The 57,227-nt window shown below is 65.4% G+C and carries 49 protein-coding genes (2 of these 49 only partly in view); 18 read left to right on the top strand and 31 right to left on the bottom strand.

Annotated elements, in window-relative coordinates:
- Positions 1 to 617 carry the 5' portion of a primosomal protein N' gene (locus tag JYG34_RS01485; RefSeq protein WP_213659215.1) on the bottom strand. The gene continues 1,603 nt to the left of window position 1, outside the view, so only the first 617 of its 2,220 coding nucleotides appear in the window; its start codon is at positions 615 to 617; its stop codon lies off the left edge, out of view.
- A gap of 169 nt (positions 618 to 786) precedes the next feature.
- Here JYG34_RS01485 and rpmE point away from each other — a divergent pair, with 169 nt between their 5' ends.
- The 3 genes from rpmE to JYG34_RS01500 all read left to right on the top strand — a co-directional run bounded on the left by rpmE (position 787) and on the right by JYG34_RS01500 (position 3,274).
- A complete protein-coding gene (gene rpmE / locus JYG34_RS01490; protein WP_011531746.1) occupies positions 787 to 1,002 on the top strand; it encodes a 50S ribosomal protein L31 in 216 nt (71 codons plus the stop codon).
- A 2-nt stretch (positions 1,003 to 1,004) separates the two neighbouring features.
- Complete coding sequence (locus JYG34_RS01495) at positions 1,005 to 1,826, top strand: thermonuclease family protein (RefSeq protein WP_213659216.1); 822 nt, start codon at positions 1,005 to 1,007, stop codon at positions 1,824 to 1,826.
- Positions 1,827 to 2,005: 179 nt separating this feature from the next.
- The gene (locus tag JYG34_RS01500; RefSeq protein ID WP_213659217.1) at positions 2,006 to 3,274 is read left to right on the top strand and encodes a malic enzyme-like NAD(P)-binding protein; all 1,269 of its coding nucleotides are present in this window, start codon (positions 2,006 to 2,008) and stop codon (positions 3,272 to 3,274) included.
- A 187-nt stretch (positions 3,275 to 3,461) separates the two neighbouring features.
- Here JYG34_RS01500 and JYG34_RS01505 read toward each other — a convergent pair whose 3' ends face one another.
- A complete protein-coding gene (locus JYG34_RS01505) occupies positions 3,462 to 5,912 on the bottom strand; it encodes a penicillin-binding protein 1A (RefSeq protein WP_434011662.1) in 2,451 nt (816 codons plus the stop codon).
- A 172-nt stretch (positions 5,913 to 6,084) separates the two neighbouring features.
- Between JYG34_RS01505 and pilM the strand changes: the two genes are divergently transcribed.
- From pilM to JYG34_RS01565, 12 genes are all read left to right on the top strand, one after another.
- A complete protein-coding gene (gene pilM, locus JYG34_RS01510; protein WP_213659219.1) occupies positions 6,085 to 6,960 on the top strand; it encodes a type IV pilus biogenesis protein PilM in 876 nt (291 codons plus the stop codon).
- Positions 6,957 to 7,496 carry a PilN domain-containing protein gene (locus JYG34_RS01515; protein ID WP_213659220.1) on the top strand — a complete coding sequence of 180 codons (540 nt, stop codon included), beginning with the start codon at positions 6,957 to 6,959 and terminating at the stop codon, positions 7,494 to 7,496. Before pilM ends, JYG34_RS01515 begins: the two co-directional genes overlap by 4 nt.
- 47 nt (positions 7,497 to 7,543) lie before the next feature.
- Positions 7,544 to 8,494 carry a pilus assembly protein PilP gene (locus tag JYG34_RS01520; RefSeq protein ID WP_213659221.1) on the top strand — a complete coding sequence of 317 codons (951 nt, stop codon included), beginning with the start codon at positions 7,544 to 7,546 and terminating at the stop codon, positions 8,492 to 8,494.
- Positions 8,454 to 9,698: a type IV pilus secretin PilQ gene (locus tag JYG34_RS01525; RefSeq protein WP_213659222.1), complete on the top strand. Its 1,245-nt coding sequence runs from the start codon at positions 8,454 to 8,456 to the stop codon at positions 9,696 to 9,698. The genes JYG34_RS01520 and JYG34_RS01525 overlap by 41 nt, the downstream gene beginning before the upstream one ends.
- 4 nt (positions 9,699 to 9,702) lie before the next feature.
- Positions 9,703 to 10,221 carry a shikimate kinase AroK gene (gene aroK / locus JYG34_RS01530; RefSeq protein WP_213659223.1) on the top strand — a complete coding sequence of 173 codons (519 nt, stop codon included), beginning with the start codon at positions 9,703 to 9,705 and terminating at the stop codon, positions 10,219 to 10,221.
- A gap of 97 nt (positions 10,222 to 10,318) precedes the next feature.
- Positions 10,319 to 11,416, top strand: coding sequence for a 3-dehydroquinate synthase (gene aroB, locus JYG34_RS01535; RefSeq protein WP_213659224.1), 1,098 nt, complete (start codon positions 10,319 to 10,321; stop codon positions 11,414 to 11,416).
- 15 nt (positions 11,417 to 11,431) lie between these two features.
- Complete coding sequence (locus JYG34_RS01540) at positions 11,432 to 13,051, top strand: AAA family ATPase (RefSeq protein WP_213659225.1); 1,620 nt, start codon at positions 11,432 to 11,434, stop codon at positions 13,049 to 13,051.
- Positions 13,052 to 13,425: 374 nt separating this feature from the next.
- Positions 13,426 to 17,871 (top strand): glutamate synthase large subunit, encoded by a 4,446-nt coding sequence (gene gltB / locus JYG34_RS01545; protein WP_213659226.1) that lies wholly within the window; start codon positions 13,426 to 13,428, stop codon positions 17,869 to 17,871.
- A 123-nt stretch (positions 17,872 to 17,994) separates the two neighbouring features.
- Positions 17,995 to 19,413, top strand: coding sequence for an FAD-dependent oxidoreductase (locus JYG34_RS01550; protein ID WP_213659227.1), 1,419 nt, complete (start codon positions 17,995 to 17,997; stop codon positions 19,411 to 19,413).
- A gap of 219 nt (positions 19,414 to 19,632) precedes the next feature.
- Entirely contained in the window at positions 19,633 to 21,132 is a 1,500-nt protein-coding gene (locus JYG34_RS01555; RefSeq protein WP_213659228.1) for an amidase family protein, read from the top strand.
- Positions 21,133 to 21,229: 97 nt separating this feature from the next.
- A complete protein-coding gene (gene hemE / locus JYG34_RS01560) occupies positions 21,230 to 22,294 on the top strand; it encodes a uroporphyrinogen decarboxylase (RefSeq protein WP_213659229.1) in 1,065 nt (354 codons plus the stop codon).
- Positions 22,295 to 22,409: 115 nt separating this feature from the next.
- The gene (locus JYG34_RS01565) at positions 22,410 to 22,757 is read left to right on the top strand and encodes a NirD/YgiW/YdeI family stress tolerance protein (protein WP_213659230.1); all 348 of its coding nucleotides are present in this window, start codon (positions 22,410 to 22,412) and stop codon (positions 22,755 to 22,757) included.
- A gap of 80 nt (positions 22,758 to 22,837) precedes the next feature.
- Here JYG34_RS01565 and JYG34_RS01570 read toward each other — a convergent pair whose 3' ends face one another.
- Positions 22,838 to 24,079, bottom strand: a complete 1,242-nt coding sequence (locus tag JYG34_RS01570) for an MFS transporter (RefSeq protein WP_213659231.1) — start codon at positions 24,077 to 24,079, stop codon at positions 22,838 to 22,840.
- A gap of 111 nt (positions 24,080 to 24,190) precedes the next feature.
- Here JYG34_RS01570 and JYG34_RS01575 point away from each other — a divergent pair, with 111 nt between their 5' ends.
- Positions 24,191 to 25,084: a LysR family transcriptional regulator gene (locus JYG34_RS01575; RefSeq protein ID WP_213659232.1), complete on the top strand. Its 894-nt coding sequence runs from the start codon at positions 24,191 to 24,193 to the stop codon at positions 25,082 to 25,084.
- Between the two features lie 61 nt (positions 25,085 to 25,145).
- On the opposite strand, the gene JYG34_RS01580 is transcribed toward JYG34_RS01575, so the two are convergent.
- From JYG34_RS01580 to JYG34_RS01680, 21 genes are read right to left on the bottom strand one after another with little or no spacing between them, the layout of a single operon-like run.
- Entirely contained in the window at positions 25,146 to 25,574 is a 429-nt protein-coding gene (locus JYG34_RS01580; protein ID WP_213659233.1) for a hypothetical protein, read from the bottom strand.
- Between the two features lie 24 nt (positions 25,575 to 25,598).
- Entirely contained in the window at positions 25,599 to 26,825 is a 1,227-nt protein-coding gene (locus JYG34_RS01585) for a beta-ketoacyl-ACP synthase (RefSeq protein ID WP_213659234.1), read from the bottom strand.
- Complete coding sequence (gene fabG / locus JYG34_RS01590) at positions 26,825 to 27,553, bottom strand: 3-oxoacyl-ACP reductase FabG (protein WP_213659235.1); 729 nt, start codon at positions 27,551 to 27,553, stop codon at positions 26,825 to 26,827. Before fabG ends, JYG34_RS01585 begins: the two co-directional genes overlap by 1 nt.
- Positions 27,546 to 28,016, bottom strand: coding sequence for a hotdog family protein (locus tag JYG34_RS01595; protein WP_213659236.1), 471 nt, complete (start codon positions 28,014 to 28,016; stop codon positions 27,546 to 27,548). Before JYG34_RS01595 ends, fabG begins: the two co-directional genes overlap by 8 nt.
- Positions 28,013 to 29,206: a beta-ketoacyl-[acyl-carrier-protein] synthase family protein gene (locus JYG34_RS01600; protein ID WP_213659237.1), complete on the bottom strand. Its 1,194-nt coding sequence runs from the start codon at positions 29,204 to 29,206 to the stop codon at positions 28,013 to 28,015. Before JYG34_RS01600 ends, JYG34_RS01595 begins: the two co-directional genes overlap by 4 nt.
- Positions 29,203 to 29,688 carry a hypothetical protein gene (locus JYG34_RS01605; RefSeq protein WP_213659238.1) on the bottom strand — a complete coding sequence of 162 codons (486 nt, stop codon included), beginning with the start codon at positions 29,686 to 29,688 and terminating at the stop codon, positions 29,203 to 29,205. Before JYG34_RS01605 ends, JYG34_RS01600 begins: the two co-directional genes overlap by 4 nt.
- Positions 29,685 to 30,416 carry a class I SAM-dependent methyltransferase gene (locus JYG34_RS01610; RefSeq protein WP_213659239.1) on the bottom strand — a complete coding sequence of 244 codons (732 nt, stop codon included), beginning with the start codon at positions 30,414 to 30,416 and terminating at the stop codon, positions 29,685 to 29,687. The genes JYG34_RS01605 and JYG34_RS01610 overlap by 4 nt, the downstream gene beginning before the upstream one ends.
- Positions 30,413 to 31,660, bottom strand: a complete 1,248-nt coding sequence (locus JYG34_RS01615) for an NAD(P)/FAD-dependent oxidoreductase (protein WP_213659240.1) — start codon at positions 31,658 to 31,660, stop codon at positions 30,413 to 30,415. The genes JYG34_RS01610 and JYG34_RS01615 overlap by 4 nt, the downstream gene beginning before the upstream one ends.
- A complete protein-coding gene (locus JYG34_RS01620) occupies positions 31,647 to 32,804 on the bottom strand; it encodes a sodium:proton antiporter (protein WP_213659241.1) in 1,158 nt (385 codons plus the stop codon). The genes JYG34_RS01615 and JYG34_RS01620 overlap by 14 nt, the downstream gene beginning before the upstream one ends.
- Before the next feature lie 2 nt (positions 32,805 to 32,806).
- The gene (locus JYG34_RS01625; protein ID WP_213659242.1) at positions 32,807 to 35,122 is read right to left on the bottom strand and encodes an MMPL family transporter; all 2,316 of its coding nucleotides are present in this window, start codon (positions 35,120 to 35,122) and stop codon (positions 32,807 to 32,809) included.
- Positions 35,112 to 35,801, bottom strand: a complete 690-nt coding sequence (locus tag JYG34_RS01630) for an outer membrane lipoprotein carrier protein LolA (protein WP_249746204.1) — start codon at positions 35,799 to 35,801, stop codon at positions 35,112 to 35,114. Before JYG34_RS01630 ends, JYG34_RS01625 begins: the two co-directional genes overlap by 11 nt.
- A complete protein-coding gene (locus JYG34_RS01635) occupies positions 35,798 to 36,223 on the bottom strand; it encodes an acyl-CoA thioesterase (protein WP_213659243.1) in 426 nt (141 codons plus the stop codon). Before JYG34_RS01635 ends, JYG34_RS01630 begins: the two co-directional genes overlap by 4 nt.
- Positions 36,216 to 37,760 carry an HAL/PAL/TAL family ammonia-lyase gene (locus tag JYG34_RS01640; RefSeq protein WP_213659244.1) on the bottom strand — a complete coding sequence of 515 codons (1,545 nt, stop codon included), beginning with the start codon at positions 37,758 to 37,760 and terminating at the stop codon, positions 36,216 to 36,218. Before JYG34_RS01640 ends, JYG34_RS01635 begins: the two co-directional genes overlap by 8 nt.
- On the bottom strand, positions 37,741 to 38,679 hold the full coding sequence (locus JYG34_RS01645; RefSeq protein WP_213659245.1) for a glycosyl transferase: 939 nt from the start codon (positions 38,677 to 38,679) through the stop codon (positions 37,741 to 37,743). The genes JYG34_RS01640 and JYG34_RS01645 overlap by 20 nt, the downstream gene beginning before the upstream one ends.
- Positions 38,676 to 39,410 (bottom strand): glycosyltransferase family 2 protein, encoded by a 735-nt coding sequence (locus JYG34_RS01650; protein WP_213659246.1) that lies wholly within the window; start codon positions 39,408 to 39,410, stop codon positions 38,676 to 38,678. The genes JYG34_RS01645 and JYG34_RS01650 overlap by 4 nt, the downstream gene beginning before the upstream one ends.
- A complete protein-coding gene (locus JYG34_RS01655) occupies positions 39,403 to 41,073 on the bottom strand; it encodes an AMP-binding protein (protein ID WP_213659247.1) in 1,671 nt (556 codons plus the stop codon). Before JYG34_RS01655 ends, JYG34_RS01650 begins: the two co-directional genes overlap by 8 nt.
- Complete coding sequence (locus tag JYG34_RS01660; RefSeq protein ID WP_213659248.1) at positions 41,070 to 41,615, bottom strand: hypothetical protein; 546 nt, start codon at positions 41,613 to 41,615, stop codon at positions 41,070 to 41,072. Before JYG34_RS01660 ends, JYG34_RS01655 begins: the two co-directional genes overlap by 4 nt.
- Positions 41,612 to 41,866: an acyl carrier protein gene (locus tag JYG34_RS01665; protein WP_213659249.1), complete on the bottom strand. Its 255-nt coding sequence runs from the start codon at positions 41,864 to 41,866 to the stop codon at positions 41,612 to 41,614. The genes JYG34_RS01660 and JYG34_RS01665 overlap by 4 nt, the downstream gene beginning before the upstream one ends.
- A gap of 9 nt (positions 41,867 to 41,875) precedes the next feature.
- Positions 41,876 to 42,148 carry a phosphopantetheine-binding protein gene (locus tag JYG34_RS01670; RefSeq protein WP_213659250.1) on the bottom strand — a complete coding sequence of 91 codons (273 nt, stop codon included), beginning with the start codon at positions 42,146 to 42,148 and terminating at the stop codon, positions 41,876 to 41,878.
- A complete protein-coding gene (locus JYG34_RS01675; RefSeq protein WP_213659251.1) occupies positions 42,117 to 42,935 on the bottom strand; it encodes a lysophospholipid acyltransferase family protein in 819 nt (272 codons plus the stop codon). The genes JYG34_RS01670 and JYG34_RS01675 overlap by 32 nt, the downstream gene beginning before the upstream one ends.
- The gene (locus JYG34_RS01680; protein WP_213659252.1) at positions 42,911 to 43,633 is read right to left on the bottom strand and encodes a beta-ketoacyl synthase chain length factor; all 723 of its coding nucleotides are present in this window, start codon (positions 43,631 to 43,633) and stop codon (positions 42,911 to 42,913) included. Before JYG34_RS01680 ends, JYG34_RS01675 begins: the two co-directional genes overlap by 25 nt.
- 319 nt (positions 43,634 to 43,952) lie before the next feature.
- On the opposite strand from JYG34_RS01680, the gene JYG34_RS01685 reads away from it, so the two are divergent.
- Positions 43,953 to 44,729 (top strand): ParA family protein, encoded by a 777-nt coding sequence (locus tag JYG34_RS01685; RefSeq protein WP_213659253.1) that lies wholly within the window; start codon positions 43,953 to 43,955, stop codon positions 44,727 to 44,729.
- 280 nt (positions 44,730 to 45,009) lie between these two features.
- On the opposite strand, the gene trxC is transcribed toward JYG34_RS01685, so the two are convergent.
- From trxC to betI, 7 genes are all read right to left on the bottom strand, one after another.
- Positions 45,010 to 45,444 carry a thioredoxin TrxC gene (gene trxC, locus JYG34_RS01690; RefSeq protein ID WP_213659254.1) on the bottom strand — a complete coding sequence of 145 codons (435 nt, stop codon included), beginning with the start codon at positions 45,442 to 45,444 and terminating at the stop codon, positions 45,010 to 45,012.
- Between the two features lie 66 nt (positions 45,445 to 45,510).
- The gene (gene selO, locus JYG34_RS01695) at positions 45,511 to 46,971 is read right to left on the bottom strand and encodes a protein adenylyltransferase SelO (RefSeq protein WP_213659255.1); all 1,461 of its coding nucleotides are present in this window, start codon (positions 46,969 to 46,971) and stop codon (positions 45,511 to 45,513) included.
- 158 nt (positions 46,972 to 47,129) lie between these two features.
- A complete protein-coding gene (mscK, locus tag JYG34_RS01700) occupies positions 47,130 to 50,459 on the bottom strand; it encodes a mechanosensitive channel MscK (protein ID WP_213659256.1) in 3,330 nt (1,109 codons plus the stop codon).
- Positions 50,460 to 50,495: 36 nt separating this feature from the next.
- A complete protein-coding gene (locus tag JYG34_RS01705; protein ID WP_213659257.1) occupies positions 50,496 to 52,238 on the bottom strand; it encodes a potassium/proton antiporter in 1,743 nt (580 codons plus the stop codon).
- 231 nt (positions 52,239 to 52,469) lie between these two features.
- Positions 52,470 to 54,167, bottom strand: coding sequence for a choline dehydrogenase (betA, locus tag JYG34_RS01710; protein ID WP_213659258.1), 1,698 nt, complete (start codon positions 54,165 to 54,167; stop codon positions 52,470 to 52,472).
- A gap of 77 nt (positions 54,168 to 54,244) precedes the next feature.
- Positions 54,245 to 55,717, bottom strand: coding sequence for a betaine-aldehyde dehydrogenase (betB, locus tag JYG34_RS01715; RefSeq protein ID WP_213659259.1), 1,473 nt, complete (start codon positions 55,715 to 55,717; stop codon positions 54,245 to 54,247).
- Between the two features lie 38 nt (positions 55,718 to 55,755).
- A complete protein-coding gene (gene betI / locus JYG34_RS01720) occupies positions 55,756 to 56,412 on the bottom strand; it encodes a transcriptional regulator BetI (RefSeq protein WP_028688420.1) in 657 nt (218 codons plus the stop codon).
- A gap of 536 nt (positions 56,413 to 56,948) precedes the next feature.
- Here betI and JYG34_RS01725 point away from each other — a divergent pair.
- On the top strand, positions 56,949 to 57,227 hold the 5' portion of the coding sequence (locus tag JYG34_RS01725) for a BCCT family transporter (protein ID WP_249746279.1). It continues 1,668 nt past the right edge of the window; 279 of the gene's 1,947 nt are visible here — the first part of the coding sequence; its start codon is at positions 56,949 to 56,951; its stop codon lies off the right edge, out of view.

Consider the following 57,227-nt stretch of genomic DNA (forward strand, 5'->3'; position numbering starts at 1 on the left):
TCTTCGTTCAGCGGCAGTTCCGGCTGGGCCAGCCAGTGCTCGTGGCGTGGCGGCGGCAGGTGACGGCGCACTTCAACCTCGACCAACTCCTTGGCCAGTAGCAGGTCAAGGCTGTCCTTGTTCAGCCCCATCTTGGCCAGCACGCTGTGGGCCACGCCGTGGTGATGCTGCGACAGGGTCTTGAGCGCTTCGCGCTGGCGTGGGGCGCGGGCGATACGCGGGTCTTCCAGGCGGGCCCCCGGGGCAGCATGCCAGAAGCGCTCCTGGCGTACTTCGGCGGGCTCACCTTGGCGCAACAACGTGGGCAATGCCCAGTTCAGGGTGTCGCCCAGGCTGTGCTGGTAGTACTGGGCGGTCCACAGGCACAACTTGAACAGTGCCGGTGGTAGAGGTGAAACCGGATCGAGCAGGGCGCTGGCCGGCTTGAGCTTGTCGGCGGGCACTTCGCTCTTGTCGGCGACCTCCACCAGCACGCCGATCATCTCGCGACGGCCGAACGGCACGCGGATGCGCATGCCGGGCGTCAGTGCCTGGCGCGCCATGCTCGCGGGCGCCCGGTAGTCGAACAGGCGACGTAGAGGCGAGGGCAGGGCGAGGCGCAGGATGACGTCGGACACGCGGAAGGTCTCTGGAGGGTGTTTCACAAATCAGGCGAGCCTAGCAGACGACGGTCGGTGCAAGCGACAACTTGCGTTGGCTTGGCGCTCTGGTATTATTCGCCGCCTAATTACGTGCGGTATTCAACAATAGGTGTTGGGTGGCGGCACGCAGCTCGAGGAAGTGACCATGAAAGCAGATATTCATCCGAACTACGAAGTAGTTGCAGTCACCTGCAGCTGCGGCAACAAGTTTGAAACCCGTTCGACCCTGGGCAGCGTCCTGGCGATCGACGTTTGCAACCTGTGCCACCCGTTCTACACCGGTAAGCAGAAAGTCCTGGACACCGGTGGTCGCGTACAGAAGTTCGCCGATCGCTTCGGTATGTTCGGTACCAAGAAGTAATCATGCGCATGGCGAATCTCTCGAGGTTCGCGCTGCTGCAAAAGAAGGCGCCCCTTGTGGGCGCCTTTTTTGTGGGCGCGATCTGGCATTTTCCGGCCCAGGCCTTCTGCCCCTTGCCTGAAAGCCCGCAGCAGGTGGCGGTGCGCAGCGTGGTCGATGGCGACACCGTGCGCCTGGTTGATGGCCGTAGCGTGCGGCTCATCGGCATCAATGCGCCCGAGATCGGCCACAAGGGGCGAACCAGCGAACCCTATGCCGAGGCCGCCAAGCGGCGGTTGCAGGCACTGGTCAAGGCCAGTGACGGTCGTATCGGGTTGGTCCCGGGTGTCGAAGGCAAGGACAAGTACGGTCGCACGCTGGCGCACCTGTATGGTCGGTCTGGCGACAATCTGGAAGCACAATTGCTCAGCGAAGGGCTTGGCTACCGGGTAGCGATCGCACCCAATGTGACGTTGACCAGCTGTCAGCAGCAAGCGGAACAAGCTGCTCGAAAGGCGAAGGTCGGGCTCTGGCGAGCGTCGCCGGTGTTGCCTGCGGAGCACGTGCGGCAATCAGGGTTTGCGGTGATCGTTGGTAAAATCACGGCCATCGAGCGCAATCGTGGCGGTGTCTGGCTGGAACTCGACGACTCGGTGGTACTGCAGATTCCCGCTCGTCTGCAGCACAACTTCCCTGCCAGCTTCTTCGCTAACCTCAAGGGACGCCAGGTCGAGGCGCGTGGCTGGGTGCTGGATCGTTCCCGCAAGGGTGGGCTCAAGCCCGGGCAGCAACGCTGGCTGTTGCCATTGACCGATCCGAGTATGTTGGAGCCTGTTTCCGGCTAAATAGTTGTAGACAGTTTGCTATTGGATTGTACACACTGGCTTCCGTAAGCCCCGTGGGTTATAGCGTAAAGTCGTAGGCCAGAGGCCTTGACACATAGTGACCGGGCAGTCTTGTCGCCCCCCGGCACTTTGCGTATCCTCGGCGGTCCGTCAGAACAGTAAATAGCGGAATGCCCATCATGTCAGACCTGAAAACCGCCGCTCTCGAATACCACGCTCAGCCTCGTCCGGGGAAACTGAGCGTCGAGCTCTCCAAGCCAACCGCCACCGCCCGCGACCTCGCCCTGGCCTACAGCCCAGGCGTCGCCGAACCCGTGCGCGAGATCGGCCGTGATCCGGAGCTGGCCTACAAGTACACCGGCAAGGGCAACCTGGTCGCGGTGATTTCCGACGGTACCGCGATCCTCGGTCTGGGTGACCTGGGCCCGCTGGCCTCGAAGCCGGTCATGGAAGGCAAGGGTGTTCTGTTCAAGCGTTTCGCCGGTATCGACGTGTTCGACATCGAAGTCGAGTCGGAAAGCCCGCAGGCCTTCATCGACACCGTGCGCCGTATCTCCATCACCTTCGGTGGCATCAACCTCGAGGATATCAAGGCACCTGAGTGCTTCGAGATCGAGCGCACCCTGATCGAGCAGTGCGACATCCCGGTGTTCCACGATGACCAGCACGGCACCGCCATCGTCACCGCGGCCGGCATGATCAACGCCCTGGAAATCGCCGGCAAGAAGCTCGAAGACGCCAAGATCGTCTGCCTGGGCGCCGGCGCCGCGGCCATTTCCTGCATGAAGCTGCTGGTGAGCATGGGCGCCAAGGTCGAGAACATCTTCATGATCGACCGCAGCGGCGTGATCCATGCCGGCCGCGACGACCTGAACCAGTACAAGGCCCAGTTCGCCCACACCACCGACAAGCGCACCCTGGCTGATGCCCTCGACGGCGCTGACGTGTTTGTCGGTCTGTCCGGCCCGAACCTGCTGAGCGCCGAAGGCCTGAAGTCGATGGCCGCCAACCCGATCGTGTTCGCCTGCTCGAACCCGGACCCAGAAATCGCCCCGGAACTGGCCCACGCCACTCGCAGCGACGTAATCATGGCCACCGGTCGCTCCGACTACCCGAACCAGGTCAACAACGTGCTTGGCTTCCCGTTCATCTTCCGTGGTGCCCTGGACGTTCGCGCCAAGCGCATCAACGAAGAAATGAAGATCGCCGCCGCCATCGCCCTGAAGGACCTGGCCAAGCTGCCAGTGCCGAAGGAAGTTTGCGAGGCGTACGGTGTACAAGCCCTGGAATTCGGCCGCGAGTACATCATTCCGAAGCCGCTGGATGCCCGCCTGATCACCGTGGTTTCCGATGCCGTGGCCAAGGCTGCCATCGAATCCGGCGTGGCGACCCTGCCGTATCCGAAGCACTACCCGCTCAAGAGCGTGGATGACGTGTTCAACGGCTGATCCCGTTGTAGCGTCATGAAAAAGCCCCGGCTCGTGAGAGCCGGGGCTTTTTGCTTGTCTGTGGGTTCACCGAAGTTATTGTGGGGGCAGGTTTACCCGCGAAAACGTCTTTGGCTTCGCTGAAGCCTTCGCGGGTAAACCCGCTCCCACAGGACCGAAGTTGCCTTTGAGACTGTATTTTGCCTGGTCAGAACAGATCCATCGGTGCCGATTCATCCGCTGGCAGCGGGCTGCCTGGCGCCGCGCCATTGCCCAGCTCATCCACCGACGGTGGCGAATCCTCGGCCTTGAACAGCTCGAAGTAGGCGTTCGGCGTGCTGGGTGTGGCCGCACGGCCGCTGACTGGGTCGACGCGCAGGCTGAGAATACCCTCGGGCTCGGCCGGCGCATGCTCGGGTTTGTCCTTGAGCGCCTGGCCCATGAAACTCATCCAGATCGGCAGCGCCACGGTGCCACCATACTCGCGGCGGCCCAGCGTCTCGGGCTGGTCGAAACCTACCCAGACGGTAGTGACATAGTCGGCGTTGTAGCCGGAGAACCAGGCGTCCTTGGATTCGTTGGTGGTACCGGTCTTGCCTGCCAGGTCGCCACGGCCCAGGGCCAGGGCGCGGCGGCCGGTGCCGCGCTTGATCACGTCCTGCAGCATGCTGGTGAGGATGTAGGTGGTGCGACCGTCGATGATCTGCTCGGCGATGGCCGGCGCCTGAGGTGCCGGGGCCACCTGGCCAAAGGCCGAGGGGGCTTCCCCTGGCATCGGCGCGACACTGATCGGCTGCTCAGGCGCCGCAAGGCCGGCCTGGTCCTGGCTGCCCTGGGGCACGCGCGCCGGGTTGGCAGTGAACAGGGTTTCGCCGTTGCGGCTTTCGACGCGGTCGATCAGGTACGGGCTGATCTTGTAGCCGCCGTTGGCGAAGGTGCTCCAGCCGGTGGCAATCTCCATGGGCGTCAAGGTCGCGGTGCCGAGAGCCAGCGACAGGTTGCGCGGCAGGTCCTGCTTGTTGAAGCCGAACTTGGCGATGTAGTCGATGGTGCGGTCGACGCCCATCGCTTGCAGCAGTCGGATCGAGACCAGGTTGCGCGACTTGTACAGCGCCTCGCGCATGCGGATCGGGCCGAGGAAGGTGTTGGTGTCGTTCTTCGGACGCCAGACCTTGTCCAGGTACTCGTCGACGAACACGATCGGTGCGTCGTTGACCAGGCTGGCAGCGGTGTAGCCGTTGTCCAGCGCGGCGCTGTAGACGAACGGCTTGAAGCTGGAGCCGGGCTGACGCTTGGCCTGCATGGCGCGGTTGTAGTTGCTCTGCTCGAAGGAGAAACCACCGACCAGGGCGCGGATGGCGCCATTGTAAGGGTCGAGGGTGACCAGTGCGCTCTGTGCACCTGGCACTTGGCTGAACTTGAGCTTGCCGTTCTCCAGGCGTTGCAGGCGCACGAGGTCGCCGACCTGGGCCACATCGGCCGGTGACTGCGGCGAACGGCCTTGCGAGTTGCTGTTTATATAAGGGCGGGCCCATTTCATGGTGTCCCAGGCCACGTCCTCTTCCAGGCCGGCGCGGGTCATCACCTTCAGGCCGTTCTTCTCGACATGGGTGACGATGGCCGGTTCCAGGCCGCCCAAGGTGCGCTGCTTGCCCAAGTCCTGCAGCCAGGCGGCTCGGGTCTTGCTGGGGAAGCGTGCCTCGGGGCCGCGATAACCATGGCGCTCGTCGTATTCGGAGAGCCCGTTGAGCACCGCATTGTTGGCCATCTGCTGCATGTCGCTGGGCACGGTGGTGGTGACGCGGAAGCCTTCGGTGTAGGCGTCGCTGCCATAGCGCCCGACCATCTCGGCGCGGGCCATCTCGGCGACATAGGGCGCGTTCACTTCCGGGGTCGGCACGTGGTAGCTGGCGTTGAGCGGTTCGGCCAGGGCGGCCTGGTAGCTGGCATCGTCGATCTTGCCGAGTTTGTACATGCGCCCGAGGATCCAGTCGCGGCGCTCCTTGGCGCGCACTGGGTTGGCCAGCGGGTTGAAGCGCGATGGTGCCTTGGGCAGGCCGGCGATCATGGCCATCTGCGCCAGGCTGACGTCGCGGATCGACTTGCCGTAGTACACCTGAGCCGCCGCGTCGATGCCGTAGGCGCGGTTACCCAGGTAGATCTTGTTGACGTACAGCTCGAGAATCTCGTCCTTGGTCAGCTCGCGTTCGATCTGCAGCGCCAGGAGGATCTCGTTGGTCTTGCGCGAGAAGCTGCGTTCGCTGCTCAGGAAGAAGTTCTTCGCCACCTGCATGGTGATGGTGCTGCCGCCGGTCTGGATATGCCCGGACTTGAGCAGTTGCGTGGCCGCGCGCATCAGGCTGCTGGGGTCTACACCGTAGTGGTTGAGGAAGTTGTCGTCTTCGGCGGACAGAAGCGCCTGGATGAACTGTGGGGGAATTTCCTGGAATTTGATCGGCGAGCGCCGCATCTCGCCGAACTCGGCAATCAGTTTGCCATCGCTGCTGTACACCCTCAGGGGGATTTGCAACTGGACGCTTCGCAGCGAATCGACCGAGGGCAGGCTGGGGCTAAGATACAGGAACGCACCGCTCACACCGAGTACGAGCGCGCAGATGACTGCGACGAAAGACCACCAGAAGAACTTCAGCAGGCGTATCAAGGCTTTTGGGTGTCCAGGTTGAGGAGTGGAGGGCGCGCAGGGCCAGCGGACGGGAAAATTCGCTGGGCATTATAAGCACTTTTCGCCCCATCGGGTGACCGGTCGGGGCCTGGCGATGACCGCTGGCGCCGCAATCGCGTCGGCTCGCCGTGACCAGGAAGGGACAGCCATGCTCGGACGCTTTGGCAGGGATGCCGGTTCACTGCTGGGGGTTGAAATTACCTCCGACACCATACGAATGCTGCAATTGCGCCGCCAACGCGGGCATTGGCGAGTCGCGGCCTGGGCTTGCGAGCCAATTACGAGGCCGATGGGTCATTCGCAACTGCCTGAAGCCCTGCGCGAGGCGCACCGACGCTGTGCGACGCCGCAACGGAGGGTCGCGCTGGCGTTGCCGGCATCACAGGTGATCTGCAAGGTCTGTCAGCTACCTTCCGACACAACCCGATTCGACACAGAGGCGCAGTTGCTTGCCCAGGCCGAGCAATTGTTTCCCTTCCCGCTGGATGACCTGGCCCTGGATTTCCAGGTGTTGGGGGGCTCTGCCGAGAGCCCTGCCCATACCGATGTCCTGGTGGCCGCCTGCCGGCAGAGCCAGCTTGACCCTCTTGAGCAAATGTTCAACCAGGCGGGAATGCAGATAGCGGCCATGGAGGTCGACAGTTTCGCCCTGTTGCGTGCATCGGGGGGCGCAGCGTCGGCCGATTCGGCGCTATTGCAGTTGGAGGCTGGCGAAATCGTGCTGCATGGTTGGCAGGGTGATCCTGTTCCCCAGCGTCAGCACCTCGCTTTGGAGGCATCGGGGCAATGGCTCCAAAGCGTTGAGCGTCTCTGGTCGTTGCATGGCGCGCGGGAGCGAGTGAGGCAAGTGATGCTTGCAGGGGGCGCCGCGGACGCCGAGCGAGCCGGGCAGTTGGCTGACCGGCTGGCGGTGCGCTGCAGCCTCGCGCGCCCTTCGCCGCTGGCTGGCAGCGCCGAGTCCGAAACCTTTGCGGCATCCATGGCTTTGGCGTGCGGGCTGGCGTTGGGAGGCTTGCGGCCATGAAAGTACGTTTGAACTTGATGCCTTGGCGTGAGTTGCGTCGGGTAGCGGTTGTGCGGCAGTTCCGGGGTGTGCTGATGGCCAGCCTGGTGATGGCAGTCGTCGCGGTGATGCTGTTCGATCAAAGCATGCAGTCACGCCTGGCTCGACAGAATGAGCTGATCGCTGCTCTGCAGCGCGAAGTGGAAGGGTTCGATATCGCTCAGACACAGGTTGAGCATCTGCGCGCTTCACATAATGCCTTGCTTGCACAGTACATGGCGTTGTCCAGGCTCAGGGCGGCGCAGGCTTTGCTGCCAGCGCTTTTCTCAGGCCTGGAGATGGCCATGCCTGAGGGGGCGCGATTGCGCGAGCTGGATGTGCAGGGTGATCGAGTGCAACTGACGGGAAAGGCCGCCTCGGCATCCGTGGTGGCTTTGCTGATGCGCAGGCTGGAGCAGGCAGATGTGCTTCAGGACCTGGAGCTTGTACGCCTCAGGCACAGCTCCGGGGGCGACGAATTTGTCATGACGGCGCGCTTGCCGGCGAGGTGGTCGTGACCGGCAGGTGGGTGTTCGATTGGCAGGGGGCGGTGCATCGATCCCCCTTGTTCAGGTTCATTGTCGTGTTATCGCTGGTGCTGGCAGTGGGCGTTGCAGGTTACCTGGGCCGCTTGCGCGAGGTGCATCAGGGCTACCAGTTCGCTGTGTTGACGGAGCATCGGCTGCGTCAGGAGCACGAAGCCGGGGCCACCCTGGCCTTTGACGTCGATGCCGAGCGCAGGGCGCTGGAGGAAATGGAGCAGCGTTTGCGCGCGGAGCGATGGCGGCTGGCGGCGGGCGAGGGCATTAGTGAGTTGCTCGATCAGCTGGCGGTCTCGGGGCACGAGCATGGCTTGCTGTTCGAACGGCTGGAGGTGCTTGAGGAGCGACAGGAAGCCGGATACCGCAGGTTGCCCCTCGACATCCAGGTGAAGGGCAGCTACCCGGCGTTGCACGCGTGGCTGGTGCAATGGCTTGGGCAGCTGCGACTGTTGACTGTTCCGCGCCTGAACGTGAGCGGGGGTGATGAGCGAGCCGGGATAGTCAGTGCGCGGTTACAGGTAGATCTCCATCACCCAGGAGAGCCGCTTGAGCCTCCTGACAATTTGGCTGACGAGCCCGCTCGCTCGACCTACCCAGTCGTAGCCTTCGATCCGTTCCAGGCCGGGAGTGACGGCTCGGCTGATCCTGGGCTCGGGCGGATCCCTCTGGAGCAGTTGGAAATGGTGGGTAGTTTGTCCGGCGCTGGCGGTCGCCAGGCGTTGCTGCGTTCAGCTGGCCGCCTGTACCGGGTGGCGGCCGGGGAGCCTTTGGGGCGTGACGAGGGGTTTGTGGTGAGCATAGATGCCGAGCAGGTCGAGGTGCGTGAGCGCTTGTTCATCGGTGGTGCTTGGCAGGAGCGTTCCAGGTATCTGGCTCTCGGGAAGAGTGCGCGTGGGGAGGTCAAGGATGAGATTGACGGGGCTGGCGAGCGCGATGCTGGTGCTGTTGGGCGTACGGGCAACGCTGGCGGCTGAGTTTCAGGGCGAATCGATGTCGTTGAACTTCCAGGATGTGGAAGTGCGTGCGGTATTGCAGGTAATGGCCGACTACGCCGGTATCAACCTGGTGGCCAGCGATGCCGTCCAGGGGCGAGTCACCCTCAGGCTGGAGGAGGTGCCCTGGGACCAGGCACTCGACCTTGTATTACGCAGCAAGGGGTTGGGGCGCCGGCAGGAGGGGAATGTGCTGTTGGTGGCGCCCATTGCCGAGCTCGCCGAGCAGTCGCGCGGCGCCCATCTGGAGCAGGCGCTGGACGCTCGGCTCGAGCCGTTGCGGCGGGAGCTTATACCGGTCCATCACGCCAAGGCGTCGGAGCTTGCCGAGCTGCTGCTGGCGAGCCTGGCCGACGACGGCATCCTGGCCGGGCGCGGCAGCTTGAGCGTGGATGCACGCACCAATACGCTGGTGGTTGCCCAGCCCGCGGATCGGTTGGGTGAAATCCGGCGGTTGGTGACCCAGCTCGATGTGCCTGTGCGCCAGGTCATGATCGAGGCTCGCATCGTCGAGGCCAACATCGATTATGAAAAGGCCTTGGGCGTGCGCTGGGGTGGTCCGCTGTATGGCCAGGACAACCGCCTGGGCAGTGATCTGTTCGTCGACCTGGGTGTGGAGCGGGCGACCTCGGCGCTTGGGGTCGGTTTGTTGCGCAGCGACATCCTGCTCGACCTCGAGCTCAGCGCGATGGAAAAAAGCGGCAATGGCGAGATCATCTCCCAGCCCAGGGTCGTTACCGCCGACAAGGAGACCGCGCGCATTCTCAAGGGCACCGAGGTTCCCTATCAGGAGACCACCAAGAGCGGTGCCACCTCCATCTCGTTTCGCGAAGCCTCCCTGTCGTTGGAAGTGACACCGCAGATCACCCCGGATGGCAAGGTGATCATGGAGGTGCGGGTGACCAAGGACGAGCCGGATTTCGTCAATGCCCTGAACAACGTGCCCCCCATCCGCAAGAACGAAGTCAATGCCAAGGTGCGGGTCACCGATGGCGAGACCATTGTGATTGGTGGCGTGTACTCGACGTCGCAGAACAATGTGGTCGACAAGGTGCCATTTTTCGGCGATCTGCCGTATGTTGGGCGGCTGTTTCGACGCGATGCATTACAAGAGAAAAAATCCGAGCTGCTGGTCTTCCTGACTCCGCGTATCATGAGTGACCAGGCGATTGCTGTGAGTCGTTGATTCTGTGCGAAATTTGATACTTGTGGGGCCCATGGGCGCTGGAAAGAGCACCATCGGACGCCTGTTGGCCAAAGAGCTGCGCCTGCTGTTCAAGGATTCCGACAAGGAAATCGAACTGCGAACCGGCGCCAACATCCCGTGGATCTTCGACAAGGAAGGCGAACCGGGCTTTCGCGACCGTGAGCAGGCGATGATCGCCGAACTCTGTGATCTCGACGGTGTGGTGCTGGCCACCGGCGGCGGCGCGGTGATGCGTGATGCCAACCGCATCGCGCTGCGTGCGGGCGGCCGGGTGGTCTACTTGCATGCTTCGGTGGCGCAGCAGGTCGGGCGCACCGCGCGGGACCGCAACCGGCCCTTGTTGCGCACCGCCAACCCGGAAGCGACCCTGCGCGCCCTGTTCGAAGCGCGTGACCCGCTCTATCGCGAGATTGCCGACCTGGTGGTGGAAACCGACGAACGGCCGCCGCGCATGGTGGTGCTCGATATTCTGGAGCGCCTGCAGCAGTTGCCGCCCCGATAAGCGGGGTCTATCCTCGGCCTCCATCGCCGAGGCGGGGTTCAACCTGATCGCGTGGCTCGCTCGATAGGCGCCGCGCCCAAGTACATTGTGGGGATACATGCAGACACTAAAGGTCGACCTGGGCGAACGTAGCTATCCGATCTACATTGGCGAGGGCCTGCTGGACCAGCCAGAGCTGCTGGCGCCACATATCGCCGGCCGGCAGGTCGCCATCATCTCGAACGAGACCGTCGCGCCCCTGTATCTCGAACGCCTGAGCAAGACGTTGGGCGCCTACTCGGTGCTGCCGGTGGTGCTGCCCGACGGCGAAAAACACAAGAACTGGGAAACCCTGCAACTGATCTTCGATGCCCTGCTGACCGCGCGTCACGACCGACGCACCACCGTGGTGGCGCTTGGTGGCGGCGTGATCGGTGACATGGCCGGCTTCGCCGCGGCCTGCTACCAGCGTGGCGTGGACTTCATCCAGGTCCCGACCACCCTGCTGTCCCAGGTGGATTCTTCGGTCGGCGGCAAGACCGGTATCAACCACCCGCTGGGCAAGAACATGGTCGGTGCTTTCTATCAGCCCAATGCAGTACTGATCGACACCACCAGCCTGAAGACGCTGCCCGAGCGCGAGCTGTCTGCGGGGCTGGCCGAAATCATCAAGTACGGCCTGATCTGCGACGAGCCCTTCCTCGGGTGGCTCGAAGACAACATGCAGGCCTTGCGCGCCCTGGAACCCGTGGCCCTGACCGAAGCGATCCGCCGCTCCTGCGCGGCCAAGGCGGCCGTGGTCGGTGCAGACGAGCGCGAGTCGGGTGTGCGCGCCACGCTCAATCTTGGCCACACCTTCGGCCACGCCATCGAAACCCACATGGGCTACGGTGTATGGCTGCACGGCGAAGCCGTGGCGGCCGGCACGGTGATGGCCCTGGAAATGTCCATGCGCCTGGGCTGGATCGACCAGCCGGCGCGTGATCGCGGTATTCGCCTGCTGCAGGATGCAGGATTGCCGGTGGTGCCACCACAGGAAATGACCCCGGCGCATTTCATGGAGCACATGGCGGTCGACAAGAAAGTGCTCGACGGGCGCCTGCGCCTGGTGCTGTTGCGCCAGATGGGCGAGGCCGTCGTCACCGACGACTATCCGAAAGAGATTCTTCAGGCCACGCTGGCGGCGGATTACCGCGCGATCGTGGCCCAGCTTTGAGGTTGTGACAACGCAATGAGCACTTTGCATGCCGATGAGGCGTTCCTCGATCATTACCAGTTGAGCCACGATCCGTTCGCGCCCCGCGTGCCCGGCTTCAAGTTCTTCCCTGCCCAGCGCAAGCCGGTGCTGGGCCAGTTGCACCACCTGGCGCGCTACAGCCAGTTGATGCTGGTGGTCACCGGCCCTGTTGGCAGCGGCAAGACCCTGCTGCGCCAGGCGCTGGTGGCCAGCACCAACAAGCAGTCGGTGCAGAGCGTGGTGGTCTCCGCCCGTGGTGCCAGCGATGCGGCCAGCGTGCTCGGCCAGGTGGCCCAGTCGCTGAACGTGGCGCAGCCGGAAGTGCAGGCCATTCTGACGCAGGTGGTGCAACTGGCGCTGACCGGCCAGGAAGTCTATCTGCTGGTGGATGATGCGGAACAACTCGACGAGTCGGCACTCCAAGCGTTGCTGGAGTTGGCGGCAGGCACCTCCGAAGGGCGCCCGCACGTGTTCCTGTTCGGCGAGCCATCGCTGATCGCCGGGCTGGAAGAGCTGAACATCGATGAGGAGCGTTTCCACATCATCGAGCTGGCCCCGTACAGCGAGGAAGAAACCCGCGAGTACCTGGAACAGCGCCTGGAAGGTGCTGGCCGGGGCATCGAGGTGTTCACTCGCGAGCAGATCGTCGACATCCACGAAAACTCCGACGGTTGGCCTGGCAACATCAACCAGGTCGCCCGCGATACCTTGATCGAAACCATGATCGCCAGCCGTACCACGGCCAAGCGACCATCCATGGGGTTCAAAATGCCTAAGAAACACGTGCTCGCGTTGTCCGCTGTGGTCGTGGTCGCCGTCGGTGCGGCGGTCCTGATGCCCAAGAAAGGCGACAAGGCCCCGGCCGAGGCGCCTACCGCGCAGGCCCAACTGCCGTTGGGGCAGGGTGGCAATGGTGCGCCAGCCATCGAATTCTCCGGCTCCTCCCAGCCGATGCCGCTGCCGCTGGTCGGTCAGTCGCAGCCGGTGATGCGTGAGCCGCTGGCCCAGGCTGCGGGCATGGGCGAAGGCGAGGAGAGCGGCCCTGCCGGCAGTACCGCACTGCAGCCGTCCGCGCCGTCGGCCGCCGTGCCGCCGACCGTGACCACCATCGCGCCGCCGCAGGGGGCCACTGCCAGCCCGGCGCCAGCGCCAGCGCAACCGGTCGCTACTGCGCCGGTTCAGCCGGTTGCGCCGGCTCCAAAGCCTGTCGCAACCCAGCCGGCAAAACCGGTTGCACCTGCGAAGCCTGCCCCAGCCCCGACCCAGGTCGCCAGCGCCAAGCCAGCAGCCAAGCCCGTGGAGAAACCGGCAGCCGGTGGTGCGGGTAACAGTGGCTGGTATGCCGGCCAGAAGCCGGGCAATTATGTGGTGCAGATCTTCGGCACCAGCTCCGAGGCGTCGGCCCAGTCGTTCGTCAAGGAGCAGGGTGGCGACTATCGCTACTTCAAGAAAAACCTGCAGGGCAAGCCACTGTACGTCGTCACCTACGGCAACTTCGCCAGCCGCGACGCCGCTGCTGCGGCAATCAAGAACTTGCCAGCCAAGGTCCAGGCTGGTAAACCTTGGCCACGTACCGTCGGCAGCGTCCAACAAGAGCTGGCCACGGCCCGCTGATACCTTCCGGGCGGCACCACCCCGCCGCCCAGTTGCTGAGCGACTTCTAGCTTTCGACTAGCCTGCTGCATTCACGTGCGGCAGGCTTTTCTGTCCCAGACTGCCGGCCACAAGCCCTTCCTTGCAGTCCTGGCTGAAACGCTTCAGACTCGAGCCAAGCCGCTACCACGGCGCATGGCGCAAAAACATTCAAAATTGCGACATAAATTTTCAATGGTGAGACATGAAAATTTGTGGGCGTCGCTGTCGCTGTGCAACAATGGTTTTCCATGACCACCGCAAAAAAGCTGGCGTTTGATCGGCGTGGATGGTAAGTGGTTGTTAAAAAAGAGATTTGCCTCCGGTTGAGAGGTGAACCTGGTGAGAAAGTGTCTATGAAAACAGGTCTGTACCATCCCGAAGAATTCAAGGACAACTGTGGTTTCGGCCTGATCGCCCATATGACGGGGCAGCCGAGTCACCACCTTCTGCAAACCGCCATGCAGGCGCTGACCTGCATGACCCACCGCGGCGGCATCAACGCCGACGGCAAGACCGGCGACGGTTGCGGTCTGCTCATGCAGAAGCCCGATCAATTCCTGCGTGCCGTGGCCCGGGAACACTTCGCCGTCGAGCTGCCCAGGCAGTACGCGGTCGGCATGGTGTTCTTCAACCAGGACCCGGTGAAAGCCGAAGCCGCCCGCCAGAACATGGACCGCGAGATCGTCAATGCCGGTCTCAAGCTTGTCGGCTGGCGTAAAGTGCCGATCGACACCAGCGTGCTGGGGCGCCTGGCCCTGGAGCGCCTGCCGCAGATCGAGCAGGTGTTCATCGGCGGCGAAGGCCTGAGCGACCAGGAATTCGCCATCAAGCTGTTCAGTGCCCGTCGCCGTTCGTCCGTGGCCAACGCCCACGACGCCGACCACTACATCTGCAGCTTCTCGCACAAGACCATCATCTACAAAGGCCTGATGATGCCGCGCGATCTCGCGGCGTTCTATCCGGACCTGGGTGACGAGCGCCTGCAGACCGCGATCTGCGTGTTCCACCAGCGCTTCTCCACCAATACGCTACCGAAGTGGCCGCTGGCCCAGCCCTTCCGCTTCCTCGCCCACAACGGCGAGATCAACACCATCACCGGCAACCGCAACTGGGCCATGGCCCGTCGCACCAAGTTCGCCAACGACCTGATCCCCGACCTCGAAGAGCTCGGCCCGCTGGTCAACCGTGTCGGTTCCGACTCCTCGAGCATGGACAACATGCTGGAGCTGATGGTCACCGGCGGCATCGATCTGTTCCGCGGCGTGCGCATGCTGGTACCGCCAGCCTGGCAGAACGTCGAGACCATGGACGCCGACCTGCGCGCCTTCTACGAATACAACTCCATGCACATGGAGCCGTGGGACGGCCCGGCCGGCATCGTCATGACCGAAGGCCGCCACGCGGTGTGCCTGCTCGATCGCAATGGCCTGCGCCCGGCGCGCTGGGTGACCACCACCAACGGCTACATCACCATCGCTTCGGAAATCGGTGTATGGGGCTACCAGCCTGAGGACGTCCTGGCCAAGGGCCGTGTCGGCCCGGGCCAGATCCTCGCCGTGGACACCGAGACCGGCCAGATCCTCGACACCGACGCCATCGACAACCGCTTGAAGTCGCGTCACCCGTACAAGCGCTGGCTGCGTCAGCACGCCACGCGCATCCAGGCAACGCTGACCGACGACCAGGGCGTGGCCAGCTACGATGCCGACCAGCTCAAGCAATACATGAAGATGTTCCAGGTCACCTTCGAGGAGCGTGACCAGGTGCTGCGCCCGTTGGGTGAGCAGGGCCAGGAAGCGGTCGGCTCGATGGGTGACGACACGCCGATGGCCGTGCTGTCGCAGCGTGTGCGCTCGCCGTATGACTTCTTCCGCCAGCAGTTCGCCCAGGTGACCAACCCGCCGATCGACCCGCTGCGCGAGGCGATCGTGATGTCCCTGGAAATCTGCCTGGGCGCCGAGCGCAATATCTTCCAGGAATCCCCCGAGCACGCCTCGCGGGTCATCCTCAGCTCGCCGGTCATTTCGCCCGCCAAGTGGCGTTCGCTGATGAACCTGGAGCGCGAAGGCTTCGACCGCCAGTTGATCGACCTCAACTACGACGAAAGCGTCGGCCTCGAGGCGGCCATCCGCAACATCGCCGATCAGGCAGAAGAAGCCGTGCGCGGCGGCAAGACCCAGCTGGTGCTGAGCGACCGCTACATCGCCCCGGGCAAGCTGCCGGTGCATGCTTCGCTGGCCGTCGGCGCGGTGCACCATCGCCTGACCGAGCAGGGCCTGCGTTGCGACAGCAACATCCTGGTCGAGACCGCCACTGCCCGCGACCCGCACCACTTTGCCGTGCTGCTGGGCTTCGGTGCCTCGGCCGTCTACCCGTACCTGGCCTATGAAGTACTGGCCGACCTGATTCGCACCGGCGAAGTGCTGGGTGACCTGGACGAAGTCTTCAAGTACTACCGCAAAGGCATCTCCAAAGGCCTGCTGAAGATCCTGTCGAAGATGGGCATCTCTACCATCGCCTCGTACCGTGGCGCTCAGTTGTTCGAAGCGATCGGCCTGTCCGAGGAAGTGGTCGGCCTGAGCTTCAAGGGCGTGTCCAGCCGTATCAAGGGCGCGCGCTTCGAAGACCTCGAAAGCGACCAGAAACTGCTGGCAGCCGAAGCCTGGAGCGCGCGCAAGCCGATCCAGCAAGGTGGCCTGCTGAAGTTCGTCCACGGTGGCGAATACCACGCCTACAACCCGGACGTGGTCAACACCCTGCAAGCCGCCGTGCAGCAGGGCGACTACAACAAGTTCAAGGAATACACCACGCTGGTCGACCAGCGCCCGGTGTCGATGATCCGCGATCTGCTGAAGGTGAAAGTGGCCGACCAGCCGCTGGCGCTCGACCAGATCGAGCCGTTGGAGGCCATCCTCAAACGCTTCGACTCCGCCGGTATCTCGCTGGGCGCACTGTCGCCGGAAGCCCACGAAGCGCTGGCCGAGGCGATGAACCGCCTGGGGGCGCGCTCCAACTCCGGCGAGGGCGGCGAAGACCCGGCCCGTTACGGCACCATCAAGAGCTCGAAGATCAAGCAGGTGGCCACCGGCCGCTTTGGTGTGACCCCGGAGTATCTCGTCAATGCTGAAGTGCTGCAGATCAAGGTTGCCCAGGGCGCCAAGCCCGGCGAGGGCGGCCAGCTGCCGGGCGGCAAGGTCAACGGCCTGATCGCCAAGCTGCGCTATGCGGTACCGGGCGTGACCCTGATCTCGCCGCCACCGCACCACGACATCTACTCGATCGAAGACCTGGCCCAGCTGATCTATGACCTCAAGCAGGTCAACCCGCAGGCCCTGGTGTCGGTCAAGCTGGTGGCCGAAGCTGGCGTGGGCACCATCGCCGCCGGTGTGGCCAAGGCCTATGCCGACCTGATCACCATCTCCGGTTACGACGGTGGTACCGGCGCTTCGCCGCTGACTTCGATCAAGTACGCCGGTGCCCCGTGGGAACTGGGCCTGGCCGAAACCCACCAGACCCTGCGCGGCAACGACTTGCGCGGCAAGGTCCGGGTACAGACCGACGGCGGCCTGAAGACCGGCCTGGATGTGATCAAAGCGGCCATCCTCGGCGCCGAGAGCTTCGGCTTCGGCACCGCGCCGATGATCGCCCTGGGCTGCAAGTATCTGCGCATCTGCCACCTGAACAACTGCGCCACTGGCGTGGCCACCCAGAACGACAAGCTGCGCAAGGACCACTACATCGGCACCGTCGACATGGTGATCAACTTCTTCACCTTCGTCGCCGAAGAGACCCGCGAATGGCTGGCCAAGCTGGGCGTGCGCAGCCTGGGCGAGCTGATCGGCCGCACCGACCTGCTCGACGTGCTGCCGGGCGACACCGAGCGTCAGCAGTACCTCGACCTGTCGCCATTGCTGGGCAGCTCGCACATCCCGGCCGACAAGCCGCAGTTCTGCGAAGTCGACAAGAACCCGCCGTTCGACAAGGGCGAGCTGGCCGAGAAGATGGTCGAGATGGCCTTGCCGGCCATCCGTGACCTGGCCGGTGGCGAGTTCAGCCTCGACATCTGCAACTGCGACCGTTCCATTGGTGCGCGCATCTCCGGCGAAATCGCCAAGCTGCACGGCAACCAGGGCATGGCCGCGGCGCCGATCACCTTCCGCTTCAAGGGCACCGCAGGCCAAAGCTTCGGCGTGTGGAACGCCGGTGGCCTGAACCTGCATCTGGAAGGCGACGCCAACGACTACGTCGGCAAGGGCATGACCGGTGGCAAGGTCACCATCGTGCCGCCTGCCGGCAGCCCGTTCGAAACCCAGCACAGTGCCATTGTCGGCAACACCTGCCTGTATGGCGCCACCGGCGGCAAGCTGTTCGCCGCGGGTACCGCAGGCGAGCGTTTCGCTGTGCGTAACTCCGGGGCCCACGCTGTGGTCGAGGGCACCGGCGATCACTGCTGTGAATACATGACCGGCGGCTTTGTCTGCGTATTGGGCAAGACCGGTTACAACTTCGGTTCCGGCATGACGGGCGGTTTCGCCTACGTGCTCGACATGGACAACACCTTCGTCGACAAACTCAACCACGAGCTGGTGGAAATCCAGCGTATCAGTGGCGAGGCGATGGAGGCCTACCGCAGCCATTTGGCGCGGGTCCTGGGCGAGTACGTGGAAGAGACCGGCAGCGAGTGGGGGCGTGAGCTCTCCGAGAACCTGGACGACTACGTGCGGCGCTTCTGGCTGGTCAAGCCGAAGGCGGCCAACCTCAAGCACCTGCTGTCCAGCACCCGTGCCAACCCGCAGTAAAAGCAGCTGCAAGTGGCAAGCCTCAAGCTGCAAGTAGAAGCAGTTCGGGGTTTGCCCGGCTTAAGTGATCGTCTTGCGGCTTGCAGCTTGTAGCTTGCAGCTGCTGTTAAGAGGTTTTGAAAAATGGCTGAACGTCTGAACAACGACTTCCAGTTCATCGAAGTGGGCCGCAAGGACCCGAAGAAAAAGCTGCTGCGCCAGCGCAAGAAAGAGTTCGTCGAGATCTACGAACCCTTCAAGCCGCAGCAGTCGGTCGAGCAGGCACACCGTTGCCTGGGCTGCGGCAACCCGTACTGCGAGTGGAAGTGCCCGGTGCACAACTTCATCCCCAACTGGCTGAAGCTGGTCGCCGAAGGCAACATCCTGGCGGCGGCGGAACTGTCGCACCAGACCAACACCCTACCGGAAGTGTGCGGCCGCGTGTGCCCGCAGGACCGTCTGTGCGAGGGTGCCTGCACGCTCAATGACGGTTTCGGTGCGGTGACCATCGGTTCGGTGGAGAAGTACATCACCGACACCGCCTTCGCCATGGGCTGGCGCCCGGACATGTCCAAGGTCAAGCCCACCGGCAAGCGCGTCGCCATCATCGGCGCCGGCCCGGCCGGCCTGGGCTGTGCCGACGTGCTGGTGCGTGCCGGCGTCGCCCCGGTGGTATTCGACAAGAACCCGGAGATCGGTGGCCTGCTGACCTTCGGCATCCCCGAGTTCAAGCTGGAAAAGACCGTGCTCAGCAATCGCCGCGAAGTCTTCACCGGCATGGGCATCGAATTCCGCCTGAACACCGAGGTGGGCAAGGACATCACCATGGAACAACTGCTCGCCGAGTACGACGCGGTGTTCATGGGCATGGGCACCTACACCTACATGAAGGGCGGCTTCCCGGGCGAAGACCTGCCAGGCGTACACGATGCGCTGGACTTCCTGATCGCCAACGTCAACCGCAACCTCGGTTTCGAGAAAGCGCCGGAAGACTTCGTCGACATGCAGGGCAAGAAGGTCGTGGTGCTGGGCGGTGGCGACACCGCGATGGACTGCAACCGCACTTCGATCCGCCAGGGCGCCAAGTCGGTGACCTGTGCCTATCGCCGCGACGAAGCCAACATGCCGGGGTCGCGCAAAGAGGTGAAGAACGCCAAGGAAGAGGGCGTGAAGTTCCTCTATAACCGCCAGCCCATCGCCATCGTCGGCGAGGACAAGGTCGAAGGCGTGAAGGTGGTCGAGACCCGTCTCGGCGAGCCGGATGCCCGTGGCCGTCGCAGCCCAGAGCCGATCCCGGGCTCCGAGGAGATCCTGCCGGCCGATGCCGTGGTGATCGCCTTCGGCTTCCGCCCGAGCCCGGCGCCGTGGTTCGAGCAGTTCGATATCCGGACCGACAGCCAGGGCCGGGTGGTGGCGCCGGAGAAGGGCAAATACAAGCACCAGACCAGCAACCCGAAAGTGTTTGCCGGTGGCGACATGGTGCGGGGCTCGGACCTGGTGGTGACGGCGATCTTCGAAGGGCGCACGGCTGCCGAAGGGATCCTGGACTACCTCGAGGTCTGATCCGGCACAAACGTGGGTACGCGCACTCCCGCAGGTGCGGCACGGCGGCTGCGGGGGAGTGTTTCCGAGTCAGTCGTGGCTGAGGGAAAAACACCGCTGCACCAGTGGGAATTGCCCCGTGCGGCATGTTGAAAGCCCCACTGTTTAGCGCTCGCATTAATTCCGAGACTGGGTAGGTCAAGCCTTGCGAGGCCGTAACCCATTCAAGGAATTACCTGCATGCACCTTTCTGCACTAAACCCTGCCGCCCTGCTAAACAGCGCTGCGCATGTCAGCTCTGAATTCGATGGCCCAGCCTTCACTTCGATCATCGAGGCGGATACCAACGACTTCGCGTCCATTACCGCGTTGAAAGCACGCCTGGAGGACGGCTCGTTGACCTCGGTCCAGCTGGTGACCCGCGCGTTGGCGCGCATCGCGGCGCTCGACCGGGAGGGGCCGAGCCTGCAAGCCGTGATCGAAACCAACAGCGAGGCGCTTGACATCGCTGCAAGCCTGGACGTGGAGCGCGCGGCGGGCACTCTGCGTGGGCCTCTGCATGGTATCCCGGTGCTGATCAAGGACAGCGTCGATACGGGAGACTGTATGCAGACGAGCGCTGGCTCGCCGGCGCTGGTGGGTGAACCGGCCGCTGCGGATGCCTATGTTGTGCAGCGCCTGCGGGCCGCTGGCGCGGTGGTGTTGGGCAAGACCAACCTCAGTGAATGGGTCGGTATGCGTGACTGGAGCACAATGCCGCTTGGCTGGAGTGGGCGCGGTGGGCAGACGCGCAGTGCCGTGGGGCTCGACTTCCCGGTGCATGGCTCAAGCGCTGGCTCGGCAGTGGCGGTCAGTGCCGGCTACTCACCGATGGCCGTCGCGACCGAGACCAATGGATCATTGGTGGGGCCGGCGATGGTCAGTGGGGTGGTCGGGTTGCGCCCGACGTTGGGCCTGCTCGACCAGTTCGGCCTGGTGCCGCTGACGAAGCGGCAGGATACCGCGGGCCCCATGGCGCGCAGCGTCATGGATGCTGCGTTGCTGCTCGCCGCGATGTTCGGGGTCGACGGGCCTGGTCCCGTTGTGGAGGGCGCTCCCACGACGTTGATCGACTATGCATCAGGGCTGGACAGCAATGCGCTGCAGGGCGCGAAACTAGGCTATCCGGCAATGGCCGCCGACGGCACCCCGCTGAATCAGCACCCGGAGTTCGCCATCATGGCCGCCAGGCTGGAGCGTGCCGGCGCGACGCTGGTGCCCGTTGATTTCACCTTCCCGTCGCTGAACGAGGCGCAGATCGTTGTGTTATGCGTCGACGTGAAGCGTGAACTGGCGACCTACCTGGCCAGCCGACCCGGTATAGCAGTGAAGACCCTGGCTGACGTGATTGCCTTCAACACCGCCAATCCTGATGAGGCGGGCTATGGCCAGGACATGCTGCAGCTTGCCGAATCACTGAGCATTCCCGAGCCGCTCTACCAGTTGTTCGCGGACCAGTTACGCAACGAAAGCCGCAAGCTGATCGATGACGCCCTCGCAGCGCATGGCCTGGTCGCGTTGGTCGACCTGACTCTCGGCTATCTTGCTGGGTATGGGGCGCAGGCTGGCTACCCGGGTCTCACGGTACCGGCAGGTTCCGGGCCGTCCGGACGGCCCATGGGTTTGTACTTCGCGGGTTCGAAATGGTCCGACCAGACGTTGTTGTCGCTAGGCTACGCGTTCGAGCAGGCCGGCGACTGAGGTTTCCTGTCCGCGTGGACAAATTGGCGCGGCTTCACGCCGTGCCTTTTCCGGTGGGGTCTGCGAAAATGCCCCCACCTTTCTGCCGGATATCGCCATGACTGCCCTGAAGAACGATCGTTTCCTGCGTGCACTGCTCAAGCAACCCGTAGACGTCACCCCGGTCTGGATGATGCGCCAGGCCGGCCGCTACCTCCCGGAGTACCGCGCCAGCCGCGCCAAGGCCGGTGACTTCATGAGCCTGTGCATGAACCCGCAGTTCGCCTGCGAGGTGACGCTGCAGCCGCTGGACCGCTACCCGCTGGACGCGGCGATCCTCTTCTCGGACATCCTCACCATTCCCGACGCCATGGGCCAGGGTCTGTACTTCGAAACCGGCGAAGGCCCGCGCTTCAAGAAGGTCATCAGCACCCTGGCGGACATCGAAGCCCTGCCGATCCCCGACCCACAGAAGGACCTGGGTTACGTGATGGATGCGGTCAGCACCATCCGCCGCGAGCTCAACGGCCGCGTGCCGCTGATCGGTTTCTCCGGCAGCCCGTGGACCCTGGCCACCTACATGGTCGAGGGCGGCTCGTCGAAGGACTTCCGCAAGACCAAGGCCATGGCCTATGACAATCCCGAAGCCCTGCACCTGCTGCTGGACAAGCTGGCGCAGTCGGTCACCAGCTACCTCAACGGCCAGATCCTGGCCGGCGCCCAGGCGGTGCAGATCTTCGACACCTGGGGTGGCAACCTGTCGGCGGCGGCCTACCAGGAGTTCTCCCTGAACTATATGCGCAAGATCGTCAGCGGCCTGATCCGCGAGCACGAAGGGCGCAAGGTGCCAGTCATTCTCTTCACCAAGAACGGTGGCCTGTGGCTGGAAAGCATCGCCGAGGCCGGTGCCGACGCGCTGGGCCTGGACTGGACCTGCGAAATCGGCGATGCCCGTCGCCGCGTGGGTGACAAGGTGGCGCTGCAGGGCAACATGGACCCGACCGTGCTGTACGCCAAACCCGAGGCCATCCGCAAGGAAGTGGCGCGGATCCTGGCCAGCTATGGCAAGGGCAGCGGCCATGTGTTCAACCTGGGCCACGGCATTACGCCGGAAGTCGATCCGGAGCACGCGGGTGTGTTCATTAACGCGGTGCACGAACTGTCGGCGCAGTACCACCAGTAATCGGCGCGTTATGCGAGAAGCCCGGCCATGTGCCGGGCTTTTTGTTGCATTAAGTTTGAATTCAGCGATCGTCGGTAATCTGGGACCATCGAAACGCAAACAGGACCCGATCACCATGAAAGCCCGTTACCTGCCTCTGATCCTCGCCCCACTGTTCAGCACTGCCGCCCTGGCCGCCGGCTACACCGGCCCGGGTGCCCAGGCGGTGACCACCGTCGCCGCCGCCAAGGAAGCCGCCGACGACACCCCAGTGGTGCTGCAGGGCTTCGTGACCAAGAAGATCGACAACGACGACAAGTACGAATTCAAGGACAACACCGGCACCATCACCGTCGAGATCGACAACGAAGACCTGCCGCCGACGCCGTTCAACGAGAAGACCCGGGTCAAGCTGACCGGCGAGGTGGAGAAGCACCTGATGAGCCGTGAGGTGGATGTGGATATCGTTGAAATCATCAACTGATCTGGCGGCCTATTCGCGGGTAAACCCGCCCCCACAGGTACAGCGGCGTACCTGTGGGGGCGGGTTTACCCGCGAATGCTTCACACTGATTTGGGCGGCAGCTTGCTCAGGTGCAACGCCACCAGCAACGCCACCGCCAGCAGGCTGCCGATGAACAGCCCGATGCCGTTCCACCCTGCCATGTGCCAGAACACCCCGCCCGCCGTTCCGGCGACACTCGACCCGGCGTAATAGCAGAACAGGTACAACGACGACGCCTGCCCCTTGGCCTTCAATGCCCGGCGCCCGATCCAGCTGCTGGCCACCGAGTGCGCGCCAAAGAAACCGAACGTGAACACCAGCATGCCGACAATGATCATCGCCAACGGGCTGGCCAGGGTCATCAGCAGGCCGCCCGCCATCACCAGGATACTGGCCCAGAACACCTTGCGCCGGCCCAGCTTGTCAGCCAGGGCGCCGACCTGCGCCGAACTGTAGATCCCCGACAGATACACCACCGAGAGCAACCCGACCAGCGCCTGGTTCATGTGGTAGGGCCCGGCCAGCAGCCGGTAGCCGATGTAGTTGAACAAGGTGACGAAGGCGCCCATCAGCAGGAAGGCCTCGAGGAACAACCAGGGCAACCCCGCATCCTTGAAGTGCATGGTGAAGCCGTCCAGCAGACTGCGCGGGTTCAGCGCCTGGGGGCGGAAGTTGCGCGATTCGGGCAGCACCTTCCAGAACACCAGCGCCGCCACCAGCGCCAGGCCGCCGATGGTCAGCATCGCCGTGTGCCAGCTGACGAAGTCGATCAGCACGCCGGTAATCAACCGCCCGCTCATGCCGCCGATGGCGTTGCCGCCGATATACAGCCCCATGGCCAGGCCGATGTGCTGCGGGTGGATTTCCTCGCTCAGGTAGGTCATCGCCACCGCCGCCAGGCCGCTCAACGACAGCCCCACCAGGGCGCGAGTCGCCAGCACCAGCTCCCAACTGGGCATCACCGCACTGGCGAGGGTCGACAGGGCGGCACACAGCAGGGCGAAGACCATTACCGGCTTGCGCCCGATACGGTCGGAAATCGGCCCGGTGATCAGCAACCCGAAGGCCAGCATTGCGGTGGACACTGACAACACCAGGCTGCTCTGCGCCGCATTGATGGAGAACTCCTGCGACAGCAGCGGCATCATCGGCTGCACGCAGTACAGCAGGGCGAAGGTGGCGAAGCCGCCGCTGAACAGGGCCAGCACGGTCTTCATGAAGGCGGGGGTGCCTTTCTCGATCCAGATATCGCTGAAGGCAGGCTCGGGCTCGACAGGCAGGGGCGCTACGGCGGATCTCACGGGCGGGTACCTCAGGTGTTGCGGTGAAAAAAATCATATAGCTGGCTAATGATTAGATCCAATATATTGTTCGACCTGTTTGATATGTCTGGCGACCTATTGGAGTCGATCATGGAACTGCGTCACCTGCGCTATTTCATCGCCGTGGCCGAAGAGCTGCATTTCGGCCGCGCGGCCCAGCAACTGGGGATCTCACAACCGCCCTTGAGCCAGCAGATCCAGGCCCTGGAGCAGGAGCTGGGGGCGCGCCTGTTCGAGCGCACCAACCGTCGGGTCGAGCTCAGCGAGGCGGGGCGGCTGTTCCTGGAGGAAGCGCGGCAGGTGCTCGCCCAGGTGGAGAAGGCCGCCGACGTGGCCCGGCGCGCGCAGTTGGGTGAACTGGGCGAGATGAAGATCGGGTTCACCTCCTCGGCGCCGTTCACCTCGAAAATCCCCAAGGCGTTGCATGCTTTTCGCCAGCGCTTCCCGGCGGTGCACTTGAACCTCAAGGAAATGAGCAGCCGGGACGTGGCCGAAGGGGTGTTCGACGAGTCGATCGAGGTGGGCCTGATGCGGCCGATGCCGTTGCCCGAGGGCCTGGTGGCCACCGAGTTGCTGCGCGAGCCGCTGGTGGCGGTGATCAACGCCTCGCACCCGTTGGCCCAGAGCGCTGGGCCGGGGGTGTACATGGCGGACTTGGCGCAGGAGCCATTCGTGTTCTTTCCTCGCAGCTATGGCAGCGGGTTGCATGCGCAACTGCTGAGCCTGGCGCGTCAGGCGGGTTTCAGCCCGCATTTCGCCCAGGAGGCGGGGGAGGCGATGACCATCATCGGTTTGGTGTCGGCGGGGTTGGGGGTGTCGGTGTTGCCGGCGTCGTTCCAGCGCATGCGCATCGACGGGGTGGTGTACCGCACGCTGCTGGATGAAGAGGCGGTGACGGCGGTGTGGCTGGTGCAGCGTGAACGGGGTGGTTCGGCAATGGCCAAGGCCTTTGCCGAACTGCTCACCGGCAAGTTGTGCGGCTGAATAGCCGGCTCCTGCAGGGAGCATGCGCCTCGGGCTTTGAGGCGCATGGAGCGGTCCTTGATCAGTTGAGCGCGTTGCTTTGCTGTTGCACCAGGCTCTGCGTGTGCGCGGCATTCAGTTCGCGTACGATGCTGCGGTCCAGGTTGTAGACCCAGCGGTTGTAGTTGCGGTGGATCTTGCCGTCGTTGTAGCCCAGCTCGCGGCTGTCGCGGTAGGCGATGCGGAACTGGCTGGGGCTGTAGTGGATATCCACGGCGGCGAAGAAGGTGTTGCGCACGGTGATATCGGCCTGGATCAGGTTGGGGCCGACGTTGCGCGCGGTCCAGCCACGCTCGGCGATGGCCTTGAGGATCGCCTGTTGCACCTGTGGCTGGCTGTAGGCATGGCTGGCGGTCAGTTGCTCAGTGGGGTTCAGCACCGGTTTCGAGGTGCAGCCGGCCAGGCCGGCCAGCGCCAGGCCGAGGGCCACGGCGCGGATGGATGGGGACATTCCTTGCTCTCCGTTAGGGGGATCTCAGGGCCAGCGACGGAAGATCAACGAGGTGTTGACCCCGCCGAAGGCGAAGTTGTTGTTCATCACATGTTCGTGGTTCATCGCGCGGAACTCGCCGCGCAGGTAATCCAGTTCGCCGCAGCGCGGGTCGATGTGGTCGAGGTTGAGGGTGGGCACGTAGCGGTCGCTGTTCAGCATCTCGATGCTGAACCACGACTCCAGCGCGCCGCAGGCACCCAGGGTGTGGCCGAGGAAGCTCTTCTGCGAACTGATCGGCATGCGTGGGCCGAACAGGCTGCTGGTGGCTTGGGTTTCGGCGATATCGCCCTGTTCGGTGGCGGTGCCGTGGCCGTTGACGTAGCCGATCGCTTCGGGGGCCAGGCCGGCGTCTTCCAGGGCCAGCTCCATGGCCCGGCGCATGGTGGCCTGCTCCGGGCGGGTGGTGTGCTGGCCGTCGGCATTGCTGCCGAAACCGACGATCTCGGCATGGATCCGCGCACCGCGGGCCAGGGCGTGTTCCAGCTCCTCGAGCACCAGCATGCCGCCGCCTTCGCCGATCACCAGGCCATCGCGGTCGATGTCGTAGGGGCGCGGGCTCAGGTGCGGGGTGTCGTTCTTCAGGCTGGTGGCGTAGAGCGCGTCGAACACCATGGCCTCGGTGGGGCACAGCTCTTCGGCGCCACCGGCGAGCATCATCGGCAGGCGCCCGAACTTGATCGCCTCGTAGGCGTAGCCGATGCCCTGGCTGCCGCTGGTGCAGGCGCTGGAAGTGGGGATCAGGCGCCCGGTGAGGCCGAAGAAGATGCTGATGTTGGCCGCCGTGGTGTGGGGCATCATGCGCACGTAGGAGTTGGCGTTCAGACCGTCGGCCACCGAGTTGAGCAGCATGTTGCCGAAGGCCTTGATCTCGTCGGTGCTGCCGGTGGATGAACCGCAGGCCACGCCCATGCGGCCGTCGCGGATGCTTGCATCGTCGAGCAGGCCGGCGTCGGCCAGGGCGCGCTCGGCGGCGGCGACCGCCAGGCGCGACACCCGGCCCATGCTGCGCAGCTGTTTGCGGGTCCAGTGGCCGGGCACCTGGAAGTCATCGATGGGGCCGGCCAGGCGGGTGTTGAGTTCCTCGAAGCGGTCCCATTCGTCCATGCGGCGGATGCCGCTGCGGCGCTGGGCGAAATGCCCGGCGATGGTGGCCCAGTCATTGCCCAGGGCGGTGAGGCCGGCCATGCCGGTGACGACGACGCGGCGCATCAGCACAGCCCTCCGTTGACCGCCAGCACCTGGCGGGTGATGTAGGCCGCCTCGGGCGACATGAGGAAATTCACCGCGCCGGCCACTTCTTCCGGCGTACCCATGCGCCCGGCAGGGATCATCTTCAGCAGCTCGTCCACCGGCACGTGCTCGTCGAGCATGGCGGTGTCGATCAGCCCCGGGGCCACGCAGTTGACGGTGATGCGGCGCTTGCCCAGCTCGATCGCCAGGGCCTTGGCGGCGCCGATCAGGCCGGCCTTGGAGGCGCTGTAGTTGACCTGGCCGCGGTTGCCGATCAGCCCGGACACCGAGGTGACGCAGACGATGCGGCCCGGCGCGCGGCGGCGGATCATCGGCATCGTCAGCGGGTGCAGGACGTTGTAGAAACCGTCCAGGTTGGTGCGCATGACCTGGTCCCAATCCTCTTCGGTCAGCGCCGGGAAGGCGCCGTCGCGGGTCAGGCCGGCGTTGCACACCACGCCGTAGTAGGCGCCGTGGGTCTCCACGTCGGCTTCCAGGATGGCCTTGCAGGCCGCGCGGTCGGCGACATCGAACTGCAGCACCCGTGCCTGCTGGCCCAGGGCCTGGACCTCGGCGGCGACGGCGTCGGCCTCGGCGCGGCCGCTGCGGCAGTGCAGGACCAGGTCGAAACCGGCGCGTGCCAGGCGCAGGGCGATGGCCCGGCCGATGCCACGGCTGGAGCCGGTGACCAGGATGGTGTCAGTCATGGGGGGACTCCTCAGGGCCCGCCTCGGCCAGGTAGCTGGCCACTTGCGGCGGGCGGTAGACATTCAGGCGGGCGCTGGCGTGGATGCCGGGGCCGCGCAGGTGGCATTCGAACACGCCCATGCCGTTGTCGTCTTCCAGCGAACGCAGTGCGTGGATGTGCAACTCGGCGCCGGCCGGGAAGTGCTCGACGTCGCATTCGTACTTGCGGGTGCCGAGCAGGAAGCCCAGCTCCACGGGCTGGCCGAGGCGACGGGCGCGGCAGCCGGCGTAGGCAGCCACGCTCTGGGCCATCAGCTCCAGGCCCAGCCACGCCGGCAGGCTGCCGTCGGCGCGGTTGAACAGGCCGCCGGGACGCACGGTGGTACGGGTGTGGATCTGCTCCTCGTCGCAGCTGTCGACCTGATCGATCAGGATCATGTCGCCGGCGTGGGGCAGCAGTTCGGCCAAAGGCCAGGCAATCATGGGGTGTCTCCGAGAATCAGGCTCACATTGTTGCCGCCGAAGGCGAACGAATTGCTCATCAGTCGGCGCGGGCGGCCCTGGGGCAGGCGATGGCCGCTGTCGGCCAGGGCCAGGTTCGCCAGTTGCGGATCGCGCTGGCCGTCCCACACATGAGGGGGCAGCCGGCCGTCCGGGTTGTGCCCGCTCAGGGCCAGCCAGCAGAAGGCCGCTTCCAGCGCGCCGGCCGCGCCCAGGGTGTGGCCGGTCATGGGCTTGCTCGACGAGCAGGGCGTGCCGGCGCCGAACAGGGCATGCACGGCCAGGCTTTCCATGGCGTCGTTGTGCTGGGTGGCGGTGCCGTGCAGGTTCAGGTAGTCGATCTGCGCCGCGGCCAGGCCGGCATTGTCCAGGGCCTTGGCCATGGCTTGCAAGGCACCTTTGCCGGTGGGGTCCGGTGCCGAGATGTGGTGGGCATCGGAGCTGGCGCCGGCTCCGAGCAAGGCGATGGCATGGCCTTGCGCCGGGCGCGTGCGGGTCATGACGAACAGCGCCGCGCCTTCGCCGATGTTGATGCCGTCGCGGTTCACCGAGAACGGGTTGCAGCGTTGTTCGCTGACCGCGTCCAGGGCACTGAAACCGTTGAGGGTCAGTCCGCACAGGCTGTCGACGCCACCGCACAGCACCGCGTCGCACAGGCCCAGGTCGAGCAGGCGGCGCGCGCTCAGCAGCGCCCGGCCGCTGGAGGTGCAGGCGGTGGAGATCACGTAGGCCGGGCCGCTCAGTTGCAACCAGTCGGCGAGGAATTCGGCGGGGGCGCTCAGCGCTTGCTGGTCGTAACGGTAGCTGTCGGGCAGGGCCCCTTCGCGCAGGTAATGGGCGATGCCGGCGCTGGCTTCGGCGATGCCCGACGTGCTGGTGCCCAGCACCACGCCGACCCGCTGCGGGCCGAAGTCGGCGATCACCTGGCGGATCGTTGGTTCGATCTGCAGGGCCGCGCAGTAGAGCAGCTGGTTGTTGCGGCTGTGCTGTTCGGGCAGCGGCACGGCGGGCAGCTCGCCGCTCACCGCACCCACGGGAGGGCGGCGGTCCGGCACCCAGCCGTCCTGGGGCTGCATGCCGGAGCAGTCACCGGCGAACAGGCGCGCGGCCACCTCGGCCTGGCCGCGACCGAGGGCGCAGACCAGGCCCAGGGCGTTGAGGTAGGCAGTCATGGTGTGCTCTCGCTGGGCAATGGGCTGACTTCATAGCGCAAGCCCTGGCCCAGGTTCAAGGTGAAACGGTCGCTGGCCCGATAGCTGACCTGCCAGCGGTCGCCCAGCCAGCGTTGCTGGCCCTGCTGGCGGGCCTGTGGATAGAGACGCTGCAGTTGCTCGGCGGGTGTCAGGGCGAACAGCACGGCGGCGAACAGTTCGCGCGCTGCCGGGTTGGGCGGCAGCAGGCCGTCGGCCTGCCAACGTGTGCCATCGAGCAACTGGCGGGCCTGGGGGATGCCCAGCAGGTCGAGCAGCGACCAGCGCAGGCGGTGGTCCTCGCCCTGGATCACCAGCAGCCAGTCCTGGCGTTGGCTGTCCTGCTCACGCTGCACGTGCAACTGGCGTGGCAGCGTCAGCGAAGGCAGTGTCTCGGGCAGCGGCGGGTGCGCGGCGCAGGCACCGAGCAACAGGCACAGGCACAGCGCCAGCAGGTGTTTCATGGTTGCTCCAGTGGCTTGCGCGCCACCACGTTGACCAGGGTTTCCTCGCGCTGGCCAACCGGTGGCGGCTTGCGCAGGCCCAGGCGTTCGAGCAGGCCGAAGTCCTTCGAGCGGCTCCACCATAGATAAGGGTAGGACACGTTGTGCGCGGCAAATTCGAAGCCTTGGTCGCGCAGCATCTGCAGGTAGCCTTCAGCGCTTTTCTGCACATGCATGGGGTGGCGGAACAGCCAGCGGATCACCCAGGTGTCGATGTAGGCTTCGGTGGACTCGGCGAACAGCAGGTAGCCACCGGGCTTGAGCACACGGTGGAACTCGGCCAGGGCCTTCTCCTGCTCCACCAGGTGGTGGAAGGTCTGGTGGCAGAACAGGATGTCGACGCTGGCGTCGGGGAACTGCAGCGCCGCGCAGTCGCTGCCGCGCAGCTCCACTTCGACACCCAACCGTTGCGCCTCGGCGGCGCTCAGCGCCAGGCTGTGCGGGTCGGCGTCGGTGCCCAGCAGGCGTGACGGTGCGAATGTTTGCACCAGGTGCTTGAACGACTTGCCCTGGCCGCAGCCGGCGTCCAGCAGCACCGGCGCCTGGGGCGGTTCGCCGTCGAACAGCCGGCGCAGGTCGTTGATCGCCACGCGCAGCACATGGTGCTGCCAGGTGTGGCTGCGCAGGAACCAGAAGCCGATGCGGGTCTCTTCGACGTAGGTGTCGCTCAGGTAAGGCTGTTGGCTCATGCCGGCTCCCTCGCGCACAGCTCGGCCAGGGTGCGCAGGCGGCGCTTGGGCTCGGCGACGAACGGGTTGCGCAAGTCCCAGGCGTAACCGGCCAGGATCGAGCTGATCATGGCGCGGATCTCCGGCGAGCTGCCGGGGTGGTAGATCACATCCTGGAAGCTGCCGTCGTACCAGCCTTCGACATAGGCGCGGAAGGTGTCGACGCCGCGCTTGAGCGGCGTGGCGAACTCGGCCTGCCAGTCCACCGCCTCGCCCTCCAGCTGACGGTGCAGCAGGTTGGCGGCCATGCTCGCCGAGCGCATGGCGATGGTCACGCCCGAGGAGAACACCGGGTCGAGGAACTCGGCGGCATTGCCCAGCAGGGCGAAGCCCGGGCCGTGCAGGGTGCTGACGTTGGCCGAGTAGCCACCGATGGTACGCGCCGGGGTGTCCCACACGGCGTTGGCCAGCACCTTGGCCAGGCTTGGGGTCTGGGCCACGAAGTGCTTGAGGCAGGCGTCCAGGTCGGCCGGTGCCTCGGCGAAGCGCTCGGCGGCGGCGACCACGCCGAGAGACGTGCGGCCATTGCTGAACGGGATGGTCCAGAACCAGATGTCACGGTGTTCGGGGTGGGTGGTGATGAGGATCTTGTCGCGGTCGAAACCGGGGTGGTCGATGCGGTCCTCGATATGGGTGAACACCGCCTGGCGCACCGGGAAGTTCGACGGTGCTTCCAGTTCCAGCAGGCGTGGCAGCACGCGGCCGTAACCGCTGGCGTCGAGCACGAAGGCGCTTTCCACTTCATATTCGTCACCCTCGGGGCGGCGCACCCGCACACGCGGGCAGTCACCGCCCATGTCGACGCTGACGATCTCGTGCTCGTAGCGGATCTCCACGCCCTGGGCTTGCGCCTGGTCGGCGAGCAACTGGTCAAACTGCGCACGCTGCACCTGGAAGGTGCTCGGCTTGCCCTGGGAGAAGGTCAGGCCGAAGTCGAACGCGCTGTATTCTTCGCCCCAGGCGAAGGCGGCGCCGTTCTTGTGCTGGAAGCCCGCCGCTTGCACGGCCTCGAGCATCCCGGCCTCTTCGACGAAGTCCAGGCAGTGGGACAGCAGGCTCTCGCCGATGGAGAAGCGGGGGAAGCGCTGGCGCTCCAGCACCAGCACATCGTGGCCCTTGCGCTTGAGCAGGGCGGCGGCGATGGCGCCGGAAGGCCCGGCGCCGATCACCAGCACCTGGCGTTGTTGCAGTTCACAGTTCGGCATGAGGGCTCCTTGCCGTCGGGGCAGTATTCAGGGGAATCCGGTGCAGGCCGGCCAATGCCGGCATCAGGGTGGCGACCAGGCTCATCAGCATCAGGGCGAAGTACAGCGCCGGGCCGATCAGCCCCTGTTGCAGCAGCAGGTTGAGAAAAACGATTTCGCTCAGGCCGCGGATGTTCAGCAGCAGGCTCTCGCGCCACTTGCTCGCGCCGGCGAACGACGGGGCGGCCCAGCACAAGCCCAGCCAGTTGCCCAGCAGCTTGCTGGCGATCGGCAGGGCCAGCAGGGCGGCCAGTTGCAGCGCATCGAAGCCTTGCAGGGCGTGGTGCACGTCGATTTGCACCACGCCGTAGGTGAGGATCAACGGCACCGCCACGCCCTGTTGCAGGCGGCGGTTCCAGGTGCTCGACAGTGGCAGGCGCATCGGGACCTTGAGCCAGGCCAGGCAGGCCAGGTAACCGATACCGAAGACCAGGGCGTTGAGCCGGTAGTGCTCGGCGACGAACAAGAGTGTCAGGAACAGCGCCCCATACACCTTGGGCGCTCGCAGGCCGATAAAGTGCAGCGGCACGGGCAGGACCGCGGCCAGCAGCGGCCAGGCCAGGCTGCCTGGTTGCAGGCTGCCCTGGCCGAGCCCCAGCAGCAGCCAGCAGGCCAGGTCGATGAGGATCGCCGCCTGCAACAGGCGCCGGCTGGCCGCGGGTGGATAGTCGATGGCGCGCAGGTACAGGTACAGCACCGGGATCGCGGTGATGGCGAACACCAGGCCCAGGGCCAGCGCGGTGAGGCCGCCCTGGTCCAGCAGCCACAGCGCGCAGGCCAGGCCGCAGGCGAAGGGTACCAGGAAACTGGGTATGGCGAGTTTCAGCGCCTCGCGGTCGACGCGCAGCTCGGCGACGTCGGCGAGGATGTGCCCCAGCAGCAGGGCGAAGCTGCAGCCGTACAGGGTCTTGAGCCAGCCCGGCGCGACCAGCGCGGCGCCGTCGAGCTGCCAGTGCGGCTCGACCCACAGCAGCATCAGCAGCGGCAGTACAAGGGTCGCCAGCAGCAGCTGGCTGACGATCGGGATCAGCCCCACGCGCTTGCCGAGCGCGCAGGCCAGCGCGAACAGCAGCAGGGCCAGGGCCCAGAACAACAACACGGTCATGATCAGCTGTGCGCTCCTTCGCGCGACGCGGCCCAAGGGGCCAGGATGAAGCTCATTGCCAGGCCCAGGCTCACCGCCAGGCCGAAATTGCTCACCGCCGGGGTGTTCGACAGGGCCAGCAGGCCGAACGACAGCCAGGTGGTCAGTGCCGCCAGCAGGGTGCCCAGCAGGCTCACCGCCTCGCCGCCGACACGCTCATGCATGAGGATCGCGTAGTCGACGCCGATGGCGGTCACCAGCAGCAGGCCGAACAGGCTGAACAGCGTCAGCGGCTGGCCGAACCAACCCAGCAGGGCCAGGCTGCACAGCGCGGCGAGCAGGGGCAGGGCGACAATGCGCAAGGCTCCGCGCAGGCCGAACGGCAGCACCAGCAGCACCAGGATCAGCGCGCACGACAACAGCTTGAGCTCGGCGGCGCTGACCTGGGTGGCGGCGAACAGCTGGTTCAACTCACCCAGCCGGTCCACCAGTTGCACGCCGGGCAGGCCATCGGCTTGCAGGCGCAGCAAGGCAGTGTCGTTCAGCCCCTGGAGGCTGACGACGGCGGCCACGCCCTGGTCCACCTGGCCCAGCCACAAGGCGCGCCAGGGCTCACCCAAGGGGCCGGCGAGGACATCGTCGATGGACTGGATCGGCAGTTGGCGCAATTGCTTGAGCTCGGCCTGCAACGCGGTTTCCGGAACGCCCTGGGCCAGCAACGGTTGCCAGTGTTCGGGCAGGCGTTCCAGTGCCTGGAGGGTGCGCGCCTGCTCGGCGGGGCTGGCAACCAGGCGGTCGAGGGACATGTAGCCCTTGAGCTTGCCCAGGTCGACCAGCTCGTCGAGTTTTTCCGACAACGCCCGCAGGCGCTCCAGCAGTTGCTGCGGGTTGGCGCCGCGTACCAGGTAGAACTGGCTGGTGGGCTGGTAACCGGTGACGCGCGCGACTGCCTGGGCTTCTTCCAGCAGTTGGGGCGGGCTGCCGACCCACTGGCGCACGTCGTTGCGGCTGTCCAGACGCCACAGCCCGGCGGCGCAGAACAGCACCAGCAGGGCCAGCAGCGCGGCGCTGGGGACACGGCGCAGCAGGCCGGCGCGCAGCTCGGTCAGCCATTGCGCGACCCGCAGCGGCCACTGGGCCGGGCGCAGCTCGACGCCGCCGAGCAAGGCCGGCAGCAGGCACACGGCGCTGAGGTAGGCGCCGACCAGGCCGGCGGCCGAGAACGCGGCGATCTGGGTCAGCGCGGGGAACGGCGTGAAGGCCAGGGCCAGGTAGCCGATGCAACTGGTCGCCAGGCTCAGGCTCAGCCCCGGTAGCGTGAGGCGCACGGCCGGCCAGCTGCGCCAGGGTTGCAGGCTCCAGCTCTTGGACAGGTAGTGCAGCGGGTAGTCGACGGCCACACCGATCAGGCTGGAGCCGAGCACCAGGGTCATCACGTGCATCTGCCCGAACAGCGCCACGCACACCACCGAGCCGAACAGCATGCCCACCAGCACTGGCACGAAGGCCAGCAGCACGCGCCAGCGGCGGAAGGCCAGCAGCAACAGCAGCAGGATGCCCACGGTGGCGCCGCCGCCGACCCAGGTGATCTCGCGGCTGGCCTGTTGCTGGCCGGCCGCGGCGTAGAGCAGGCCGCTGGCCGCCAGCAGCTGGGCGCCTTGCTGGCTGGCCTCGACGCGGGCGTGGGCCAGCAGGTCGGCCACCTGCAAGGGCAGGTGCATGTCGAAAGCGTTGCCCAGGGTGCGGGCGCGCAGCAGCACCCACTGCTGGCCGTCGGCTTCGGCGACCAGCGCGCCGCTGGCGGTGTCCAGTTGCACGTTGACCGGCTTGGGTTGGCTTTGCTGGATGCGGCCGGTCAGGCCGAGCCAGTCATCCTGGCTGGCCACCAGGCTGAAGCCGGCGAAGGGGTCGAACAGGCTTTGCAGGCGTTGTTCGATGAAAGTGTCGGGCTGCTCGGCCAGCAACTGGCGGTCGCGGGCCGCGAGCATCGCCAGGCGTCCTTGCAGCAGTTGCCCGCGCAGGGCCTGCAGGTCGGTCTGCACACTCCACTGCACCTTCTCGAACAGGCCACTGGCCTGCCACTGGGCGGCCAGATGTTCGGCCAGGGCGACGGCCTGTTCGCGTTGGGGGTGGCCGACCAGCACCAGCAGCTCGCGGTTGAGCGGCTCCTGCATGCGTTGCTCGGCTTGCTGGACCAGCGGGTCCTGGGTGGCGCCCGGTACCAGGGTCATCAGGTCGGCCGACAGCGGCGCGCCCCGATGCCATTGCCAGCCGGCCACGGCGAGCATGATCAGCAGCAGGCCCGCGAACAGGCGCGGCAACAGGCGTTCAGTCGGCAAAGTCGCTGCGCTCCGCGTCGCTGAGGGCGCTGGCGCCTTGGCTCTCGGGCATACGCAGCACGGTGCTGTCGCCCTGGGTCTCGCTCAGTTCGATGCGCTCGACGTAACGCCCGCCGGCGATGTCGATGCGGGTGAATACTTGCTTGAGCAGCAGCGAGCGCGGGGTCAGGCGCAGTTGCCAGTGCGTGGCGTCGCCCGACAGCGCCAGTTCGAAGTCGCGTTGCAGGCCGCTGCTGTCGCCTTGCAGCACGGCGAAGAACAGGCGGTTCTGCTCGGCGCCGGCACTGCGTGCGGGCAGCGTTTGCCAGCCGCTCGGGTCGCGGCGGGCGATGCCTTGGGTGTCGATGCGGTAGTCCTGGCGCAGCGGGGTCTGCAGCAGCCAGAGCAGGCCGTGGTCGCGGGCCAGGACGAAGCGGCCCTTGCTGGTCAGTGGCTGGGGCAGGGCGCGCAGGTGTTTTTCCTGGATGAACGGGCCGCTGACCACGGCGGGTTCGCTGAGCTGCTTTTGCAGGTCGTCGAGGGTGAAAGCGAGGGTCAGCGGGCTAACGAACAGCAGCAACAGGGTGAGCAGTGTCGGGACCTTCGCGGGCAAACCCGCTCCCACAGCTTTCGAGGTGCCTGTGGGAGCGGGTTTACCCGCGAAGAGGCTGGCAATGCCAGTGCGCAGGCCGAGGCTCATGGCAGCACCTTGGCGACGGCGTCGAGCATGGCCTGGGGGGAGGCCAGTTGCATCTCGCCGCTTTCGATGTGCACGGCCACCTGCACGGTGCTGGCGCGGGTCATGCGCTCGCCGGTGGTGGCATCGCTGATCAGGTAGTGGATCTTCAGGCGGTTCTCCCACTCCACCAGGCTGGCGCGCACGGTCAGGCGCTGGCCGAAGGTGGCGCCGCGGATGTAGCGCAATTGCAGGTCGATCACCGGCCAGGCATAGCCGCTGGCCTGCATCCGCAGGTAGTCGTGCTCCAGGCGGTCGAGCAGCGCGCAGCGGGCGACTTCCAGGTACTTCACATAGTGGCCGTGCCAGACGATGTGCATGCTGTCGACGTCGAAGAACGGCACGACGATCTCGCTGTCGACGTGGAACACCCCGGGGTTACGCATGCAGCCTCCAGTGGCGCTGGCCGATACGGGCCAGGCACAGGCGCAGGTCGTGCTCGAGGGCACGGTCCTCGGTGACCGGCGCGAAGTCTTCCAGCAGCGCCGCATGCATCTGCGCCAGGGCTGGCGGCAGGGCGTGGGCATCGGCCAGGCGCTGGCGCAGCCAGACGCCCTGGTTGGCGGCCAGCAGGGTGGCGGCGGCGACCTGTTCGGTCAGTTCCAGCACGCGCAGGGCGTCGCGGGCGGCGATGGTGCCCATACTCACCTTGTCCTGGTTGTGGCACTCGGTGGAGCGGGAGAACACGCTGGCCGGCATGGTCTGCTTGAGCGCCTCGGCGGTCCAGGCGCTGGCGCCGATCTGCACGGCCTTGAAACCGTGGTTGAGCATGGCGCGCTCGGCCTCGGCACCCGAGAGGTTGCTCGGCAGGCCATGGTTGTAGCGCACATCCACCAGCAGGGCGAGTTGGCGGTCGAGCAGGTCGGCGACGTTGGCCACCAGGTTCTTCAGGCTGTCCATGGCGAAGGCGATGTGCCCGCCATAGAAGTGCCCGCCATGCAGCACGCGCTCGGCGTCGCCGTCGATGATCGGGTTGTCGTTGGCGCTGTTGAGCTCGGTTTCGATGAACCCGCGCAGCCAGCCCAGGCTGTCGGCCAGCACGCCCAGCACATGGGGCGCGCAGCGCAGCGAGTAGCGGTCCTGCAGGCGGTGCAGCGGCGGCAGCGGGGCGTCGATGGCCAGGTCCTGGCGCAGCCAGGCGGCGACTTGTGTCTGGCCGGGGTGCGGCTTGGCGGCGAACAGGCGCTCGTCGAAGTGCTCGGGGTTGCCCTGCAGGGCGATGACATTGAGCGCGGTGATGCGCGTGGCCAGCTTGAGCAGGTAGTCGGCGCGGGCGAAGGCCAGGCAGGCCAGGCCGGTCATTACCGCAGTGCCGTTCATCAGCGCCAGGGCTTCCTTGGGGCGCAGCACCAGGGGCTGCCAGCCCAGTTCGCGGTGCACGTCGGCGCTGGTGCGGCGTTCGCCGCGGTACATCACTTCGCGCTCACCCGACAGGGCCGCCGCCACGTACGACAGCGGCGTCAGGTCGCCGCTGGCGCCGACCGAGCCTTCCTCGGGGATCAGCGGCAGGATGTCGTGCTCGATGAAGGCCTGCAGGCGCTCCAGCAGTTCCAGGCGCACGCCGGACACGCCATGGCTCAGCGAGCGCAGGCGCGCGGCCAGCACGGCGCGGGTGGCCGGTGCGTCGAGCAGTCGGCCCAGGCCGCAGCCGTGGAAGGTGTAGAGGTGGCGGGGCAGGGCCTCGACATGCTCCAGCGGCACGGCCACCACGCAGGAGTCGCCGTAGCCGGTGGTCACGCCATAGATCACCCCTTCCTTGTCCAGCAAGGTGTCGAGGAAGCGCGCGCCACGGGCGATGCGCTCGCGGTAGGCGGCGTCGGCCTGCAGGCGCGACGGGGCGCGGCGCTCGGCCAGGGCCAGGACGTCTTCGATCGCCAGCGGCGTTTCGCCGAAGGTTACAGGCTCATGCGGATGCATCGTCATCGGTCTTCCAGAAGGGGTAGAAATTGAACCATTGCAGCGGTGCCTGGGCGCAGTAGTGGCCCAGGCGTTCTGCGTAGCGGGCGGCCCACTCGGCGATCACCGCGTCGCGCTGGCCACGGCGCCACTGCAGGCGCTCGACGAACGGCTCGAGGGTGACCTGGTAGCGGCCCTGTTGCTTGAGGCAGAACAGCAGGTTGAGCGGGCAACCCAGCAGCCCGGCCAGCAACCACGGCCCCTGGGGGAACGCCGCCGGGTGGCCGAGGAAGTCCACCTCCACGGTGCGCCCGCCGTGCAGCGGCACGCGGTCGCCGGCGATCGCCAGCCATTCACCGCGTTCCAGGCGCTCGGACAGTTGCAGCATCACTGCCGGGTCCAGTTCGCTGACCTGGATCAGACGCAGGTGGCTGGCGCCGGCTTCGCCCAGCAGGCGGTTGAAGTGTTCGGCGTGGCGAGTGTGCACCAGCACGTTCATGGTCACCTGCTCGCCGATCTCGGCCAGGGCCCGGCACACTTCCAGGTTGCCCAGGTGCGCGCCCACCAGCATCTGGCCGCGCTCGCCACGCAACTGCTGGCGCAGGTTGGCCGGATCGACGATGTCGATCTGCGAAAGCGCCAGCCGGCCGTTCCACACGTCGAGCTTGTCCAGCAGGGCTTCGGCGAAGGCCATGAACTGGCGAAACACGCGCCACTGGCCGGGGGCCTGGACCTGGCCGGCGCTCCAGCGGTGCAGGCGCTGCTGGTACTGCCAGGCGCTGCGCCGGGCGCGGCCACCGAAGACGAAGAAGTAGGCGACGATTACATGGATCAGCGGGCTGAGCACGCGCCGCCCGAGGAGGCGGGCGAGGGTGGCGGTGAGCTTCATCAGCCAGAAGCTGCCGCGCTCCTGGTGCTCGGCCCAGTGTTGCGGGCGCTCGTTCATCCACGCCACCTGCGCCAGAGGATCAGCGGGGCGCGCAGGAGCATGCCGAAGAACAGCTTGGCGTGCATCTTCGAGATCAGCGCGTTGTCGTGAAACAGGCGAAAGTGCGACAGGCCGTCCTGGGGGTAGTGGACCTTGGTCGGCAGCCAGCGCATCGGCTGGTTGCGCCACGACAGGCGCACCAGGATTTCCGGGTCGAAGTCCATGCGCCGGCCGAGGCTGACGCTGTCGATCATCGCCAGGGTCGCGGGCAGCGGGTAGACGCGAAAGCCGCACATCGAATCCGGGATACGCAGCGACAGGCTGTTGATCCACACCCAGACGTGGGTCAGGTAGCGGGCATACAACCGGCCCTTGGGCACGCTGGCGTCGTACTGTGGATAACCGCACACCAGGGCCTGCGGGTAAGCCTGCGACTGTTCCAGGAACCGGCTGACATCAGCCAGGTCATGCTGGCCGTCGGCGTCCACCTGCAGGGCGTGGCTGAAGCCCAGTCGCGCGGCTTCGCGCAGGCCGGCCATCACCGCGCCGCCCTTGCCCTGGTTGACCGCCAGGGTGACCAGGTGAACGTCGTCGCGTTCGGCCAGTTGGCCCAGTACCCGGGCGCAGGGGGCATGGCTGGCGTCGTCGACCAGCACGCAGGGCAGGCCGGCGCGCAGCAGGTCGTCGACCACCTGGGGCACCGCCTGCTCGTGGTTGTACACCGGGATCACCGCGCAGGGCTTATGCATGAGCGGCCTCCAGCACGATGCGGCCACTGGAGCAAGGCTGCCCGGCGCAGGTGTAGGCGAAGTAGAGCTTGCCGCGGGCGGTGTCGAAGCGCAGGGTCAGCAGCAGCTCGTCGCCGGGGCGCACCAGTTGCTGGAACTTGAGCACTTCCATGCCGGCGAAACGTCGGGCCAGTCGCAGGTGCGAGGCAGCCAGGGCGATTGCCCAATCGATCTGGACCACACCCGGGAGCACGGGCGTTTGCGGGAAGTGCCCGGGGAAGCAGGCCAGGTCCAGGGGGATGGCCAGACGCAGATGCAGTTCTTCGCCTTGCTGCGTCTGCTCCAGCACCTCTGGTGCCATGCTGCGCGGGGCCAGCAGCAGGGCCTGCAGCTCGGCCTGGGGCAGTTTGCCCTGAGTGTTGAGCGGCAACTGGCGTGCCAGGCGCCAGCGCCGTGGCAGGGCCAGTGCCTCGCAGTGGCCGGCCAGGTGCTGGCGCAGCCCATCGATCACGGCGCGGCGGCCCTGGTTGCGCAGGGCGTGCAGGCCGGCCGGGGTCAGGGCTACCAGGGCGCCGAGATAGGCGCGGCCTTCCTCGATTACCCCCAGGCGCGTCTCGGCGACCCAGGCATGGGCGCACAGGGCCTGCTCGAGCATGGGCAGCGAGATGCGTTTTTCTTCGAGCTTGACGATGCGGTCCAGCCGGCCGAGCAGGCGGAAGCGCCCGTCGTCGCTGAACTCGGCGGCATCGGCGCTCTGCTCGATGTGCCCGGCAGGCAGGTAGGGGGATGCGATGCGCAGGGCGCCGTGTTCATCCTGGCTCAAGCGCACGTCGGCGAACGGTTGCCACAGGGGTTGGCCCTGGCGCCAGGCGATACCGCCGGTCTCCGAACTGCCGAGGATCTCGGTCGGCCACTGGCCCAGGCGTTGTTGCAGGCACTCGGCAGCGGCCATAGGCAGTTCGCCGCCTGAAGAGAATACCCGCCGCACCGGGCTCAGGGCCGGCCAATCGAGGTTGTCGCCCATGCGTTTGAGCAGCGCCGGGCTGGCCACCCAGGCGAACGCCGTGTGCTCTCGGCTGGCGCGCTGCAGGTCCTCGGGGAACGGCAGTTGGCGGCGCTCTAAACCGCGTCCGGCGCACAGTGGCCAGAGCACGCGGAACAGCAGGCCGTAGATGTGCTGGGTGGCGACGCTGCCGATGATCCAGGCGCTGCCCAGGTCCTGGCCCCAGAGCTGTTCCAGGGCATTCACTTCGTTGGCCAGCTGGCGCAGGCGCTTGTCGATGCGCTTGGGCTCGCCGCTGGAACCGGAGGTGCACAGGCTGATGCGGCAGGCGTCGAGGTCAAGGTCGGCAGGGGCGAGCGCTAGCCCCAGCAGCTCGTCGAGCTGCTCGTCGGTGGTCAGCCACAGGTCGACCTGGGTATGCCAGCGCTCACGGGTGGCGGGTTGCAGGTCGGCGGGCAGCAGCACGTCCACGCCTGCGCGCCAGGCACCGAGCAGGGCGACGGCCAGCGCCGCGGCGTCTTCCAGGTGCACGGCCAGGCACCGGACCCCACGCTGGCGCAGGCCACCAGCCAGGCGCAGGGCCTGCTGGCACAGCTCGGCGTGGTCCAGGGCCGGCGCTTGGGTCACCAGGCGCGGCGCGTCCAGCGGGCGCAGCAGGTGTTCGAGGTTGATCCAGTTCATGAGCGTCCTCGCACACGTTGTCTTATCAGCCATTCGACGGCGAACAGCAGGCCCATCGCGGCGTAGGCGATCAGGCCGTTGTACAGGGTCCACCAGGCCAGTGGCGCCCACAGAGTGAGGCTGGCGGCGATCAGGCCGTTGCCCAGGAAGAACAGGCACCACACCTGGGTCACGCGGCGGGTGTAACGCACGGCGTGGGGCGGTAGGTCGGGGTCGCGCAGGCGCGCCAGGCGTTCTGCCACCGGCATGCCGCGCAGCAGGCTGGCGCCGAACAGGGCCAGCATGAAGGCGCTGATCAGCACCGGGTACCAGCGCAGCAGCTGCGGGCTGTCGGACAGCCCCAGCAGGGCGCAGAACGCCAGCGCCACCAGCGCCATCCACAGGTTGCCCGGGCGGCGCGGCGTGCTCAGTGCACGGGCCAGCCACAGGCCACCGAGCAGCAGGCCGAATTGCCAGGGGGCGAAATGGGCCATGCCGAAGTGCACCGCGAAGGGGTACAGCAGCCCGGCCAGCAGCAGGCCGAGGCCGATCAGGCGCTTCATGCCGCCGGGTTGACCAGGCGGTGCACCGCCTCTACCACGTCATTGACGGTACGCACCGACTTGAAGTCGTCGGCGGCGATCTTCTTGCCGGTCTGGCGCTTGATGTGGTCGATCAGGTCGACGGCGTCGATGCTGTCGATTTCCAGGTCCTGGTACAGGTTGGCGTCCAGGGTGACGCGCTCGGGTTCCAGTTCGAACAGCTCGACCAGGGCGTCGCGCAGGATGTTGAAGATATCTTCACGGGTTTGCATGGTGCGGTCTCAGGCTGCCTGGCGAGCGGTGACGAACGCCGCGAGGGTGGCGACGTTGGTGAAATGGTTGCGGGTATCCTTGGCGTCGGCGTCGATCTTGATGCCGTAGCGCTTCTGGATCGCCAGGCCGAGTTCGAGGGCGTCCACCGAGTCCAGGCCCAGGCCTTCGCCGAACAGGGTCTGCTGGTCGTCGATGTCCTGCACGCTGATGTCTTCCAGGCCGAGGGCGTCGATGATCAGTTGCTTGAGGTCATGGTGCAGGTGTTGCTGTGCATCGCTCATCGGCGGCGAGCTCCTTTATGTAGTGCTGGTGCAGAAAATCGTTGAGGCGGCGCGAGGCGATCGGCGCCGGGCCCATGGCGGCGTAGGCCTGGGGGTCGATATCGGTACCGACGCGCAGGCTGAAGTGCACGCGACGGCAGGGGATGCGATACCAGGGCTCGTGCTTGGTCAGGGTGGTGGGGCTGACGCGGATGGTCACCGGTGTGATGATCTTCGCACCGCGCAGGGCGATGGCCGCGGCGCCGCGATGAAAGGCGGGGGCCTGGCCGGGCGCGGTGCGCGTACCCTCGGGGAAGATGATCAATGGTTGGCCTTGCTGCAGCGCGGCGACGGCGTTGTCGAGCATGTCCATGCTGCCGTCGTTGCCGATGTACTGGGCCTCGCTCACCGGGCCGCGGGTGAACGGGTTGGTGAACAGGCTGTGCTTGACCACACAGTTGGCCTGGCGCACCAGGCCGATGAGGAACACCACGTCGATCAGCGACGGATGGTTGGCGATGATCATCTGCCCGGGCCGGCCCAGGCGCTCGGCGCCTTCGACTTCATAGGTGAGCACGCCGGCTGTGTGCATGAAGCGGATGAAGCGCCAGAACAGCCAGCCGATGGTGCGTCGGGCGCGCTGGCGGTGGCGCGCGGCGTCACCTGGCAGGAAGGCGAGCAGGGGGAAGACCAGCAGGCGCAGGCACAGGCCGCCCAGGCCGAACAGGCCGAAGCTCAGGGCGGTGGCCAGCAGGCGCCAGTGATAGGCGTCCCGCGGGCGCTCTATGGCTGTCGTTGCCAGTTCCATGTGCGACGGTTCCAGGTGTGAGTAAAGGAGGGGGTGTTGCCCAGCGAGGCTTTCAACCAGCTCAGGGCGTGAGGCAGCGGGGTGTGCGGCGCGTCCGGAGAGGAATGGTGGCTTAGTGCTAGCCTCCATTGTCGCCCAGCTGTGAGGCGTAACGCCAGCGCATAGGCGAAGGGCACGTCGTCGATCCAGGGGCCGTACACCGGTGGCGGCAGTTCCTCGGCGATGATCAACAGCACTGCCGGGGCGCCTTCTTGCAACAGGCCGGCGGCTTCGAGCAGGCCTTGTTCGAAGCCGTCGCCGGCTGCGGCCAGGGCGGTCATCTCGCAGGTTTCGCCGCGCAGGATCGACCACAGGCCGATCACGGCATTGTGCACCGACAGGCTGAACTGGGTGGGCGAAAGTGGCTGCTGGTCAGCCAGGTCGCTGAGAATCGAGAAGGTGCGGGGTGTTTCACCGTGGCGCGAGACGAATACCAGCGGCATCGGCGCGCAGCCCTCGGCCAGCGGCCAGCCCACGGCGAACGCCATGCGCGCCAGCTGGCTGAGGCGGCGACGCTGCATGGCGGGCAGAAACGATACGTCCGGCACCTGCGCTTCGGCAGAGGGGCGTGCGCCGGTGGCGGCCCAGGATTGCCAGTCGGCGGGCGTCGGCAGGCCGGGGGCCCAGGCGCGCCATTGGCTGATATCAAAGGTGATCATGGTGCTTGTTACTTCCCGCTCTGTGGGACTTCCTTGCCTTGGGAATGACTCGGAACACAGACCTTGCAGGGTGGCGCTTTGCCGAGTGGCGCGCATTATCCCGGTGACGGAGATGTGTAGCAATTAGTCGTTACATTCTTGCCAGTCAGACATTGCATTCTCGAAGAAGTATCGAGTTGGATGATCCGGGTAGGCATTTTCCGACGGCTGGTCAGAGACAGGTTGTCGGTCGCACACGCTGCAACTTGAGCGAAGAGTGCTGGCCAATACCGGTGCGGCGCCACATACTCGGGCATTCGTTGATACACGGAGGTCTGTCATGCGGCGCGTGGTGTTCAATCAGAAAGGTGGCGTGGGCAAATCGAGCATTGCCTGCAATCTGGCGGCGGTGAGTGCCAGCGAAGGCTACCGGACCCTGCTGATCGACCTGGATGCCCAGGCCAACTCGACCCAGTACCTGACCGGCCTGACCGGCGACGACATTCCCATGGGCATCGCCGACTTCTTCAAGCAGTCGCTGTCCAGCGGGCCGTTCGCCAAGAAGAACAAGGTCGATATCTATGAAACCCCTTTCGACAACCTGCACGTGGTCACCGCCACGGCGGAGCTGGCCGACCTGCAGCCCAAGCTCGAGGCCAAGCACAAGATCAACAAGCTGCGCAAACTGCTGGAAGAGCTGGACGAGGACTACGATCGTATCTACATCGATACCCCGCCAGCCTTGAATTTCTATGCGGTTTCCGCGTTGATCGCCGCTGATCGTGTGCTCATTCCCTTCGATTGCGACAGTTTCTCGCGCCAGGCGCTGTACGGCCTGCTGGCCGAGATCGACGAGTTGAAGGACGACCACAACGAAGAGCTGGTGGTCGAGGGCATCGTGGTCAACCAGTTCCAGTCACGCGCCAGCCTGCCGCAGCAGATGCTCGACGAGCTGCTGGCCGAGGGGTTGCCGGTGCTGCCGGTGTACCTCGGCAGCTCGGTGAAGATGCGCGAGTCCCACCATGCCAGCCTGCCGCTGATCCATCTTGAGCCACGGCACAAGCTGACCCAGCAGTTCGTCGAGTTGCATTCGTTGCTCGAGGAGAATGCTGGATAAGGTTTGGTGGGGTTGGAGTTGTCTGGTGCCTGGGCGATCGAGCGCCGCCCGCGCCGCACATCGCGGATGAATCCGCTCCTACATTTTTTGCATCGTGGCCATGACAGATAGGCCATGGTTCGCCGACGCCATCCACCTGCCTGAAGCCCTGCACCTAGGCTGGCAACCACGACCTCACAGGTGCGGCACGTTGCAACGAATGTAGGAGCGGATTCATCCGCGATGCGCCGCGCGGGCGGCGCTCGGTCTCATAGGCGCCAGAAATCTCAAACCATGCTCCCTAAACCCCCTGGCCGCGCAACCATTCCAGCAGCGACTGGAGCGGGAAGGCGCCGGCCTGGCGCGCCACTTCGCGGCCATTCCTGAACAGGATCAGGCTGGGGATCGAACGGATGCCCAGCTGCCCGGCGAGGTTGCGGTTGGCCTCGCTGTCGAGCTTGGCCAGGCGGCAGCGACCGGCCAGCTGCCGCGCAGCCTGTTCGAAGGTCGGGGCGAAGCTCTTGCACGGGCCGCACCAGTCGGCCCAGACATCCAGCAGCAACGGCAGGTCGCCCTTGATCTGGGCGGCGTAGGTGCTTTCGGTCAGCTCGAAGGGGCGGGCGAGCAGCACCTCCTGCTTGCAGCGGCCGCATTTCGGGTTGTCGCCCAGGCGCTCGGTGGGCAGGCGGTTGAGGCCGTTGCAGTGGGGGCAGGGGATTACCAGGGGTGCGGACATGGGGGCTCCAGTTGATTTAGGCGTGTGGCCCGTTTGCCGGCTTGCCGGCGAACCAGGGTTTCATGTTCATGAAGAGCAGCTGATCTTCAGATGCTTGCCCCACTCCGGCGGCCGCTCGGCATAGGCTTGCATCCCGGGCTGTTCTTCGAATGGCCTGCTCAGTACCTGGTGCAGGCGCCGCACTTCACTGTAGTCACCCGCTTCAGCCGCCTCGATGGCATTCTGCGCCAGGTAGTTACGCAGCACATACAGCGGGTTCACCGCCTGCATCCGCTCGCGGCGGCCCTCGGCATTGCCGGGCTCGCGCTCGCAGCGGGCCAGGTACTCGACGCCCCAGGCATCGAACCCGGCCAGGTCGACGAAATCGTCGCGCACCACCTTCAGTGCCTCCGCCACCGGACGCTCGCCCAGCTTGCGGAAGAACAGTGTGTAGTCCACACCGCCACTCTGCATGCGCTGCAGCAGGCGCTCCACCAGCGCCATGTCGTCGTCTTCGGCGGTAGTCAAACCCAGGCGGCGGCGCATCAGGTCGAGGTAGTGCGCCTGGTACAGCGGCAGGAACAAGCCTAGCGCCTCTTTAAGCGGTTCTACCTCGATCACCGTGGTCAGGGCCTGGGCCAGGGCGCTCAGGTTCCAGTGGGCGATCGGCACCTGGTTGGCGTAGCTGTAGCGGCCCCGGTCGTCGGAATGGTTGCAGATGAAGTTGGCGTCGAAGTCGTCGAGGAAGGCGTAGGGGCCGAAGTCGAAGGTGATACCCAGGATCGACATGTTGTCGGTGTTCATCACCCCATGGCAGAAACCATACGCCTGCCAGCGGGCGATCAGCTCGGCGTTGCGCTCGACGATGGTGCGGAACATCGCGAGGTAGGGTTGTTCGGCTTCCTGGCATTCGGGGAAGTGCTGCTCGAGCACATGGTCGATCAGCACCCGCTGCTGTTCCGGCTGCTGGGTGTAGTAGAAGTACTCGAAGTGCCCGAAGCGCACATGGCTGTGGGCCAGGCGCAGCAGCATGGCGGCGGTTTCGCGGGTTTCGCGCCACACCGTGGCGCTGGAGCCGATCACGCACAGCGCGCGGCTGCTGGGAATGCCCAGGGCGTGCAGGGCTTCGGAAGCGAGAAATTCGCGGATCGACGAGCGCAGCACGGCACGGCCGTCACCCATGCGTGAATAGGGCGTCTGGCCGGCACCCTTGAGGTGCAGGTCCCAGTGCTCCCCGGCGTCGTTGACCACCTCGCCCAGCAGCAGGCCGCGGCCGTCGCCCAGGCGCGGGTTGTAGGAGCCGAACTGGTGTCCGGAATAGACCATGGCACGCGGGTCGGCTTCTTCCCAGAGCTTGTGGCCGCTGAACAGCTCGGCGAACACCGGCAGGTCGGCCTGGGCCGGGTCGAGGTCGAGCAGGGCCATGGCCGCTTCGCTGGCCACGACCAGGCGCGGGTCGGTGATGGGGTCGGGCAGGACCTGGGTGGAGAAGGCGTCGCCGAGGCGGGCGAAGCGGTTGTCGAAGGTCAATTGGTCGAGCGATTTCACGGGCGGCTCCGGGATCGGTGTAGAAGGCCACGGTGTGGCCCTTCGCGGAAATACCCGCTCCCACGGGTTCAGCGCGGGCCCTGTGGGAGCGGGTTTACCCGCGAACGAGGGCGCAGCCCTCGCCAGCATTCTGGGCGGTCAGGCCTGCTGGCGTCCAGTCACGCAGGTTTGGCATTGTCGCCGCCCTCTTGGGCGATCAACTGCTGCTTGCCGCCCTTCTGGTCCATCAGGAACACCTCCACCTGGCGCACCGAGATCTTGATGTCGTGCGCCTTGAACTCGCGGTTGATGTAGCGGTTCAACTCGTCCAGGGTCGGGTTGCGGTCGCCCAGGTCGCGCACGTGCATGCGCAACTCGTGGTCCAGCGAGCTCTCGCCGAAGTTGAGGAAGTACACGATCGGCTCGGGGTCCTTCAGCACCCGCGGGTTATCGTGGGCACCCTTGAGCAGGATATCGCGCACCAGGTCCAGGTCCGAGCCGTAGTCGATGCCCAGCTTGAGCGTCACCCGGGTGACCGTGTCGGTCAGCGACCAGTTGATCAGCTGGCCGGTGATGAAGGTCTTGTTGGGGACGATGATGTCCTTGCGATCGAAGTCGGTGATGGTGGTGGCGCGGATGCGGATCTTGCTCACCGTGCCCGACAGGTTGCCGATGGTGATGGTGTCGCCGATCCGTACCGGGCGTTCGAACAGGATCATGATGCCGGAGATGAAGTTGGCGAAGATTTCCTGCATGCCGAAGCCCAGGCCCACCGACAGCGCCGCCACCAGCCACTGCAACTTGTCCCAGCTGACGCCAAGGGTCGACAGGGTGCTGACGATACCAACACCGACGATGGTGTACGACAGCAGCGTGGTAGTGGCGTAGGCGCTGCCCTGGGCCAGGTTCAGGCGCGACAGCACCAGTACCTCCAGCAGGCCCGGCAAGTTGCCGGCCAGGGCGAAGGTGATGCCGACGATCACCAGCGCGCCAAGCAGGTCGCCGAGGCTGATCGGCACCATGCTGGCGGCGGCGCCAGTGCCGCTGGTGTATTCGTAAAGGGTGAAGTTGTTGAGGTAGGAGAACACGCTGATCAGATCCGCCCACACCCAGTACAGGCCGGCGATGAAACCGCCCAGCAGGGCCAGGCGGATCAGGCGCAGGGACTGCTGGTTGACCTGCTCGATGTCCAGGTTCGGCTCTTCGGTGACCACTTCGCCGTCCAGCCCCTCCTTCGCCACCTGGCGCTTGCTCAGGGCGCGCTGGTAAGCCAGGCGCCGCGCCGCCACCGACAGGCCACGCACGAACGCGGCTTCGATTACCAGCCAGAACAGCAGCAGGTAGAGGGTGTAGATCAGCCGGTCGGTGAGCTTGAGGGCGGTGTAGTAGTAGCCGAAGCACACGGCCACGAACAGGGCGATGGGCAGCGCGGTGAAGGCCACCCCGACCGCCTTGCGGAACAGCGAGGTGTTGCGGTGCGCCGGGCTGCTCAGCAGCAGGCGGCTGAGCAGCCAGGCCATCAGCGCGTAGCAGGTCAGTACCACGCCGATACCCAGCACATCGTCGGCCAGCGCCGAAGGCTGGTGCTCGGCCACCGCCACCACGCCCACCAGGGCCAGCACCACGGTACCCAGGCGGCGCACCCAGCCGCGCAGGAACTCGACCTGGGGCTTGTGCCAGCGGAAGTGGATCTCCGCCACGCCGCCGGGGGCGAGGATGCGGTAGGCGGTGTAGAACACCAGCCAGGCCTGGGCGATCTGCCACAGCGCGGCGCCCAGGTTGGCGTTCTGGCCGCGGGCGTCGATCTGCAGTGCGTAGCTGCCCAGGGCCAGGGCCAGGGCCACCGGCATGGCCAGGAGGATGTTGATCAGGATCGCCTGGGGCGTGTGCCATTGGCTGTCGCGCTTGAAGTGGCCGATGTCCTGGTGAACCTTGCCCAGGCGCTGGTACAGGTACTTGCGCCTCCACAGCAGCGCGCCGATCACCAGCAACAGGGGCAGGAACAGCAACGGGCGCTGGCTCAGACCGTCACCCAGTTCCTTGACCCCCGAGCCCCAAGGCAGGCTGGCGACCTGCTCGGCCAGGCGCTCGGGCACGTAGCGCAGCCACTCCCAGTCCAGCGGTTTATTGCTGGGGATCCAGAACATCTGTTCTTCGAGGGTGGTGCGCAGGTTCTGCGCGGTACCCAGCAACTGCTTCTGGTTCAGTTGCAGGGTGATCGATTCGTTGAGCAGCGCCGAGAGTTCGCGGTTCAGGCGCTCGAGCAAGTCCGCACGGGTGATCGCCACTTCCAGCAAGGCTTTGCGCAGCGCTGGGGTGACGTCTTCCTGGGGTTGGCTGGCCAGCAGCCGATCCACGTAGCTGGACGGGCTGCTCATCTGCTCGCGCTGCTGATTGATCTCGAACTGGTACAGGCGGATGTCGGCGATCTGGTCGGCCAGGTCGCGGTCGACTTTCAGGTGTGGCAGGGCCTGCTTCTGCTTGTAGAGGATCTTCGACAGCAGCAGGCTGCCCTTGAGCACGCTGATCTGCTCGTCCAGGGCCTGGTCGGCCTGGGTCAGGTTGTCTAGCTGCAGACGGGTGCGCAGGTTCTGCTGGGTGACTTCGTTGAGGCGGTCGGTGCTGCGCAGCAGATAGTCGGAAAGCTGCAGGTTGGTCGTGCTCTCGCTGGCTAGCAGGTTGCTGCCGCCTGCCTTCTGCGCCTCGATCGACTGTTGCGTGACCGCCTGCTGCGACTGGGCCAGGCGTTTTTCGTTGATCAGTGTCTGCAGGTCCTGAATTTCCTGCTCCAAACGCGCAGCGCGCTCGATCAGCAAGTCGTGGCGGGCGTTGCCCAGGTCCTGCAGCAGGCTGTTGCCGGCCAGTTCTTGGCGGCGCAGCAAGGTCAGGGCATTGAGCGAGGCCAGCTCTACATTGAGTTTGTTGCGCTGGTCATTGTTGAGAGGCTTGCCGTTATCCTTGCCGCTCTTGAGGCTGGCGTTGATCTGCTGGATGCGAGTCTGGTTGTTGCTGATCTCGGCCTGGGCCCGCTCGGGGCGGGTCTGTGAGTTGATGATCAGGCTGTTGGCATCCGACAGCGCTTTTTGCAGATCGCCCTGTTGGCTGCTGCGCTCGCCGAGCATCTGCTCGAGCTGCGGCACGGTGAGGTTGGCGTAACGCTGGGCGACCGGCGGAGCCTTGCTGGCCTTGAGCCGGGCCAGTTCACGCTGGCTCTCGAGGGTATCCTTTGGCGCGTCGGCCAACTGCTGCTTGAGTTGGGCGAGCTTTTTTTCGCTATCTTCTTTGCTGGCCAGCAGTGCCAGGGTCTGCTCGAGCACCTGCTGCTGTGCCTTTTGCTCGGGCGTCTGCTGCTGGGACTTCTGATCGGCATCCGAAGGCTTGCGCTCACCAAGCTTGTTGAGACTGCTCTGGATACTGGTCGCGGTCGGAAGCTCGGACGCAGTGCTGGCGAGCGAGAGGGACAGGCACAACCCGAGCAGGGCTGCACGAAGGGGCACACGCAGAAACATAGGCTGACTACATTGGGTACGGGGCAGGGATGCAGTTTAGAGGAACAACCCAGGGCCGGGTCGAGTACCTTCGGGGAATCTGACGCCCACTTTCTGGATCTTGTTCCCGTCCATGACCGCGACGGTCCAGATCGTGCCGTGCCATTCGATCTGGTCGCCTACTACTGGCGCGCCTCCGACCTTCTGTCGGATGAACTGCGCCAGCGGCATTTTCGCGTCCAGGCCGTCGAGTTTCAGGCCATAAAGCGCGGCCACCGCGCCCAGCTCGGCATCGCCTTCGAGGACGAAGTCGCCGAAGAAGCGCAGGTCCAGGCCACGCTGTGGCGCCTGGCTGAACAGTTTGCCCAGGGCTGGCAGGTTGTGTTCGTGGCCGATCACGCAGAGCATGTCGCCGACTTCAAGCACGGTACTGCCCGAGGGGTGCAGCAACTGCTCCTTGCGGAACAACGCGGCGATGCGCGTGCCCTCAGGCATCTTCAGCTCCCGCAGGGCCGCGCCGATGCACCATTTCTCGGCGCCCAGGCGGTAGACGAACAGCTCCCACTCGCTGGTGACATGCACTTCGAGCGCGGAGCGGGAAATCGGTGCCGGATCCGGTGGCACGGTAACCTTCAGCAGCTTGGCCATCCACGGCAGGCTGGTGCCTTGCACCAGCAGCGACACCAGCACGATGAAGAATGCCAGGTTGAAGAACAGCTGGGCGTCCGGCAGGCCGGCCATCAGCGGGAACACCGCCAGGATGATCGGTACCGCGCCGCGCAGGCCGACCCAGCTGATGAAGCCTTTCTCGCGGCCATGGAAGGCCTTGAACGGCAGCAGGGCGGCGACCACCGACAGCGGCCGGGCGAACAGGATCATCCACAGCGCCAGGCCCAGCGCCGGCAAGGCGATGGGCAGCAGGTCGTGGGGCGTGACCAGCAGGCCCAGTACCAGGAACATGCCGATCTGCGCCAGCCAGGCCATGCCGTCGAGCATGTGCAGGATGCCGTGGCGGCTGCGGATCGGCCTGTTGCCCAACACCAGGCCGCACAGGTAGACGGCGAGGAAACCGCTGCCGTGCAGGGCGTTGGTCAGGGAGAAAACCACCAGGCCGCCAGCCACCACCAGGATCGGGTACAGGCCGCCGGCCAGGTTGATGCGGTTGACCAGTTGCAGCATCAGCCAGCCGCCGCCCAGGCCCATCAACCCGCCGATACCGAACTCGCGCAGCAGGTGAGTGAGCAGGCTCCAGTGCAGGCCGGTCTGGCCGCTGGCGATCATGTCGATCAGGGTGACGGTGAGGAACACCGCCATGGGGTCGTTACTGCCCGACTCGATCTCCAGCGTGGCGGTGACCCGCTCGTTCAGGCCCTTGCCGCCGAGCAGCGAGAACACCGCCGCAGCGTCGGTGGAACCGACGATGGCGCCGATCAGCAGGCCCTGGATCAGGCTCAGGTCGAACAGCCAGGCGGCGACCATGCCGGTCAGCCCGGTGGTGATCAGCACCCCCACCGTGGCCAGCGACAACGCCGGCCACAGGGCCACGCGGAAACTCGCCACCCGCGTGCGCAAGCCGCCGTCGAGCAGGATCACCGCCAGTGCCAGGTTGCCCACCAGGTAGGCGGTCGGGTAATTGTTGAAGATGATGCCGCCGCCATCGACCCCGGCGATCATGCCGACCGCGAGGATGATGACGAGAATGGGGATGCCCAGGCGCGATGACAGCGAGCTGACCAGGATACTTGCCCCTACCAGCAAAGCGCCGATCAGGAACAGGCTGTTGATGGTGCTCGCATCCAAATGGCAGTACTCCGGTACATCGCGGGAAAAGGACCTGAAGCGTGAACTAGCAGGTCGCGTGCCAATCGATTCTAACCTGATGAATTGGCAGGCTGTAAAGCGTTTCCGCATATGAAAAAAGGCACCTCGAGAGGTGCCTTTTCTTGTGTGGGGCAGTGCTGGCCCTTCGCGGATAAATCCGCTCCTACAGTCTGTAGGAGCGGATTTATCCGCGATTGAGCCGGCGCAGGTTCAACCCTGCTTCACTTCACGCAGCGCCTTGCCCTTCACTGGTGCATCACCCGCCACATAGTACTTGGCGGTGCTGCGCGGCAGCGGCTTGCGGCCACGGATCTTGTCCGAGATCTTCTCGGCGATCATGATCGTGGTGGCGTTCAGGTTGCCGGTGATGATCAGCGGCATGATCGACGCGTCGACCACGCGCAGGCCCTGCATGCCGTGCACACGGCCTTCGCCGTCTACCACCGCCATGTCGTCGGTGCCCATCTTGCACGAGCAGGACGGGTGGAAGGCGGTTTCGGCGTGCTCGCGGATGAACTTGTCCAGTTCTTCGTCGGTTTGCACATGGGCGCCCGGGCTGATCTCGCGACCACGGAATGCGTCCAGCGCCGGTTGGGCCATGATTTCACGGGTCAGGCGGATGCCGTCGCGGAATTCCTGCCAGTCCTGCTCGGTGGACATGTAGTTGAACAGGATGCTTGGGTGCTGGCGTGGGTCTTTCGACTTGGCCTGGATGCGACCACGGGCCGGCGAGCGCATGGAGCCCATGTGCGCCTGGAAGCCGTGCTCTTTCACGCCGTTGGAGCCGTTGTAGTTAATGGCGACCGGCAGGAAGTGGTACTGGATGTTCGGCCACTTGAACTCAGGACGGGTGCGGATGAAACCACCGGCCTCGAACTGGTTGCTGGCGCCGATACCGGTGCCGTTGAACAGCCACTCGGCACCGATTTTCGGCTGATTCCACCACAGCAGCGATGGGTACAGCGACACTGGCTGGGTGCAAGCGTACTGCAGGTACAGCTCCAGGTGGTCCTGCAGGTTCTCGCCGACACCCGGCAGGTCGTGGACCACCGGGATGTCGAGGCTTTCCAGCAGGGCGCGCGGGCCGACGCCGGAACGCTGCAGCAACTGCGGCGAGGCGATGGCGCCGGAGGAAACGATGACTTCCTTGCGGGCGCGGGCTTCGACGCGCTCTTCGCTGTCACCCACCAGGTAGGTCACGCCAACGGCACGCTTGCCGTCGAACAGTACGCGGTCGCTCAGGGCGTGGGTGACGATGGTCAGGTTCGGGCGCTTCTTGGCCTGGTCCAGGTAGCCGCGGGCGGTGCTGGAGCGACGGCCGTTCTTGGTGACCGAACGGTCCATCGGGCCGAAGCCTTCCTGCTGGTAGCCGTTGAGGTCTTCGGTGCGCGGGTAGCCGGCCTGCACGCCGGCTTCGACCATGGCGTGGAACAGCGGGTTGTTGCCGGGTTTCGGCGTGGCCACGCTGACCGGGCCTTCACCACCGTGGTAGTCGTTCGGGCCGATGTCGCGGGTTTCCGCTTTGCGGAAGTATGGCAGGCAGTCCAGGTAGGTCCAGTCTTCCAGGCCTGGCAGTTGCGCCCAGCCGTCGAAGTCCATGGCGTTGCCGCGGATGTAGCACATGCCGTTGATCAGCGAGGAGCCACCCAGGCCCTTGCCGCGGCCACACTCCATGCGGCGGCCGTCCATGAACGGCTCCGGGTCGGTCTCGTAGGCCCAGTTGTAGCGGCGGCCCTGCAGCGGGAAGGCCAGGGCGGCAGGCATCTGGGTGCGGAAGTCGAAGCGGTAGTCGGGGCCACCGGCTTCCAGCAGCAGCACGGAGACGCTGGCGTCTTCGGTCAGGCGGGTGGCCAGGGTGTTACCGGCCGAGCCGGCACCGACGATGATGTAGTCGAATTCTTGGGACATGGAAGTACCCTCGTGTTGGCGGTGATCAGGGAGCGGAAACGCCCGTGCGCGAAGGCACGGGCGTGGCTAGACAGGGTTTAGAAAACCGAGTTGTAGCCGCCCAGCTCGACCTGGACCGACTTGATGCGAGTGTATTGAGCCAGCGAGCTGACACCGTTCTCACGGCCGACGCCCGACTGCTTGTAGCCGCCAACCGGCATCTCTGCCGGCGACTCGCCCCAGGCGTTGATCCAGCAGATGCCGGCTTCGAGCTTGTGGATGATGCGGTGGGCGCGGCTGATGTCGTTGGTGCAGACGCCAGCGGCCAGGCCGTATTCGGTGTCGTTGGCGCGGCGGATGACTTCTTCTTCGGTTTCGTAGGTGAGAATGCTCATCACCGGGCCGAAGATCTCTTCCTTGACGATGGTCATGTCGTCGGTGCAGTCGGTGAACACGGTCGGGGCCACGAAGGCACCCTTGGCGAAGTCACCGGCAGTCAGACGCTCACCGCCGCACAGAACGCGGGCGCCTTCTTCTTTACCCTTGGCGATGTAGCCCAGCACGCTTTCCATGTGCTGGAAGCTGACCAGCGGGCCGAAGTTGGTGTTCTCGTCTTCCGGGTTGCCGGCACGGATGCGGGCGACGCGCTCGGCGATCTTGGCTTCGAAGGCGGCTTTCATGGCTGCCGGTACGAACACGCGGGTGCCGTTGGTGCAGACCTGACCGGAGCTGTAGAAGTTGGCCATCATGGCGATGTCGGCGGCCTTGTCCAGGTCGGCGTCGTCGCAGATGATCAGCGGCGACTTGCCGCCCAGTTCCATGGTCACTTCCTTCAGCGAGGAGCTGGAGGCGCTGGCCATGACTTTCTTGCCGGTGGTGGTGCCGCCGGTGAAGGAGACTTTCTCGATGCGCGGGTGCTCGGTCAGCCAGGTGCCGACTTCGCGGCCGCTGCCGGTCAGCACGTTGAACACGCCGTTCGGCAAACCAGCTTCGGTGAAGATCTCGGCCAGTTTCAGGGTGGTCAGCGAGGTGACTTCCGATGGTTTGAAGATCATCGCGTTGCCGGCGGCCAGGGCCGGGGCGGATTTCCACAGGGCGATCTGGATCGGGTAGTTCCAGGCACCGATACCGGCGGTCACGCCCAGCGGCTCGCGGCGGGTGTAGACGAAGGACGATTCGCGCAGCGGGATCTGCTCACCTTCGATGGCCGGTACCAGGCCTGCGTAGTACTCGAGCACGTCGGCGCCGGTGACGATGTCGACGTAGCGGGTTTCCGAGTACGACTTGCCGGTGTCCAGGGTTTCCAGCATGGCCAGCTCGTCGTTGCGTTCGCGCAGGATGTCGACGGCGCGGCGCAGGATGCGCGAACGCTGCATGGCGGTCATCGCGGCCCAGACCTTCTGGCCGCGCTCGGCGCTTTCGACGGCCTTTTCGACGTCGGCTTGGGTCGCGCGCTGCACATGGGCGAGGACTTCGCCGGTGGCCGGGTTGATGGCTTCGAAGGTGGCGTCGCTGCCAGCGTCGACGTAAGCGCCATCAATGTAGAGTTTTTGCGTTCCGAAACGGGCCATAGTGTCCTCGCAAGTGCAGTGTGTGGTTGGCTGCCGCGTCACGCTCCTGCCGGTTGGCTGGTCGCTGCGCGCGGCTGTTCAGAGGCCTGGTCGGTTGTGCCCAGGGACTGCTGTTTAGCCAGTTGTAGATCCATGTATTCGTAAGCGATGCGTATCGCCTGGTCGGTGTCGAATGCATCCCCCGACAGGGCGCCACGCAACCACAGGCCGTCGATCAAGGCTGCCAGTCCGCGGGCTGCCTTGCGCGCATGGTAGAGCGGCAGGACGCGGCGGAACTGGCAGCACAGGTTGGAGTACAGGCGGTGATCGTTGATCCGCTGCAACCTGTGCAAAGACGGCTGGTGCATGCTGGAGGCCCAGAAGGCCAGCCAGGTTTTCATTGCCGGGCCATTCACCTGGCTCGCATCGAAGTTGCCTTCGATGATCACCTTGAGGTGGGCACGCGGGCTGTCGTCCGTGAGTGCCTGACGACGCGCAATCACACCCTCGTTGAGCATGTTCATGATGTGGCGCATCGTCGCTGCGATCAGGCCGTTCTTGTCCTGAAAGTAGTGACTGATGATGCCGTTCGACACACCGGCCAAACGGGCAATCAGCGCAATGCTGGCATCGCCCAGTCCGACCTGATCGACCGCCTGTAACGTGGCTTCGATCAACTGCTGGCGGCGGATGGGTTGCATACCGACCTTGGGCATCTTGCTATCTCCTCAGGCCTGCGGGCAGACGACGAGCGGCTGCCTCGGCGAAGGCCAGTCTATTTTGTTTTGATTGAACGTTCAATCAATAAAGAATAAGCTCTGCGACAATTTGTGCCATTGACAGTTTTCAGGACGGTCAAGAGGACACGAATCGACACCCCAGGAAATCGTGTAACCCCCGGAATACAAGGCGTTGACGGGCATGAGCGATGCAAAGGACAGATTCTGCCGAGCGGTCATGGACTGCGCGGTCGGCCCTTGGAGCGGGCCAGGTGGTCTGTGGCGAATGCGCGCACCTTCTGCTGAGTGCGTGGCAAGGCGACAGGCGGCCGGTCTGTTTTTTTTGCAGCGTTTCGATTCGGGATCACGGTTTCCAGGGTGCTTTTATAACACCTTGCGCAGTAGGGCTATTGCACCAATTGCGTGGGAAATAACTGTTTAGCCTCCACTGCCGCACTGCCCGGAGCATTCGAGCAATGAGTTCTGCTTCCCTGACAAAGCCTCCCGCCGAGCGGGTACGGGTCAATCGCGTGGTGTTCTTCACCTCGGCGATGATGATCCTCGTTCTGACTGCCTTGCTGATCGCTGTACCCGAAACCGCCGGCCAGGTGCTGGGCGTCGCCCAGAAATGGCTGACCCGTACCTTCGGCTGGTACTACATGCTGGTGATCTGCGGTTACCTGCTGTTCGTCGTCTACCTGGCCTTCTCCGACTTCGGCAAGCTCAAGCTGGGCGGCAAGGACGACACCCCCGACTTCAGCTACGGCGCCTGGGCCGGCATGCTGTTCTCCTCGGGCATCGGTATCTCGCTG

It is taken from the genome of Pseudomonas entomophila (assembly GCF_018417595.1).
Taxonomy (GTDB): domain Bacteria; phylum Pseudomonadota; class Gammaproteobacteria; order Pseudomonadales; family Pseudomonadaceae; genus Aquipseudomonas; species Aquipseudomonas entomophila_C.

Bases quoted from the DNA above. Each gene is read 5' to 3' on its own strand.
- rpmE (WP_011531746.1), top strand. From the start codon at position 787: ATGAAAGCAGATATTCATCCGAACTACGAAGTAGTTGCAGTCACCTGC.
- JYG34_RS01495 (WP_213659216.1), top strand. From the start codon at position 1,005: ATGCGCATGGCGAATCTCTCGAGGTTCGCGCTGCTGCAAAAGAAGGCG.
- JYG34_RS01500 (WP_213659217.1), top strand. From the start codon at position 2,006: ATGTCAGACCTGAAAACCGCCGCTCTCGAATACCACGCTCAGCCTCGT.
- pilM (WP_213659219.1), top strand. From the start codon at position 6,085: ATGCTCGGACGCTTTGGCAGGGATGCCGGTTCACTGCTGGGGGTTGAA.
- JYG34_RS01515 (WP_213659220.1), top strand. From the start codon at position 6,957: ATGAAAGTACGTTTGAACTTGATGCCTTGGCGTGAGTTGCGTCGGGTA.
- JYG34_RS01525 (WP_213659222.1), top strand. From the start codon at position 8,454: ATGCTGGTGCTGTTGGGCGTACGGGCAACGCTGGCGGCTGAGTTTCAG.
- aroB (WP_213659224.1), top strand. From the start codon at position 10,319: ATGCAGACACTAAAGGTCGACCTGGGCGAACGTAGCTATCCGATCTAC.
- JYG34_RS01540 (WP_213659225.1), top strand. From the start codon at position 11,432: ATGAGCACTTTGCATGCCGATGAGGCGTTCCTCGATCATTACCAGTTG.
- gltB (WP_213659226.1), top strand. From the start codon at position 13,426: ATGAAAACAGGTCTGTACCATCCCGAAGAATTCAAGGACAACTGTGGT.
- JYG34_RS01550 (WP_213659227.1), top strand. From the start codon at position 17,995: ATGGCTGAACGTCTGAACAACGACTTCCAGTTCATCGAAGTGGGCCGC.
- JYG34_RS01555 (WP_213659228.1), top strand. From the start codon at position 19,633: ATGCACCTTTCTGCACTAAACCCTGCCGCCCTGCTAAACAGCGCTGCG.
- hemE (WP_213659229.1), top strand. From the start codon at position 21,230: ATGACTGCCCTGAAGAACGATCGTTTCCTGCGTGCACTGCTCAAGCAA.
- JYG34_RS01565 (WP_213659230.1), top strand. From the start codon at position 22,410: ATGAAAGCCCGTTACCTGCCTCTGATCCTCGCCCCACTGTTCAGCACT.
- JYG34_RS01575 (WP_213659232.1), top strand. From the start codon at position 24,191: ATGGAACTGCGTCACCTGCGCTATTTCATCGCCGTGGCCGAAGAGCTG.
- JYG34_RS01580 (WP_213659233.1), bottom strand. From the start codon at position 25,574: ATGTCCCCATCCATCCGCGCCGTGGCCCTCGGCCTGGCGCTGGCCGGC.
- JYG34_RS01585 (WP_213659234.1), bottom strand. From the start codon at position 26,825: ATGCGCCGCGTCGTCGTCACCGGCATGGCCGGCCTCACCGCCCTGGGC.
- fabG (WP_213659235.1), bottom strand. From the start codon at position 27,553: ATGACTGACACCATCCTGGTCACCGGCTCCAGCCGTGGCATCGGCCGG.
- JYG34_RS01595 (WP_213659236.1), bottom strand. From the start codon at position 28,016: ATGATTGCCTGGCCTTTGGCCGAACTGCTGCCCCACGCCGGCGACATG.
- JYG34_RS01600 (WP_213659237.1), bottom strand. From the start codon at position 29,206: ATGACTGCCTACCTCAACGCCCTGGGCCTGGTCTGCGCCCTCGGTCGC.
- JYG34_RS01605 (WP_213659238.1), bottom strand. From the start codon at position 29,688: ATGAAACACCTGCTGGCGCTGTGCCTGTGCCTGTTGCTCGGTGCCTGC.
- JYG34_RS01610 (WP_213659239.1), bottom strand. From the start codon at position 30,416: ATGAGCCAACAGCCTTACCTGAGCGACACCTACGTCGAAGAGACCCGC.
- JYG34_RS01615 (WP_213659240.1), bottom strand. From the start codon at position 31,660: ATGCCGAACTGTGAACTGCAACAACGCCAGGTGCTGGTGATCGGCGCC.
- JYG34_RS01620 (WP_213659241.1), bottom strand. From the start codon at position 32,804: ATGACCGTGTTGTTGTTCTGGGCCCTGGCCCTGCTGCTGTTCGCGCTG.
- JYG34_RS01630 (WP_249746204.1), bottom strand. From the start codon at position 35,801: ATGAGCCTCGGCCTGCGCACTGGCATTGCCAGCCTCTTCGCGGGTAAA.
- JYG34_RS01635 (WP_213659243.1), bottom strand. From the start codon at position 36,223: ATGCGTAACCCCGGGGTGTTCCACGTCGACAGCGAGATCGTCGTGCCG.
- JYG34_RS01640 (WP_213659244.1), bottom strand. From the start codon at position 37,760: ATGACGATGCATCCGCATGAGCCTGTAACCTTCGGCGAAACGCCGCTG.
- JYG34_RS01645 (WP_213659245.1), bottom strand. From the start codon at position 38,679: ATGAACGAGCGCCCGCAACACTGGGCCGAGCACCAGGAGCGCGGCAGC.
- JYG34_RS01650 (WP_213659246.1), bottom strand. From the start codon at position 39,410: ATGCATAAGCCCTGCGCGGTGATCCCGGTGTACAACCACGAGCAGGCG.
- JYG34_RS01655 (WP_213659247.1), bottom strand. From the start codon at position 41,073: ATGAACTGGATCAACCTCGAACACCTGCTGCGCCCGCTGGACGCGCCG.
- JYG34_RS01660 (WP_213659248.1), bottom strand. From the start codon at position 41,615: ATGAAGCGCCTGATCGGCCTCGGCCTGCTGCTGGCCGGGCTGCTGTAC.
- JYG34_RS01665 (WP_213659249.1), bottom strand. From the start codon at position 41,866: ATGCAAACCCGTGAAGATATCTTCAACATCCTGCGCGACGCCCTGGTC.
- JYG34_RS01670 (WP_213659250.1), bottom strand. From the start codon at position 42,148: ATGAGCGATGCACAGCAACACCTGCACCATGACCTCAAGCAACTGATC.
- JYG34_RS01675 (WP_213659251.1), bottom strand. From the start codon at position 42,935: ATGGAACTGGCAACGACAGCCATAGAGCGCCCGCGGGACGCCTATCAC.
- JYG34_RS01680 (WP_213659252.1), bottom strand. From the start codon at position 43,633: ATGATCACCTTTGATATCAGCCAATGGCGCGCCTGGGCCCCCGGCCTG.
- JYG34_RS01685 (WP_213659253.1), top strand. From the start codon at position 43,953: ATGCGGCGCGTGGTGTTCAATCAGAAAGGTGGCGTGGGCAAATCGAGC.
- trxC (WP_213659254.1), bottom strand. From the start codon at position 45,444: ATGTCCGCACCCCTGGTAATCCCCTGCCCCCACTGCAACGGCCTCAAC.
- mscK (WP_213659256.1), bottom strand. From the start codon at position 50,459: ATGTTTCTGCGTGTGCCCCTTCGTGCAGCCCTGCTCGGGTTGTGCCTG.
- betA (WP_213659258.1), bottom strand. From the start codon at position 54,167: ATGTCCCAAGAATTCGACTACATCATCGTCGGTGCCGGCTCGGCCGGT.
- betB (WP_213659259.1), bottom strand. From the start codon at position 55,717: ATGGCCCGTTTCGGAACGCAAAAACTCTACATTGATGGCGCTTACGTC.
- betI (WP_028688420.1), bottom strand. From the start codon at position 56,412: ATGCCCAAGGTCGGTATGCAACCCATCCGCCGCCAGCAGTTGATCGAA.